Source organism: Devosia sp. Root413D1 (assembly GCF_001425235.1).
Lineage (GTDB): Bacteria > Pseudomonadota > Alphaproteobacteria > Rhizobiales > Devosiaceae > Devosia_A.
The window spans coordinates 333,045-389,843 of record NZ_LMEA01000011.1 but is presented as its reverse complement, the minus strand read 5'-3'; the positions used below and the strand labels follow the sequence as shown (position 1 = coordinate 389,843).

The following is a 56,799-nucleotide window of genomic DNA, read 5'->3' as shown; positions in this document are numbered from 1 at the left end:
CACCTTGCCGTCGGATTCGCGAATGTAGAGGTTGCCGTCGCTCAGCGCCTGCAGCACCGGCGGTACGCGTTCGTCGCCGGTGGCGACCAGCACATCCATGGCCTTGGTGCGGTCGGCAAAACTGCCCGGCCCCAGCCCGTTGAGCTGAGCAGCGAAATCGTCCTGGGCGAGGGCGGGCAGGGGGGCGAGAGCTACAGCGAGCAGGAAGGCAATCAGAGTCAGGAATCGGGTGGCCATCGTGGTCGCTCTATCGCCGGAGAATTGGGGCGTCATCGAGTGGGGGCGACGGCGGAGAGCCGCCGTCGCCGGATTGTCGCGGATTACATGGCTGCCGGAGCAGCGCCGCAGGTCTTGGTGGCGGTGTCGAAATGGCCGCAACCGGTCAGCGGATCGGTCCAGTCGGCTTCGATGCCCTTGTCTTCCGGCAAGACGTCCGACCAGGCATCGCCCGGCACGTCGCCTTCGGTCTGCCACACGGTTTCGAACTGGCCGTCGGCCTGGATCTCACCGATCAGCACGGGCTTGGTCAGGTGGTGGTTGGGCAGAACCTTGGCAGTGCCACCGGTGAGGTTCGGCACTTCGAGCCCGACAATGGCCTTGAGCACCGCATCGGTATCGGTGGTGCCGGCCTTTTCGACCGCCTGCACCCAGAGCTGGAAGCCGAGATAGGCCGCTTCCATCGGATCGTTGGTGGTGCGCTTGTCGTTGCCGATATAGGCGTGCCAGTTCTTGATGAACTCGGCATTGGCCTCGTTCTCCACCGACTGGAAGTAGTTCCAGGCGGCGAGGTGACCGACGAGGGCCGAGGTGTCCATGCCGGCGAGCTCTTCTTCACCGACCGAGAAGGCGACGACCGGGATGTCCTCGGCCGAGATGCCCTGGTTGCCCAGTTCCTTATAGAACGGCACGTTGGCGTCGCCGTTGATGGTCGAGACCACGGCGGTCTTCTTGCCGGCCGAGCCGAACTCCTTGATGGCGGCGACTTCAGTCTGCCAGTCGGAGAAGCCGAACGGGGTGTAGTTGATCTTGATGTCTTCAGGCGCCACGCCCTTGTCCTTGAGGTACTGCTCGAGGATCTTGTTGGTGGTGCGCGGGTAGACGTAGTCGGTGGCTTCGAGCACCCAGCGCTTCACGGAGCCGCCTTCTTCGCTCATCAGGTAGTCGACGGCGGGGATGGCCTGCTGGTTTGGCGCGGCGCCGGTGTAGATCACGTTCTTTTCGGATTCTTCGCCCTCGTACTGCACGGGGTAGAAGAGGATCGAGTTCAGTTCCTTGAACACCGGCAGGACCGATTTGCGCGATGACGAGGTCCAGCAGCCGAACACGGCGGCAACCCCGTTGACGGCGATCAGCTCACGGGCCTTCTCGGCGAACAGCGGCCAGTCGGACGCAGGGTCGACCACGACGGCCTCGAGCTTCTTGCCCAGCACGCCGCCCTTCTTGTTCTGCTCATCGATGAGGAAGAGCATGGTATCCTTCAGGGTGGTCTCCGAGATCGCCATCGTCCCTGACAGCGAGTGGAGCACGCCCACCTTGATGGTGTCCTGCGCATAAGCAGTAAGAGGCGCGAGCGCCCCGGCAGTCATCGCGACCCCCAGGCCGATCCCGGCCATCATGCGATTGATACCTGTCATACTTACCTCCGACAGTTTGGTTGTTTGCACCGGGGAGGAAGTTGCAATCGCCGTGCCAGCGCCGAAAATCGCCGCCAAACCGCTGACTCTGCTGGGGTCTTTCGATGCCGGCCGGTTCCGTGCGATGGAACGAATGCATACCGGTCGGCTTGCTCTGCCGGTTCTCTGGGCAGCGTCGTTAGGGTCTGCTTAAGATTTGTGCAGCGGCTTTGGTTGCCGCAGAACTGGGCGGCCTCTGTTGGGCGCGAGGGACTTTCACCCGACAGGCGTTGTCATGCACCCTGGCGTGACCGCGATTTGTAGTCCTGCTAAAAAGACGGCCACCGGAAGTTCGCTTTCGGCAGAGGTTGTTTGCACCAACACCTCGGCCCCGCACCGGCAACGGCGCGGGGCTTTGCATTTTCGCAGCGTGCATCGTCATTGCTAGCCGCAACCATCCGCCCCGTTCGCCGTTAAGCCAGCAAGCCGCCGGCGAGCAGTTCCCGGTGCACAGATATCGGCCGATGTTGCGAGGGCTGACGCTCCCTCGTGGTTGACGCCGGTGGGGCGCGGAGCTTCGGCTTCGCGCCTTCTTTGTTGGTCGGATCGACGATCGCGTAGCGAATCTACGTATTCATCGTGATGGTGCTAAGCAGCACCACCTAGCAATGTCGCAACCTGCCGTTTCGCCTGAATCGAAACGACGTGCGAGGGCGGTCTGGACCGGCGGCGGAGCGGGTCGCGCGGCGGGTATCGAGGCGACCTCAGTGCTTGTTCATAAGTTGCGAAAAGCTGTCAGCAACCTGTCATCTTGAGCCGGCAAGTTCCGACGCCGCCGCCGAAGAGGTTACCAAAACACTTCCAAGCATCGAAACGCCCGCTCCGCCTGCGGTTTTCATCCGCTGCAATATTCGCGGCAAGCGCTGGGGGTGGAACGGGTGTCTCCTGGCCTACGCGCTGGTGCGTAGGTCGGCGCGCAGCTTCCGGTGACATCTTGCATTGGACTCAAGCTTCAAGAAAATTGTCTGCACTCTACGTAGCAGTGCGTATAAGTATACGCAAACTATCAGTATAAGTGTCACTGCGTAATCTGTGCAATTGGCCAAGATACCGAATATATTGGCCAACCAATCACAAGTTGATCAGCTTTCGCTCCGAAGCTTTACAACGGCCTCATACCTGCATATTCATCAGCCGACGGGCGGCGGATGTAGCGGAGAATGGTCATGAGAAGCAACGTTTTTGCGGCCCTGGCGACGTTCGCAATCGTCGCGGGTATGAGTGCAGCCCCTGCCAGTGCACTGGATCTGGGTGGCGCGCTTGGCGGCGTCGTGGGCGGGGTCACCGAAACGGTCGGCGGCGTCGTGGGCGGCGTGACCGAAACTGTCGGCGGGATAGCCGGTGGCGGCGGCGGCGGGGGGAGCGGGGGCGGTGGCACCAATGCCGGTGGCCTGCTGTCGCTCAACGACGACGACAATGACGCGCTGGTCAATCTCGACGTCGGTGGCGGCAACAACAACTTGCTGAATGCGGCTGTCGGCAAGGGCAACAACCCCCTGGTCAACGCCAACGTGTCGACGACCGGGCTGCTCAAGAGCACATCGATTTCGCTCGATCTCGCCGGGCTCGGGCTCGACCTCGATATCGACCTGGGGATTCTCGACCCCGACAATCCGAATAATCCCGGTGGCCCAAACAACCCGGGTGGCCGTCCCGTGCTGGTCGGCAGCCTCGGCGGCGGCGGCACCTTCGTGATCAACTGCACGGTCAACAACACCAAGCAGCTGCTGCAGGTGGCGGCGGCCGGCAAGATCAGCGGCGCCGAGATCAAAGCCTGGATGCGTGCCGCCAATGTGCAGGTGGTGCCGATCAAGCTCTGCCCGGCCGCCAAGAAGCAGGTCGCGGCGCTGCTCGCCAAGAGCCAGAAGATCAACCTGCTCCGCCGGGCGGTGATGTCCGATGCGCTGATCACAGCCTCGCTCGGCCGGACTCGCTACGACGCCAATGACGTCGTCGCTGTGCAGCGCAAGGGTGGCCAACTGGTCGTCTACGTTTACTGATACCAGCCATATCGTTGAACGGAACGAAGGGGCGTGACCTGCGGGTCGCGCCCCTTCCGATTCCGCTGTCTACGTATTCGATACGTAGCATATAAGTATTATCTGCTAATCGATGCAGCCTGATGGAATCTCGGAATGTTTTCGATAACTGTGCGCTCTGTCACCAAAGCAACGTCGCACTAGTTGACAGCGTCCTGTCAGGTTGACGGGAGCACTGTCGCGTCATGTTTCGCAGAGGAGAAGCGTGATGCAATCCAAAAAGATTACAGTACTCGCGGCGATTGTGCTGATGGCCAGTACCAGTCTGGTTCCAGCAAATGCCGCCGGGCTGCTTGGTGGCCTTCTCGGAGGCGACGACGGTGGTGATTCGGCTGGGGTCGACGTCGGCGGCATCGTCAGCGTCGGCGGCGACGGCAGCTCGCTGGTCAATGTCGACCTCGGTGCCGATGTCGACGGCGGTAGCGATGGCTTGCTCGGCAACCTCGGCGTAACCGGGGACGATGGCGTACTCGACGACCTCACCGGCGACGAGGGACTGGTCGGGGGCCTGACCGGTGATGACGGCCTGCTCGGCGATGTAACAGGCGACGATGGTCTGCTCGGCGACGTGACAGGCGAGAACGGCCTGCTCGGTGACCTCGGCGTCACTGGCGAAGAAGGAGTGCTCGGTGACCTCGGCCTGACCGGCGGCGACGGTCTGCTCGACGATCTTGGGCTCGGCGGTGGCGATGATGGCCTCGTCGGTGGGCTGATCGACGACCTCGATCTTGGCGGCGACGATGGCCTGCTTGGCGATCTCGACCTCGGCCTCGGCGGGGACGATGGCCTGTTGGGCGATCTCGATCTCGGGCTTGGCGGCGATGATGGCCTCCTGGGCGATCTCGACCTCGGTCTCGGCGGTGACGATGGCCTGCTTGGCGATCTCGACCTCGGCCTAGGCGGGGACGATGGCCTGTTGGGCGATCTCGATCTCGGGCTTGGCGGCGATGATGGCCTCCTGGGCGATCTCGACCTCGGTCTCGGTGGCGACGATGGGCTGCTGGCCGATCTCGATCTCGGTCTCGGAGGCGATGATGGCCTGTTGGGCGATCTCGACCTCGGTCTCGGCGGCGATGATGGCCTCTTGGCCGATCTCGACCTCGGCCTCGGCGGCGATGATGGCCTCTTAGGCGATCTCGACCTCGGTCTCGGCGGCGACGATGGGCTGCTGGCCGATCTCGACCTCGGCCTCGGTGGTGACGATGGCCTGCTGGGTGACCTGAACCTCGGTCTGGGCGGCGATGATGGCCTGTTGGGCAACCTCGACCTCGGCCTCGGCGGCGGTGAAGGGCTGCTCGACGGCCTGAATCTCGCCGATCTGGGGCTCGGCGATATCACCGGAGACGTTCTTGGTGGTGACATTCTCGGAGGCGACCTGCTTGGCGGCGGCGTGCTCGGCGACAACCTGCTCGACCTGGGCGATCTTGGCCTGTTGGGCCTTGGTGACGTCACCGACCTCGTCGGTGATATCGGACTGGGTGGTGTCACCGATCTGGTCGGTGATATCGGACTGGGCGGCGTCACCGATCTCGTCGGTGATATCGGGCTGGGTGGTGTGACCGACCTGGTCGGCGATGTCGATCTACTGGATGCGCTCGAGTTGAACGACATCCTGAGCGGTACGGACCTCAGCGGCCTGCTCTCCGATCTCGACCTGAGCAACCTGCTCGACCTCAGCAGCCTGCTCAATATCGGTGACATCAACATCGACCTGGGCGGCGGCAACGGTCCTGGTGGCCCCGGCGGCCCTGGTGGTCCTGGTGGCCCTGGTGGTCCCGGCGGTCCTGGCGGTCGCGTGATCGTGGCCGGAGGTGGCGGCGGTGGGTTCGGCATGAACCGTGCCTGCAACCCGCAGGACGCCAAGCAGGTTATCGCGCAGGTCAAGCAGATGCAGCTGAACCGCGCCCTGTTGAGCAACGTCAATGGCGTCAAGGTGGTCAAGGTCCGCCTCTGCGCTGACCTCAAGGACAAGGTGGTGAACGCCGTTACAGCCAGCAAGAAGGTGCAGATCCTGCAGCGCGTACTGGGCGGTAGCGGCAAGCTGGTCGCCGAACTGCAGCGCTCTGGCGCCGGCGTGAACGACGTCTACGCTATCGGCCGCAGCGGCGGGCAGCTGACAGTCTACGCGTTCTGATCTCGCCCCGATCAGGACCCGAAGAAGGGCGCGGCCTGGATGGCTCCACCGCGCCCTTCGCCTTTTGGCGGTGAGCTGTGGAGCCACCGTGCCCCCCAATATCCCCTCTTGCGATCTCTAGGACTTAGCAAACGCTAAGCCCAAGAAGTCGCTTTCTCCCCCGCAAGGGGGGAGATGATCGGTGGCCACCATTCGCATCGGAGCATCAGTCGAGACTCTCCCCCTTGGCGGGGGAGAAAGCGAAAACTTGGGCTTAGCGCAGCTAAGTCCTTAGTTTTCGCCAGAGAGGGGGGCGTGGGGAGCCACGTGAGATGACCGAGAGAGCTATTCAGCCGGCGCAGGGTGCGCGTCGGTCTCGGCGGCACCTGCTGCCGCGAGTTCCCGCCTCAGCCGCTCTTCTTCAAACGCCTTGGGCTTCGAAAACCGGGCCAGCAGCAGATAGGCGACCGGCGTCAGGTAGAGCGTCGCGACGGCCGCGAGGCTCAGCCCACCGACCATGATCCAGCCGAGCGCGGCACGGGCTTCCGAGCCGGCGCCGCCGGCGATGATCAGCGGTACGCCGCCGAGCACGGTGGCGATCATGGTCATCACCACCGGCCTGAGCCGGATGTTGGCGGAGTTTTCCACCGCCTCGCGCACCGATTGGCCGCGATCGCGCAGCTGGTTGGCGAACTCGACGATCAGAATGCCGTTCTTGGCCATGATGCCCACCACCAGCACCAGGCCGATCTGGCTGTAGACGTTGAGCGTCACCCCCGTCAGCAGCATGGCGAACACCGCGCAGGCGAGACCGAACGGCACGGTCGCCATGACGATGATGGCGCTCCAGACGCTCTCGAACTGCGCCGCCAGCACCAGCAGGATGACGATCAGCGCGAAGCCGAAGGTGATCAGCAACCCGTTATTGCTCTCGCCCAGGGTCTTGGCCTCGGCCATCGGCACGATGGTCGCGCCGTCAGGCAAGAGCGGCTGGGCGATGGTCACCGCCTCGGTGTAGGCGTCGCCAAGGGCGAAGCCATCGCTGAGCGCTGCGGTAACGGTCACGGCGCGGCGCTGCTGTTCGCGACCGAGCGAGGGGGCGATCGGCGCTTCGGTGAGCGACGCGATGGTCGACATCGGCACGTAGCGGCCGTCGGTGGTTTTGATGAATATCGACTCGAGGTCGCCGGGGTCGTTCACCGGGCTCGAGGTCGAGGTCATGCGGACCGAATAGCTGGAATCGTTGATGAACACGGTGCCGACATCGGAGCCATCGATCATGGCCTGCATGGTGGTGCCGAGCCCATTGATGTCGATGCCCAGTTGCGCCGCCTTCTCGCGATCGATGGTCAGCGTCATCTGCGGTTGGGTGGTCTCGTAGTTGACCGAGACGCGGCCCCATTTCTCGTCTTTTTCCAGCTCCGCCTTCACCTTGTTGGCGGCATCGGAGAGGGTGGCATAGTTGTCGCCGAGCAGGGCGAACTGCAGGCCGGACCCGCCGCCGCGCACGCCCAGGCTGTTGCCCTGGCGGATATTGGCGCGGACACCCGGCACCTGCACCAGCTGCTGGGTGATCTCGGCAGCGATCTGCTGCTGGGTGCGGGTGCGGTGCTCCCAGTCAGCCAGCGTCATGATGATGAAGCCCGAATTGGTGTTCGAGCCGAACCCCGAGATCGAGAAGATGCTCGTCGCCTCGCCGTTGTCCTTATAGGGCTGCAGCATGTCCTCGATCTTCTGCATCTGGGTGCGGGTGAAATCGAGGCTCACCGTCGCCGGGGCGCTGACGTTGATGGCAACCTGGGCGCGGTCTTCGGGCGGGGTGAGTTCCTGCTTCAGGGTGCCGAACACCGCCCAGGCGGCGCCGGCGAACAGTACGGCGATGACAATCACCACCAGCGAATTGTCGAGCGCCAGCTTCAGGGTGCGCCGGTAGAGCCCGGCCAGCACGCCGCCGAAGCGTTCGAGTGCGTTGGGCGGCCGTTCGACATGCGGCTTCAGCATGCGCGACGCCATCATCGGCGCCAGCGACAGCGCGACGACCGCCGACAAGCCCACCGAGATGGCGAGCGTGAAGCCGAACTCGCGGAACAACAGGCCGGTCTGGCCGGGGAGGAAGGAGATCGGGATGAACACGGCGGCCAGCGTCAGCGTGGTCGCGACCACCGCGAAGAACACCTCCTGGGTGCCCAGCACCGCTGCAGCGCGGGGCCCCAGGCCCATGCCGCGCCGTCGGGTAATATTCTCCAGCACCACGATCGCGTCGTCGACGACGAGCCCGGTGGCGATCACCAGCGCCAGCAAAGTCAGGATGTTGAGCGAGAATCCGAAAGCATAGATTCCGGCAACCGTGCCGATCAGCGCCACCGGCATGGTGACCGCCGGAATGATGGTGGCGCGCCAATCGAGCAGGAACAGGAAGATGATGACGATGACGCCGACCACGGCGATCAGTAGCGAGCGCTCGACCTCGTGCACGGCGCCGGCGATGAACACCGACTCGTCGGAGGAGATCTTGATGTCGACGCCTGGGGGCAGGGTGGTCTTCAGTTCGGCGACGGCGGCCTTCACCCCCTCGGAGATCTGCATGGTGTTGGATTGCGCCTGCCGCACGATGCCGAGCCCAATGCCCGACTTGCCGTCGCTGCGGAGGCCGGAATTGGCGGCGGCCGGCGAGAACACCACGCTCGCCACGTCGCCGAGCCGGGTGGTGCCCTTTACCACGATGTTCTCGAACGCCTCGGGGGTGTTGACCTCGGCGATGGCGCGGATGGCGATGTTCTGGTTGGTGCCGTTGAGCGAACCGGCGGGACTATCGAAGGCAATGGTCGAGAGCGCGTTGCGGATGTCGCCCACGGTCAGTCCGAGGCTCGCGAGCTTGATCTGATCGACATCGATCTCGAAGCTGCGGTTCTGCGTGCCGTTGACCTGCACGTCGGCGACGCCGGTCACCGCGGCAAGCCGCTCGGAGATGGTGTTTTCGACCAGCTCGGTCAGCTCGTCCTTGCTGAGCGTGTGCGAGGTCACCGCCAGCTGGATGATGGCCTGGGCGTTGGCGTCGGCCTTGACGATGGTCGGGGTCTCGGCGCCATCGGGCAGCCGGTTGGTGATCCGGCCGAGCGCATCGCGGATGTCGGAAGTGGCGTTGTCGAGGTTGGTGCCGTCGTTGAAGGTCATCGAGACGCGGCTGCGACCATAGGACGAATCCGACGAGATCGACGCGACGCCCTGGATGCGCGCCACGACGCCCTCGATGGCCGAGGTGATTTCGCGATCGACCGTCTCAGCCGCCGCGCCCGGGAAGCTGGTGGAGATCGAGAGGGTGGGGCGCTCGACGCTGGGCAGTTCGCGGATCTCGACGCCGAAAAAGGCAGCGAGGCCGGCGACGATGATCAGGCAACTGATGACGATGGCCAGCACCGGCCGCCGGACGAACAGCCCGGCAATGGCGCCACCACGTTCGTTCTGGGTCTGGATGCTCATGGGCGTACCTCGAACTCAGAACGTGGGGACCCCCACCCTTGATCCCTCCCCGCAAGGGGGAGGGAGACGATGAACTGCGAATTCGGTGTGAGGGTCTCCCTCCCCCTTGCGGGGAGGGGACAGGGGTGGGGGGCCGCAGCCACCGCGCTCACGACGGATTTCCTTCCGTCGGCCGCTTTCGCCCTTCACCACCCGCACCACCCGTGGGGTCATCCAGCAAGCGCACGCTGGCGCCGGCGGTGAGCTGCTGCACGCCCTGCGTCACCACCTGGTCGCCTTCGGTGAGCTCGGCTTTCACCAGCACGCCATCGGAGTTGCGCTGGATGATCTCGACCGGCACGCGCTCGACTTTGCCCTCGACGAACTTCCACAAATAGCTGCCGGCGCTCGACCATTGGATGGCGAGTGGGTCGACGGAAGGGAACTGTTCGCCCGCAAAGCTCATCGAAACCGAGAACGACATGCCGGGCTTGAGCCGGCCTTCGTCATTGGGGATGGCGGCTTCGACCTTCAGGGTGCGGCTCGCCGGATCGATGCGGTTGTCGACGGCGCTGACTTCGCCGGCGATGGTCTGGCCGGGCAGCGCCACGGCCGCCGCGGTCAGCGGCATGCCGGTGCTGATGGCCGAGGCGTAGCGCTCGGGCACCCAGAAGCTGACGAGGATATGCGAGGTATCCTCGATGGTGGTGACGACGCTCTGCGAGGTGACCGTGTTGCCGGCGCTGACCTGGAACAGGCCCACCGTGCCGGCGATCGGCGTCGAGATGGTGCGTTTGGCGAGCGCCAGGTCGGCGTTCTGCAGTTCCAGCCGGGCGTTGTTGAACGCCAGTTGTGCCGCCGCGACCTGCACGGTGGTGGTGTTATTGGCCTTGGCCAATTCGTTGGTGCGGTCGAGCGCCGTCTGCGCATCGTCGAAGGCGAGTTTGGCACGCTCCTGGGCGATCTGCTCGGCATCGGCATCGAGCCGGCCGATCACCGCGCCGGCCTTCACTGCATCGCCGGGGCGTACCGTCAATTCGGCGAGCGTGCCGCTGGCCGGCGACACCACGGTCACCGAGTGCGCCGCAGCGCCTTCGCCGATCGAAGTCAGCTTGTCGTTGATGGTGGCGAGCAGCACCGGCGCCGTGACCACGACCATGGTGCGATTGCCGCCGCGCCCGCCGCCCTGGCCACCACCACCGGGACCGCGCTGCCCGGGGCTGCCAGCCTGCTGCTGGCCCGGCGCGCCGCCAGCTGGGCCCGTCGCGGCTTCAGCCGGTTCGCCGAAGGGCAGGGTGATGCCGAAGCGGGCGAGCGTCTCCGAAGCGCCGGGCACGAAGAAGACGTAAGCGACCGCGGCCGCTCCTATGACGACGAGCGAAAGCAGCAATTGCCTGAACAAGCGACCGAATCCTAAACGAGATGTGCCCCAGCCGGATCAGGGGCAGAACGGCGCGAACGATAGCATCGGCACCCGGCGCTTCACATTAAATCGCCGTAACGTTGGGGTGAGCGGGGGTGAGTGCCCTAGTGCGGCGACAATTGCTCCAGCCGCGCCGCCAGCCACTCGTGGCCGCCCTCGCGGGCATAGCTCGCCGCCGAGCGCTCCTTGGCGCTCAGTTGGCCCGGGTCGGCGCCGAACAGCAGCAGCATCCCGACGATCGCGGCGTCGCCGTGCATGGCGGCGGCATGCAGCGGAGTGAAGCCATCCGCCTGTACCCGGTTGGGGTCGGCGCCGGCGCGCAGCAGTTTTTCGACCATTGCCGCGTTGCGCTTGGCGGTCGCGGCATGGATAGCGGCGACCTGCTGCGGGTTCTTCGCCGCTTCGTTGACGTCGCGGGTCAGCGGCAGCAGCAGCTCGAACGCCTCGGCATTGTCGAAGAAGGCGGCGAGTCCCAGAGGGGTAAAGCCATCGGGGGAAAGCGCGTTGGCGTCCCAGCCGCCGGCCAGCGCCACCTCCAGCCGCTCGCCATCGTTGAGGATGATCGCCTCGTGCGGATCGAGCTCGGCAATGCAGGCCCGCACCGCCGAGATGGCGCCGACATTGCCCATGTAGGCGGCCCACGCCACCAGCGAGGCGCCGCTCGGATGCCGCGCATGCGCCAGCTCCGGGTCATGCGCCAGCTCGGCGCGCAGGCCATCGAGATCGTTGCTGGTGATGAGAACGAAGGGATCGCTCATCGGGAGAGCATAGCGCCGCTTGCCGGGCGGTTGAAGCCATCCGGTGGCGAGTGGAATCGGCGGAGGCAGTGGCGTCACGCTGGCCCAAGGATTCATCGGCGCTCTCCTGCAGCGACCCGGGGGTAACGTCGAAGGGGCTTGCGTGTTCCCTCAGCTAGTGCGAGCGCGCCGCGCTCGGCGGGGTCGGGTTGATGCGGCCCCAGGCGCGGCGCAGCTGGCGGGAGGAGGCGAAGCCGGTGCGTTCAGCGATGCGCTCCATGTCGAGGCGGGTTTCGCTGAGCAGTTGCTGGGCGAGCGCGACCCGCAGCCGGTTGACGTAATCGGGAATGCTCATTCCGGCATGCTCGTTGAACAGGCGCGAGACGTGGCGGGGGCTGGCAAAGGCGATTTCGGCCAAGGTCTCGAGCGACCAGTCACGCGCCGGATCGGCGGTGATGGCATCCTGCACGCGGTGGATGGCCGGGTGGATATGGTTGCGACCCTCGAGCCAGGGCGAGAGCTGCGGGTCGGTGCCGGCGCGGCGCAGGTAGACGACGAGGAAGCGCGCCACGGCGGCGGCGGTCGCCGGGCTCACCAACTGGCCGATAATGTGCAGCATCAGGTCGATGCCGGCCGTGATGCCGGCGCTGGTGTAGCGCTCGCGATCCTCGACATAGAGCCGGTTCTCCAGCACGCGAGCGGTGGGGGCGGTCTCCGCCAGCAGCGCACAATCGGTGAAATGCGTGGTGCAGGCGTGGTCGTCGAGCAGGCCGGCGCGGGCAGCGAGCAGGGCGCCCGAGCAGATCGAAACCAGCCGGATGCCCGGCCGGATATTGTGGCGCAGCCAGGCGACGATGTCGTCCGAGCCCTGCAGGGGCGCTTCGATCGGGCCCAGCCGCTCGGCGCCGAGGATCAGCTCGGTATCGCCCGAGAGCACCACCATGGCGTGGTCCTCGATCGCCTCGGGCAGCGGCGCGATGCCGCTGACCACGAGGCCGATCGAGCTGGTGATCTCGGGCAGGGCGCCGACATAGCGGACCTCGAACAGGACCTCCGACTGCAACTGGTTGGCCTTGCGCAGGGCCTCCATCGGCCCCGCGACGTCGAGCAGCAGGGTGCGCGCCGGCAGCACGACATAGACCGGGATTTTCCGCGGGACGGGGCTCACGCGGCAGCGGCTTTTGGCGCGCCGGCCAGTGCCTCGGCGATAGTGCAGACCCGCGCGAAGCGGCCATCGAGCACCGCGGCGGTGCGGGCCTTCAGTTCCTCGACGCTCCAGGTGCGGCCGGTCTTGTCGGTGAGCGCCATGGTGTGGGTTGCCTCGGTGACATAGTCGACCTGCCAGCCGAGATCGGAGGCGTGCCGGGTGGTGGTCTCGCAGCACTGCTCGGTGCGGATGCCCGAGACGATCAGGCGGCGGATGCCGTTTTCGGTCAGCCAGACATCGAGCCCCGAGCCGACCAAAGCCGAATGCCGGGTCTTATGGAATTCCGCATCGGGCGTCAGCTGCAGTTCGGCGAGCGGACGGACGAAGCCGGAGGCGAGCGAGAAGATGCCCTCAGGCTCGACATGCAGTACGCGGACCACGGCATAACCCTTAGCCCGCGCTCCATCGATCAGCGCCTGCTGATTCCTGAGGTAGGTGGCGTAGTCGGTCTCGAACCAGTTCTGGCGCTGCCGGAACGATTCCTGGGCATCGATGACGAGAACGGCGGTATCGGACATTTCTGGACCTCGTGGACTGGATGATGGCCGGAGGGTAGGGCGGCCCAAGGATGACTGAAAGGCCGGAGCGGGACAAGGAGCGGACAGAAAAGGACATCACTTCGGCCGGTGGTGGCGGACCCCCACCCCTGTCCCCTCCCCGCAAGGGGGAGGGAGACCTCAACTGAGATGTCGGTGTTCTGGTCTCCCCTCCCCCTTGCGGGGAGGGGACAGGGGTGGGGGGCAACCCGCACCGGCGCTTTTTGCGTCCATCTGGCCGTGCTAACCTCGCGCCAACGAGGATACTTCATGACTATCGACGACAGGCCGCGCATCGTTGGTGGTGGCCCCAAAAAGCTGCTCTACACGGTCGACACCATCCGTCGCATGGGCGTCGGCAAGGCCGCCAAGGCGCTGACCGCGCATAATACCTGCAAGGCCTGTGCCTATGGCATGGGCGGGCAGAAGGGCGGGATGACCAATGAGCTCGGCGAGTTTCCCTCGGTCTGCAACAAATCGGTGCAGGCGCAATCGACCGATATCCAGCCGGCCATTCCGAACGAGGCGTTTCTCCATCCGCTGACCGACCTGCAGCAGCTCTCGGGCCGCGAGATGGAAAAGCTCGGCCGGCTCAACACGCCGCTGTTCAAGGCAGCCGGCGCCGACCGCTATGAGCCGGTGAACTGGGATTTCGCCATCGCCCACGCCGCGGCGCAGCTGAAGGTGACCGATCCGAACCGCAGCTTCTTTTATTCCTCCGGCCGCTCGTCCAACGAGGCCGGCTTCGTGTTCCAGCTGCTGGCGCGGGTCTGGGGCACCAACAACGTCAATAACTGCTCGTATTACTGCCACCAGGCGACCAGCGAGGGGCTGGCCACCACCATCGGCAAGGGTACGGCAACCGTCGAGCTCGAGGACCTGACCGGCGCGGACCTGATCTTCGTCATCGGCGCCAACCCGTCGTCGAACCACCCGCGCTTCATCCACATGCTGAAGCACTGCCGCGACCGCGGTGGCGACGTGATCGTCATCAACCCGGCGAAGGAGCCGGGGCTGGTGAAGTTCGCGGTGCCGAAATCGCCGACCTCGATGCTGTCAGGGGGCACCGAGATCGCCTCGGACTACCTGCAACCCCGGATCGGCTCCGATATCGCGCTGTTCAAGGGGCTGATGAAGGCGGTGCTGGCGATCGGCGCCGAGGATCGGAGCTTCATCGCGCAGCACACGGCCGACTTCGAGGCGCTGCGGGCCGACCTCGAGGTGGTTTCGTGGGAAGAGATCGAGACCATCACCGGCCTGTCGCGGACCGCGATCGAGCGCGTCGCCACCCGCTACGCCAACCGGCAGAACGTGGTGTTCGCCTGGGGCATGGGGATGACGCACCACCTGCATGGGGTGGAAAATGTCGAAGCCATCGCCAACCTGGCGCTGCTCCGGGGGATGATTGGCAAGCGCTACTCCGGCCTGTTGCCGCTGCGCGGGCACTCGAACGTCCAGGGCATAGGCACCATCGGGGTGAAGCCGGTGGTCTCCGAGCAGGTCTTCGTCGCCATAGAACAGGCGTTCGGGGTCAAGCTCGGCCGGGCCAAGGGGCTTGACACCATGGCCGGGCTCGAGGCCGCGGCGCGCGGCGAGATCGACAGCGCCGTGATCATGGGCGGAAACCTCTGGGGCGCCACGCCCGATACGGCGTTCGCCAGCCGCGCCATGGAGGCGATCGGCTTCAAGCTGTTCCTCACCACCACGCTGAACCGCGGCCATGTCCATGGCTTAGGTGAGGGCGAGGTGCTGATCCTGCCGGTCACTGCCCGCGACGAGGAGTGGTCGCCGACCACGCAGGAATCGATGTTCAACTTCGTCCGCCTGTCGGATGGCGGCATCGAGCGGCTGGACAATGTGCGGCCGGAAACGGTGATCCTCTGCGATCTCGCGAAGCTCCTGCTGCCGGACAGTTCGGTGCCCTTCGAGCGATTCAAGGAACACCGGCGAGTCCGTGACGTCATTGCGAAAGTCGTGCCAGGGCTGGAGCAGCTGGCCGATATCGATGTGGCGAAGCGCGAGTTCCACATCAAGCACCGGGTGATGCACGCGCCGGAGTTCGGCACGCCCGACAGGAAGGCGCATTTCGTCGTCACGCCGTTGCCCAAAGCCCCAGCACCGCTGACCCTCGCCACGGTGCGCTCGGAGGGGCAGTTCAACACCATCATCTACGAAGAGCAGGACAGCTACCGGCTGAAGGCCGGGCGCGACGCCATCTTCCTCAACCGCGAGGACATGGCGGCGTTCGGGGTGCGCGACGGGCAGCGGGTCACTCTCGCCTCGGACACGGGGCGGATGGAGGGCACCGCGATGGCCTTCGACCTGCCGCGCGGTTCGGCCCTGGCCTATTATCCCGAAGCCAATGTGCTCTGCGGCACGGCGGTCGATCCGCGCTCGAAGACCCCGGCGTTCAAATCGGTGCCGGTTTGGATCGAGAGTTAGCGCTACCCACTGGGATAAGCCCACACGCTTGGCCCCCTCACCGGTGTCATCCCAGCGAAAGCTGGGACCCATTTCGCAGCCCGAGCCAGAGGTGAGTTGGGTCCCAGCTTTCGCTGGGATGACATCGAGTGGGTGGAGCCAACTGTGCCGGCATGGTGAAGTGTCGCGCCGAGCTTGCCGGCCCACTGAACTCGGATAATCTCCCCCTCGGGAGTTCGGGGACGAACAATGAGCGACGATAAGCAGGGACAGCCGGCGCCGGACGTGGATCGCCCCGGCGAACGGGCCCGGGCGTTCAACGCTGCCATGGCGACGCTGGGTATTGCGATCGTCGTCTTCATCGTTGGTGTCGTCGTCGGCTTCCCGCTGGCGACGTTCGGGGTGGAGTTCGTCACTGCCAATGGCGGGCTGGTGTTCGGGCTGCTGTTCGGTTTCCTCGTCCTGGTGCTGGTCATCACCGCGGTGTTGATGATCTTCCGGCGGCAGATCTGGGAGAGCCTGTTCAAACGCAGCGAAGTGGAGATGGAGCGCTTCGCCCGGCCGCTCTCGGAAGTCGCGCGCTTTGCCGCGCAGCAGAAGGTCGCCGAGGCAACCGATTCCGCCCGCGATCTCGCCGAGCTGGTGCTGGCCCGCTACGCTTGGGTGTCGACCCGGCGCTGGCTGATGGCGACGATCACCGCCTTCATCGCGGCCATCGCCGCGCTGGCGGGGTCGGCGCTGCTGTTCCAGCAGAACCAGCTGCTGCGCACCCAGATCGGGCTGATGCAGGACCAGAACGGGCGCATCGAAGAGCAGAACCGCTTCATCCAGAGCCAGATCGAGCTGGGCGAGGCGCAGCGCTCCACCTCGATCGTGCCGGAGATTCTGGAGATCGGCGCGCAGGTGGCGCAGGAAGTGGCAGGGTTCAACACCTTTGCCGGCGACCAGCCCGCCATCGCGCTGCTGAGCCCAGGGCTGCGGGCTCGCATTATCGCGGCGACCACGGCGGCGCGGCCCTACCGGTACCTGCGCAACCCGCTGACCGATCTCGACGAGAACCTCCTGATGTCGTCCGGCCTGCTGCGTCGGACCGACCTTGCTGCATCGGCGACGGTGCGCCAGGAGCTCGATGCGGCCAGCGGCGCGGTGCAGTTCGCGGGCGAGCAAAATGGCGTGATGTCGGATCGGCCGCTGTCGCCGGAGCGCGGCCAGATCATTGGACTCTTGATCTCCAACGGGCTCACCGATTTCTCTACCTTGAACGGCGCCGATTTCAGCTTTGCGGAGGTGCGGTCGGCGAGCAGCGGCAGCGCCATCCGCTTTCACTTCGCGGCGCTGCGCTTTGCCAATTTTGATCGGCAATTGCTGGTGGGCGCAGAGTTCGACGGGGCCTATCTCGAGCATGCGCGGTTCCGCAACGCCAACATCAACTACACGCGCTTCACGGCGGGCGAACTGCCCTCGATCAGCGGCGGCGCAGGGTTGAAGCAGTGGGCGCAACTGTCAGGGGCGGATTTCTCCGGCGCCATCCTGAAGCACGCCTCGTTCGACGGCAGCCGCGGTTTCGGCATCAATTTCGATGGCGGCGTGGTGCACAACACGACGTTTGCCGGGACCTCAATGGCCGGCAGCACGTTCCGCAACACCATCTTCGGGGTGGTGGATTTCAGCGGCGCCGACCTCAAGAGCGTCGATTTCGACGGCGCCATTGTGTTCGATGCCGGCTTCCTCGATACCGTCGCCCAGCAGGCGGCACCTGATAGTTTTGTGCGCGACCGGTTCGAGATCGCGCCGCTTGCCACCGAGGAGTTTGCCCGCCACCCGCGCTGGTCCGATGCGTGGCTGGATGGGCTCGAGGCCAAGCAGGCCTATCGGATTACACGTGTAGGAGCATTCGAGTGAGCGGCTTCCCCAAACAGACCTTCGAGTTTCTCGCGGGGATCGCAGCGCATAACGAGAAGGCGTGGTTCGACGCCAACCGGCCGCTCTATGAGGCGGGGTATGTCGAGCCGGGTAAGGCGTTCGTCGCCGAGATCGGGCCAAAGCTCAAGGCGATCTCGCCGGAGGTGCAGTTCGACCCCAAGGTCAACGGCTCGATCTCTCGCATCAATCGCGACATCCGCTTCAGTAAGGACAAGCGGCCCTACAAGCAGCATCTGGCGCTGTGGTTCTGGCATGGCGACAAGCGCGGCTGGGACCGGCCGGGGTTCTACGTGCATATCGAGGCGGAGCGGGTGTTCCTCGGTACCGGCATGTATGGCTTCGACAAGGAGACGCTCGACAGTTTTCGCCAGTCGATCATCCACCCGCGCTCCGGCAAGGCGCTGGTTGCGGCGGTGGCGGCGGTGAAGGCCAAGGGTGCGTATAATATCGGCGAAAAGACGCGAAAACTCATGCCGCGCGGCTTCGAGACCGATCCTGACCGGGCCGAATTCCTGCTCTACGAGGGGCTGACCGCCGGCATCGAACTGCCGGCGAGCGCCGCTGCGCAAGCGGATTTCGCCGAGGTCTGCCTCGAGCATTTCGCCAACACCGCGCCGATCACGCACTGGTTGATTGCCGAGGTGGCGGGGTAGGGGCCTGCGGGTTCGCTAGGGGATGCTGTGATCGCCTCCCTCCCCCTTGAGGGGAGGGATGGAGGGAGGGGGTGGTTCTGTGATCACCGATGGACCCCCACCCCCCACCCCTCCCCTCAAGGGGGAGGGGAGCAGGGAGCGGCCTCGTGGGGATCCTAAGAGTGCCCGCAGATCAACCATTCCGGAACGCATACCCGTAGCCGTTGAGGGCAGGGGCGCCGCCGAGGTGGGCGTAGAGCACCTTGCTTCCATCAGGGAAGAAGCCCTTCTGCACCAGGTCGATCATCCCCTGCATGGATTTGCCCTCGTAGACCGGGTCGGTGATCATGCCCTCGAGCCGGCCGACGAGGCGGATGGCCTCCTTGGTCTCCTCGGAGGGGACGCCATAGATCGGGTAGGCGTATTCCTCGCGCAGCACCACGTCTTCGGCGGTGACGGGCAAGCCAAGCTCGACCAGTTCGGCGGTGCGCTGGGCGATCTCCAGCACCTGGGCGCGGGTCTGCTGCGGCGTGCACGAGGCATCGATGCCGATAACCTTGCGCGCCCGGCCGTCGGCGGCAAAGCCCACCAGCATGCCGGCGTGAGTGGAACCGGTAACGGTGCAGACGACGACATAGTCGAACTTGAAGCCGAGCTCGGCCTCCTGCGCCCGCACTTCCTCGGCAAAGCCGACATAGCCGAGGCCGCCGAACTTGTGCACCGAGGCGCCGGCGGGGATCGGGTAGGGCTTGCCGCCCGCTGCCTCGACCTCGGCGATGGCGTTCTTCCAGCTGTCGCGGATGCCGATATCGAAGCCATCATCGACCAGCCGCACGTCGGCACCCATGATGCGGCTCAGCATGATGTTGCCGACCCGGTCATAGACGGCATCCTCGTGCGGCACCCAGCTCTCCTGCACCAGCCGGCACTTGAAGCCGATCTTGGCGGCCACCGCCGCGACCATGCGGGTGTGGTTGGACTGCACGCCGCCGATCGACACCAGCGTATCGGCGCCCGAGGCGATGGCATCGGGGACGATGTATTCGAGCTTCCGCAGCTTGTTGCCGCCGAAGGCGAGGCCGGAGTTGCAATCCTCGCGCTTGGCATAGAGCTCGACGCTGCCACCGAGATGGGCGCTGAGGCGGTCGAGTTTCTCGATCGGCGTGCGGCCGAAGGTGAGGGGATAGCGCGGGAACTTCGCGAGGTTCATGCCGGGGTCCTTGAGCTCGAAATCTGACTCAAGGCTAGCAATTGTCTCGCGATGGGTGCTTTCAATGTTGGTGCGTCGATTGCTTCGGACGGCCGCCTGGGGCGACCCACTGATGCGCTATCTGCCGACGATGAGGATCACAATGAAAGAATCTTCCGACTCCGCTCTCGACCGCATCGATCTCAGGATGCTGCGCGCGCTGCAGCGCGACGGCCGGATCAGCAATGCCGACCTTGCCGTCGAAGTTGGCGTCAGCGCCGCCACCTGTCACCGGCGGACCCAGCAACTGGTCGAGGCTGGCTATGTCTCCGGCTTCCGGGCGGTGGTGGCGCCGCACAAGGTCGAGCTCGGCACGCTCGTGCTGGTCGGGGTGGTGCTGGACCGCTCGACGCCGGAGAGCTTTGCCGCCTTCGAGAGTGCCGTAGCAAAGCTGAAATTCGTACTCGATTGCCACCTGGTGGCCGGCGACTTCGACTATTTCCTGAAGATCCGCGTGCGCGACATGGCCGATTTCAACCGCCTGCACGGCACGCAACTGATCGGGCTGCCAGGGGTAAGGCAGACGCGGACGTTCTTCGTGATGAAGGAGGTGGTGGACGGGCGGGCGCTGGAGTTTTGAACCCTGATACCGTTGAGGTCACCATCAGGGATGCCCCGAACGCGATGTCATCCCGGCGAAGGCCGGGACCCATCCTGAGATGCTTCGGCTCGCCCGCTTAACCGCCGCATCTCAGGATGGGCCCCGGCCTGCGCCGGGGTGACACCGTGGGTTGGGCGACATCGGGGATAGAGCCCGAGCTTGTATCAGACCCGTGCTGAGCTAAGCGCCCACCGGATACGCCACATAAGCAAACCGCCGGCTGTCGGGCGCCCAGGAATTGACGTTGATCGTCCCCTGGCCGCCGTTGAAGCCGATGATGTCGCGGGTGCCGGTGCCGTCGGGGCGCATGAAGCGGAGGATCACATCCTTGTCGGCGGGGTGACCCCTGGTGCCGGGCGGGTAGCTCAGATAGGCGATCGACTGGCCGTCGGGTGCAAAATGCGGGAACCAGTTCACCCGCTCGTCGAAGGTGATCTGGGTCAGCTCCGAGCCGTCGGTGCGCATCTTGAAGATCTGGGCGTGGCCGGGCGAGCCCTGCTCGGAGTTGAACCAGATCCACTCCCCATCGGGCGAGTACTCGGCCCCATCATTGGGCACCAGCACGTCGGTCAGCTGCATATCCGGGCCGCCGGCGGCGGGGATGGTCCAGATGTTGACCTTGGCCCACTGGTTATCGCCCACGGTGTTGATCCCGACATAGGACAGCGTTTTGCCGTCGGGCGAGATGCCGTGCAGGTAATAATGGTGGCGGTGCGGGTAGCTGTTCGATACCCGCCGCGGGGCGCCGCCGGTGATCGGCAGGGCATAGAGATGCCCGTCGTCGGAGCTCACATAGACCGTGGTGCCATCGGGCGACAGCACATGGTCGTTGTTGAGGTCGTTGAGAGGACCGGTGTCGATCCGCTCGATCTCCCCGGTGCCGTCGGCAGCAATGGTCCAGAGTTCGCCACCGGCGTTGAACACCAGGGTCTTGCCGTCGGGCGTCCAGTTCGGCGCTTCGATGATCTCGTCGGCGGTGAACAGCACCTGCCGGTTGCTGCCATCGACGTCGATGATAACAAGTTCCGAAACCTGGCCCGGCAAGAGGCTGCGGCCGCGGCGGGCGAAGTTGGGTCTCTGCGGCACGTCGAATCCTCCCCGTGGTGTTCCGCGACTTTGTGACCCGTCGGCAGCGGGCGCGCAACACGCTGGCCCGGTGTTGCCCCGCGCGGCGGGTTCCCCTACATACGGCGCTCGATCTTCCAGGGTTTAGCGGCGGGAGCAGTGCCCTCATGGCGCGCCAGTTCATCTATCACATGCACGGAATGTCCAAGGCCTATGCCAGCGGCAAGAAGGTGCTCGATAACATCCACCTGAGTTTCTACCCCGACGCCAAGATCGGCGTGCTGGGTCCGAACGGCTCGGGTAAGTCGACGCTGTTGCGCATCATGGCCGGCATCGACACCGAGTTCACCGGCGAGGCCTGGGTGGCCGACGGCGCCAAGGTGGGCTACCTGGCGCAGGAGCCGCAGCTCGACCCGGCGCTCGACGTCAAGGGCAACGTCATGACCGGCGTCAAGGAGAAAAAGGACGTCATCGATCGCTACAACGAATTGATGATGAACTACTCCGACGAGACTGCCGACGAGGCGACGCGGCTGCAGGACATTATCGACAGCCAGAACCTCTGGGATCTCGATAGCCAGGTGGAAGTCGCCATGGAGGCACTGGGCTGCCCGCCGGGTGAGGCGTCGGTCGACACGCTGTCGGGCGGCGAGAAGCGGCGCGTGGCGCTCTGTGCCCTCCTCTTGTCGAAGCCCGACCTGCTGCTGCTGGACGAACCGACCAACCATCTCGACGCCGAGACCACGGCGTGGCTCGAAAACCACCTGCGCGAATTCGCCGGCGCGGTGCTGATCATCACCCACGACCGCTACTTCCTCGACAACGTCACCGGCTGGATCCTCGAGCTCGATCGCGGCCGCGGCGTGCCCTACGAAGGCAACTATTCGGCCTACCTCAATGCCAAGGCGAAGCGCTTTGCGCAGGAGCAGTCGGAAGATGCGGCCCGCGCCAAGGTGCTGGAGCGCGAACGCGAGTGGATGGGCCAGAGCCCGCAGGCCCGCATGGCCAAATCCAAGGCGCGTATCCGCGCCTATGACGAGCTGGTGAAGGTCAACGAGGCGCGCACCCTGTCGAGCACCGCGCAGATCATCATCCCGCCGGGCGAGCGGCTCGGCCAGAACGTCATCGACATCGATGGGGTCACCAAGTCCTACGGCGACCGCGTGCTGATCGACAACCTGACCTTCAAGCTGCCGCCGGGCGGCATTGTCGGCATTATCGGCCCGAACGGGGTCGGCAAGTCGACGCTGTTCCGGATGATCACCGGGCAGGAGAAGCCGGATTCCGGCGCCATCACCGTCGCCGACAACGTCAACCTCGGCTATGTCGACCAGAGCCGCGATACGCTCGCGCCGAACAAGACGGTGTGGGAGGAAATCTCCGGCGGCAACGAAATCCTGATGCTGGGCAAGCGCGAAATGAACTCGCGCGCCTATACCTCGGCGTTCAATTTCAAGGGCGCCGACCAGCAGCAGAAGGTGGGGAACCTCTCAGGCGGGCAGCGCAACCGCGTGCACCTCGCCAAGATGCTGAAATCGGGCGCCAACGTGCTGCTGCTCGACGAGCCGACCAACGACCTCGACACCGAAACCCTGGCGGCGCTCGAAGAGGCGCTGGAGGAATTCGCCGGTTGCGCCGTGATCATCAGCCACGATCGCATGTTCCTCGATCGGCTGGCCACGCACATGCTGGCCTATGAAGGCGACAGCCACTTCGAGTGGTTCGAAGGCAATTTCCAGGATTACGAGCAGGACAAGATCCGGCGCCTCGGCGCGGACTCGGTGAACAACCACCGGGTCACGTACAAGAAGCTGACGCGGTAACTAAGTATCGAGCGGCGCGTGCTGGTTCTATGGAATAGCACGCGCCGCCTTGCCAATACTCGCGGCCAGCACATCTGGGGCCGTCGATGAAGAGTGTTCGCTTGCTAGTCTTGGGCGCTGCGCTTGTCGCTGCAGCCCCAGTCGAGGCCGCTTCCAAGTGCCGTCCAATCGAGGCAGCACGCATCACGCAGATGTGGGACCACTACCGAAAGCAGCCGACGGCCGCGGCTATGTCGATCTCGGGCGATTTCCAATGCCTTAGTATCGAGCGCACGTACCAGGTTGTGTGCCGTACCCGCACCACTCACTACGCACACCCGAGCATAGTCATCCGCACGGTCTTTCAGAGCGGCAACGGCATCCAGGTTCGAACGGAGGCCGATACCGCTGCTGATTGCGGTTCGTTTGTCAGGCTGATGGACGAGTACAATCAGCTGACCAAGGATACCTTGGGGGGCCTTTGAAGTGTCGGGGTCCCGGCGCCCTTACTCCTTCTCCCCCTCGAGCCGAAGCATGTCCCCGCCTTCGCCCAGCGAGATCAGGCCCGTCTTGGCGTAGAGGTCGAGCTTGGCGCGAGTGTCGGCGATGTCGAGGTTGCGCATGGTCAGCTGGCCGATGCGGTCGGCGGGGCTGAACGGGGCGTCCTCGACCTTTTCCATGCTCAGCCGCTCCGGCGCATAGGTGAGGTTCGGGCTTTCGGTGTTGAGGATCGAGTAGTCGTTGCCGCGGCGCAGTTCGAGCGTCACTTCGCCGGTGATGGCGTTGGCCACCCAGCGCTGCGCGGTCTCGCGCAGCATCAGGGCCTGGGAGTCGAACCACCGGCCCTGGTAGAGCAGGCGCCCCAGACGCATGCCGCTGATGCGGTACTGCTCGATGGTGTCCTCGTTGTGGATGCCGGTGACCAGGCGCTCGTAGGCAATGTGCAGCAGCGCCATGCCCGGCGCCTCGTAGATGCCGCGGCTCTTGGCCTCGATAATGCGGTTCTCGATCTGGTCGCTCATGCCGAGGCCGTGGCGGCCGCCGATGGCATTGGCTTCGAGGAACAGGGCGACGGGATCGGCGAAGCTCTGGCCGTTCAGCGCCACCGGCTGGCCCTCGGCGAAGCGCACCACCACCTTCTCGGCGGGGACAGCGACGTCGTCGCGCCAGAACGGCACGCCCATGATCGGGTTGACGATCTTGATGCCGGTGTCGAGGCTCTCGAGATCCTTGGCCTCATGGGTGGCGCCGAGGATATTGCTGTCGGTCGAGTAGGCCTTCTCGGCGCTCATCTTGTAGGCAAAGCCGTGCGCGGTGAGGAAAGCCGACATCTCGGAGCGGCCGCCGAGCTCGTCGATGAACTGCTGGTCGAGCCAGGGCTTGTAGATGCGCAGGTTCGGATTGGTCAGCAGGCCATAGCGGTAGAAGCGCTCGATGTCGTTGCCCTTGAAGGTCGAGCCGTCGCCCCAGATGTTGACGCCGTCTTCCTGCATGGCGGAGACCAGCATGGTGCCGGTGACGGCGCGCCCGAGCGGCGTGGTGTTGAAGTAAGTGATGCCGCCGGTCGAGATGTGGAAGGCGCCCGACTGGATGGCGGCGATACCTTCGTGCACGAGCTGGGTGCGGCAATCGACGAGGCGCGCGTTCTCGGCGCCGAAATCCATCGCCTTCTTCGGGATCTCGTCATAGTCGGCCTCGTCGGGCTGACCGAGATTGGCAGTGTAGGCATAGACCTTGGCGCCCTTCTGCTTCATCCACAGCAGGGCCGCGCTGGTGTCGAGGCCGCCGGAGAAGGCGATGCCGACTTTTTCTCCCTTGGGCAGGCTTTTCAGGATCGTGCTCATCGGGGCTCCAGTCGGCTCGAAAGGTTGGCTAGGACGCAACTGCCGGGGCGAATAACAAATTTCGCATCGCTCGCATAGGAGCGGGGTGCATCGATTCTGCCGCCGGCTGGGCGTTGCGGACGTGCGACTTGACGGCGGCAACGCTGGCATCGAGAAGTCCGGGCAACAACACGGGGTGTACGCCATGGCTGACTGGTCGCCTTCCACTTACCTGAGGTTCGAGGACGAGCGGACGCGGCCGGCGCGGGACCTGCTGGCGCAGGTGCCATTGGTGGCGCCGGGGCGCGTGGTCGACATGGGGTGCGGGCCGGGCAACTCGACTGAGCTGCTGGTCGAGCGGTTTCCTGATGCTGAGGTGATCGGGCTCGACAGTTCGCCCAACATGCTGGCCGAGGCGCGACAGCGCGTGCCGCAAGCGAGGTTCGACGAGGCGGACGCCAACAGTTGGGTGCCGGAGCTGGAAACCGACCTCGTTTTCGCCAACGCCATCTACCAATGGGTGCCTAAGCATCTGGTGTCACTCACCCGCGTCGCTGCCGCCCAACCGGAGGGCGGTGTGCTGGCGGTGCAGATGCCCGACAATATGGCTGAGCCCTCGCACCAACTGATGCGGCAACTGGCCGCCGATGGCCCGTGGAGCGAGCGCTTGAAGCAGGCAGCCCGGGCGCCGCTGCTGCCGGTGCGCGTCTACTACGACGCCCTCCGTCCCACGGCGCGCCGCCTCGATATCTGGCACACCAACTACAACCACGTGCTCGACGGTCCCGAGGCGATCGTCGAGTGGGTCAAGGCGACGGGGCTCCGCCCCTTCATCGATCCGCTCGAGCCAGCCGAGCGCGAGGAGTTCCTCGCCCGCTACCTCGAGCTGATCGCCGAGGCCTATCCGAGGACGGGCGATGGCAAGGTGCTGCTGCGCTTCCCGCGGCTGTTCATCGTGGCGCTGAAGTAGGGGCGGCACGGCGGCCGCCCCCTGAGGCGGCTCAGGGGCTCCTGCGCCAGACGATCACCGGGCCATCTTCCGGGTCGACGCGCTCGCCGGCGCGGACAAAGCCGTTGGCGGTGAGCACCTTCTGGGAGGCGAGATTATCGAGCGCGGTCTCGGCCACGACAATGCCGACGCGCGGGTCGGCCTTGGCCCAGGCGAGCAGGTCGGTCACGGCGCGGGTGGCAATGCCGCGGCCCTGGCGGGCCGGAGCGATGCCGTAGCCGATGGTGACGGCGTCCTCGTCCGGGGGCCGGATCAGCGAGAGGAGGCCGACGACGGTGTCGTCTTCGACGACCAGCCAGGCGGCAGGCGCAAAACTCGCGCGTATGGTGGCAGCAAGGTCGCCCAGCATGGCCAGCACCTGCGGCGGGGCGATGTCGGCGACAAGGCGCAGGTTTCGGGGGCCGCGGCCTCGTGTGAGGGCGGCGAAGTCGGAAGCAGTTGCTTCGATCAGCATGTTGGTTCTCGGCAATGAGATGGGGTGGCGCCAGCAAGCTGGCGCGGCACGAGCCGAGCGACGGAAATCAGGCGTCAGCGAACACGTTCAGCTAAGGCCATCCTGCCGCGCGGCGGGGATGGGAAGCGTGGTCAAAGGCATTCTCCTGCGGTTGCCGGTGACTAGCAGCCTTGGCGCGTGGCAGCAATCCGCCTTACGACGGCGCCGCGTTGACCTCGACGATGTTGCGGTCGGGATCGAGCACGTATAGCTGCGCAAAACCCGCCGCGCCGGTTCTTTTGACGAGGAGACGGCGCGGATCACCGTCCGCGGCATGCTCGCTGAACCCGCTCGCGGCCAGCACGCTGACGACAGCGTCGAAGTCGTCGGTGTTGAGCGCGAAGTGCCCGTCATTGTTGTCGACGCTATCGCTGTCGCGAAACGTCTGTCCGTCGTGGACGACGAGATGAACCTGCCTGTCGCCGCAGGACAGCCATGCACCGCGCACCGGGAAATCCGGTCGGGGCAAAGGCTGCAGGCCGAGGATATCGCGGTAGAAGGCCAGCGAGCGGTCGAGGTCGCGGACAACGATGGAGACGTGATGCAGGCGCAGGTTCAGCATGACAGACCCCCAGTGCAGGAACCGAGCCTAACGGCTCAGCCAATCTCAGGCTAGCTCGCGGTCTGGCCTAAGCGCAGCAGTGGTGCTAAGTGCCGCGCTTTCCTTTTCGAGGTGCCTGCCATGACCTCTCCCTTTGAAATCGACTTCGATGGTGCGCTGATCCGCGGCGAGGCCGCCGGCTTCGGCATCCCGGTGGTGTTCCTCCACTCCGGCGTCACCGACCGGCGCATGTGGGCCGAGCAGATGCGCCAGCTGGCGGCCGAGGGCTACCACGTCATCAGCTACGACCGGCGCGGCTATGGCGAGACCGAGACGGCCGATGTGCCGTTCAACCACCTGGTGGATCTCGAGACGGTGCTCGACCGGCTCAGCGTCCATGCGGCGATCCTGGTGGGCTCGTCGATGGGCGGTGCGCTGGCTGTCGATTTCGCGTTGGAGCATCCGAACCGGACGATCGCGCTGGCGCTGATGGGCACCGGGGTGACCGGGGCCGAGGGTTATGAGGTCGACGAGGAAGTCGAGCAGCTCGAAGAGGCGTTCGAATACGCCAAGGAGCGCGGCAATATCAGCACGGCCAACCGCATCCAGGCGCACCAGTGGCTCGATGGGCCGTATGGCGAAGCGGGACGAGTGACCGGACCGGTGCGCGACCTATTCCTCGCGATGAACGAGATCCACCTCAACCATGCGCCGCTGACCCAGGAGGAACGGCCGGAGCCGGCGTTCCACAACCTGTCGGTGATCACCGCGCCGACGCTGCTGGTGGTGGGCGAGCTCGATTGCTCGGACGTTGTCGCGATCCACGAGGACCTCAGCGAGGAGCTGGAGAACGCCTTTGCGGTGGTACTCGAGGACACGGCGCATTTCCCAAGCCTCGAGCGGCCCGACCTGTTCGACCCGATCCTGTTCGAGTTCCTCGAAGCGGTGACCGGGCAGGGCGAGGACGATGGGGAAGAGAGCGACGAGGACTAAGGCGACGCTGTAGGGCTTCAAGTTGGTGCCTGATAGTTGCGCGACACCGTGGCTTTCCCCTCATCCGGCGCTACGCGCCACCTCCGGGCGAGGGCTACGCCCTCGTCCCGCGACCCGACGGGGAGAAGAATCCTGCGACGCCGGTGATGGGCACCATTCCTCTCCCCGTCGGGGAGAGGGTGGATCGGCCGTCAGGCCGAGACGGGTGAGGGGTTGGCAGCCACCGAGGCAGCCGATGGGCGCTGTATCCATCCGACAAATCCGCGCTGATGCGCCTTCTTGAAACGCTCTACTCCGCCGCCACTCTCCCAAAGCTCCGCCTGAAGGCGCTGGGGCTGACGCCTGTGCGACTGCGGAAGTGATGGCGCAGGGTTTCCTGGCTGCGGAAGCCGCTGGCCTCGGCGATGGCGTCGAGGCCGAAATCGGTGGTTTCCAGCAGTTCCTTAGTGCGCTCGACCCGTTCGGCGATCAGCCAGGTGAGCGGGCTGAGGCCGGTCGCGTCGTTGAAGTGACGAATCAACGTGCGCTCGGAAAGCCTTGCCAGCTCAGCCATCCGGGCGATGCTCCAATCCTCGTTCAGACGCTGGCGCAAGCTATCGAGTAGCGGGCCGATGCGGCCGCGGCGTTCTTTCGCCACCGGCCGGGCGACGAACTGCGCCTGGCCGCCATCGCGATGCGCCGGCAGCACCAGCCGGCGCGCCACGGTGTTGGCGATTTCGGCGCCGAAATCCTGGCGAACGATGTGGAGGCAAAGGTCGATGCCGGCGGCCGAGCCGGCCGCGGTAAGGAGAGTCCCATCCTCGGAATAGAGGATATCGGGCAGAACCTCGATCGAAGGAAACTCGGCGCGGAGGATCTCGGCATAGCGCCAGTGGGTAGTGGCGCGCCGGCCCTCGAGCAGCCCGGAGCGGGCCGGAACGAACACGCCCGAGCAGAGCGTCGCGATGCGGGCGCCGCGGGCGTGCGCGGCCCGCAGCGCTGCGATCAGCGGCTCCGGCACCGGGGTCATGGCGCCGCGCCAGCCGGGCACCACGATCAACCCGGCCGCTGCGAGCCGGCCGAGGTCGTGATTGGCCGCCACGCTGATGCCGCCGCTGGCGCGATAGGGGCCGGGCTCGATGCCGACGATCTCATGGGTGTACCAGTCGAGATGCGCGAATTCCGGCCGCGCCAGGCCGAAGACTTCGACGGCGATGCCGAACTCGAACATGCAGAGCTGATCGTAGGCGAGGATGGCGACGTGGCGGTTGGGCTCGTTCATGATGGCGGTATCTTACCGTATATTGGCATTCCCGCCACTGACCGATCGCGCCGTTTTCCGGCAGGTTCTGGCCATTCCAATCCTGAAGCACTCCACGGAGGCCCGAATGACCAGCAATGTCGCCCTTGTCCCTGCCGCGGCGTCCGCCGAGGCGCTGGTGCATTTTTCCCGCAAGCTCGGTTTCGAGACCGATTGCTGGGATGTCCATGACGCGCTCAGCCGTGCGGTCAATGACTTCGTGCTGCTCGATGTGCGCAGCCCGACACTCTACGCAGAGGGGCACGTGCCCGGCGCGATCAACCTGCCGCATGGCAAGATCACCGCGCGCAAGATGACCGAGTGGCCCGACGGCACCCTGTTCGTCACTTACTGTGCCGGGCCGCACTGCAACGGTGCGGACAAGGGGGCGCTGCGGTTGGCCCAACTCGGCCTGCCGGTGAAGCTGATGATCGGAGGTGTCACCGGCTGGCTGGACGAAGGTTTCGTGTTGGCAACAGGCGAAGCCGTCGGCGACCTCGCGCCCCGGCAGGCGGCAGAATAACTCCCGCCGTTGCTGCAAATGCGCTTGCCAGCGGCGCGGTGTCGGCGACAAGGTCCCCTCCGAAGTAATCCTTGGGAAGGGCTCGAAGAATGAACCGGATACTCCTCGGCGCCATCGCCTCGGCGGTGGTGCTCATCACGCCGGCGCTGGCGTGCGAAACCATCACCAGCGCGAAGGTGAAGCTCAGTGCCTGTGTCGACGCCACGGGCTGGGCGACGCAGACGCCATCCGGCGACCAGGAGTTTCTCTACTATTCCAGCGACGAGACGATCGGCTTTGCAGTGATCAACGAGAACGGCGCCTGGCCGGTCTCGCAGTTCCGCGAAGCCATCCTCAGCAATGCGGCAGCAGCGGCGCTCGATGCGAAGCCCGAGAACGTCTCGATCGTCAGCGAGCGGCTGGAGAATATCGGCGGCAAGGCCTGGAACGTGATCGAGTATCAGGTGCAGATCCCCGATGGATCGCTGCTGTTCCAGAATTTCTACTATGTGCAACCGGGCTTTGGCTCCAGCCAGTTCGTCTACTGGAGCGCGCCCGAGGGCGGCACGTCTGCGGCGTTCCGCGCCGGGCAGATGCTGGCGACGGTGCAATTCACCGAGTAAGCGAGAGGGGCGGCTCAAGGGCCGCCCCTCCATATTGGGATGGCATGTGGGCCTCAGATGGCCAGGAGACCGTCGAAATGCTGGCCAAGCTGGGCGGTCGGCAGATTGGTCAGGTCCTTGGGCAGTTCGGCAACGATCATGTCGCGCAGGCCCTTGCTGAACACCGGGCGCAGGTCGCCCAGCGCCGTGGGCGCCGCGGCGACGATCAGCTGGTCGAAGGCGTGCTGCTGGTGCTTGCGCTCCAGTTCTTCGGCGACGTTCTCGACGAAGCGCCGCTCACGCACCGCCACTGGATCCGAGGACGGCTCCATAGCGCTGCGGCCATGGCCGACTGAGGAGAAGCTGCGCCCCGGACGATCCGCCATGATCTCACCGGCCTTGAGGGGCGTCTGCTCGAACATCAGGTCGTCCACGGCGTGCAATCCCTTGCCGGGGCCGTTGTGCTCGAACACCTTGGCCGTCGCTCCATCGGCGATGAGGATCCAGGTGATCTTGGCTTTCATGGCGTGCTCCTTTGGTGGGTACAAGAAGGCTAACGCAGGACGTGGCGATTGGTTTGATCACCATCAAGGTGGGTTGTGCCGGCAATCACAAACTCTGATTTGTGCCGGGGCCATGGGCGCTGCTAAAAGGCGGCTCTCACACGGCCGTCTTCGGCCCGGAAGGACACGTATTGGCGTCCGTCACCAGCACCGACAATCAAGGTAGCGAAAGCGGTCTCGCCGCGGGCGTTGCGACCTACGTGCTGTGGGGCTTCCTGCCGTTGCTGTTCAACCTGCTGCATCATGTCGGCGCGGCGACGGTGGTCGCCAACCGGACGCTGTGGTCGTTGGTGGTGCTGGGCATCATCATGATCCTCGGCGGGCGGATGGCCGAGGTGCGGGCGGCGCTGCGCGACCCGCGCACCGTGACCTCCATGGCGCTGGCGGCGCTGATCCTCGGCGGCAACTGGCTGATCTACGTCTATGCGGTCGAGACCGGGCAGGTGCTGGAAGCGAGCTTCGGTTACTTCATCCTGCCGCTGGTGAATGTGGCGACCGGCGTGCTGCTGCTCGGTGAGCGGCTCAACCGCTGGCAGATGGTGTCCATCGCCATTGCGGCGGTGGCTATCGGCATCCAGGCGGTCGCCATCGGCGGCATCCCCTATGTGGCGCTCAGCCTGGCGCTGACCTTCGCGGTCTATGGGTATCTCCGCAAGACCGCCAAAGTCGGTTCCGCCCCCGGCCTGTTCGTCGAGACCACGGTACTGGCGCCGATCGCCCTAGGCTATCTGGGTTACACGTTCGTGCGCGACGGCGGCGTCGGGTGGCACGGCGATCCTCACTCGCTGCTGCTCCTGGCGCTGACCGGACCGGCGACGGTGCTGCCGCTGCTGCTGTTCGCTTACGCGGTGCAGCGACTGAAGATGACCACCGTCGGCATGCTGCAATACATTGCCCCGTCGATCACCTTCCTCCTTGCCATTACGCTGTTCGGCGAGCACCTCGACGCGGTGCGGCTGGGCAGTTTCGCGCTGATCTGGGTGTCGCTGGTGGTCTACACGGCGGATTCGGTGGTGCGCCGCCGGCGGGCGATGGCATGACGGAGCCGATGCCGGCGCTGACGCTTGAGGGTCGGGTCGACGGGACGTTCGTCGTCGAGACGGCAGCGGTCGAATCGACGGCGCGGCCGGAGCTGATGCTGACCTATGCCGGCATTGTCGGGGATCGGCACGAGGGGCTGGTGCGGCCGAGCAATGCGCGCGAGCCGTGGTATCCGCGCGGCACGCCGATGCGCAACGAGCGGCAGCTCTCGATCCTCAGCGCCGAAGAACTGGCTGAGGTTGCGGCGACACTCAACCTGCCGCAGATCCTCGGGCAATGGGTCGGCGCCAACCTGGTGATTTCCGGCATCCCGCACCTGACGCAGCTGCCGCCGCGCAGCCTGATGATGTTCCCCTCCGGCGCCACCATTCGCATCGACGGCGACAACGACCCGTGCCGCAAGACCGGCAAGACCATCGCGGCGCAGCATGAGGGCAGGGCGGATCTGGAGTTCGGCTTCGTCAAGGCAGCGATGGGCAAGCGCGGGCTGGTCGGCTGGGTCGAGCGCGAGGGCGCGATCCGGGCCGGCGACGCGGTGAAGGTGCGCACCTGGCGGCAGGCGGCTTATCCGGGGTAGGGCCCTATGCACGATGATGTGCTGGCGCAGGGTGAGCTGACGCGTTGCACGTGCTCCAAACTCGGTGTCATCCCAGCGAAAGCTGGGACCCATCTATTCTCTGGCAGGGGCTGCGCCGGACGAGGACAGAGCCCTCGCCGTGGGGGTCCCAGCTTTCGCTGGGATGACGGCCGGTGAGTGGTGCAGGATCGGGCCCAACCACTATCCCGACTAATCACCACTCGGGGCGCCCTCCCTACACCGTCGGCCGCGCCCGCCGGATCGTTTCGGCCACCTGTTCGAACACCGCGCCGAACGGCGTTGCCTCGCGCCAGACCAGTGACAGCAGGCGGCGCGCGCCGGGTGATTGCAGCCGGTGGATGCGGATACGGTCGCCGGTGGCTTCCTTCTTCAGCGCGATCTCGGGCAGCAGCGTGATGCCCTGGCCGTTGGCGACGAACTCGACGATGGTCGAAAGCGAGGTGGCGGCGAAGGTGCGCCGGGCCACATCCGGATCGAGGGCGCAGGCAGCGATCGCCTGATCGCGGAAGCAGTGCCCCTCGTCGAGCAGCAGCACCCGGTCGGCGTCGATCTCGGCCAGTGGCACCGGATCCTCCGCCTCGTCGCCCGAGCCGGTGGCGAGCACGAATTCGTCGGCGAAGAGCGGGGCGGCGGCGAGGCGGGGGCCGCCCGCCTTTGGCTCGCTGGCGATCAGCGCGAGGTCGAGGCTGCCGTCAGCGAGGCCATCGACGAGCGCATCGGTGCGGCTCTCTGAGACGGTGAAACTCAGCTCAGGCAAGTCGCGCTGCAGCGCCGGGAACACGTGCGGCAGCAGGTAGGGCGCCACAGTGGGGATGACGCCCAGGCGCAGCGGCCGCGCCGGGTTGCCGCGCTGGCCGCCGACGAAGGACAGCAGTCCTTCGGTCTGCTCGAGAATTGGCCGAGCCCGCTCGATGAACTCGCGGCCGAGCGGCGTGAGTCGCACCGACTTGCCCAGCCGGTCGAACAGGGGACCGCCACACAGGGCTTCGAGCTGCCGGATCTGCTGGCTGAGGCCAGGCTGGGTGACATGGTTGCGCTCGGCGGCGCGGCCGAAATGGCCGGTTTCCGCCAGCGCGACGGCATATTGCAGCTGTCGGAGCGTGATCATAACCCTGAGTTATCACAGCTAGAAGTGCAATCAATTGGCATTATGCACCTAGCCCGAGGCACAATGGAACTATTCCAAAGTGTGGTGCGGGAACTCATCGCGACAAAGCGCGCGGTCACCGTCGCGTCACCCGGAAGCCCTATCGCAACGAACAACTCGAGACGGACGGAGACGACCATGGACGCAGCGAACGAAGGTGGTGCGGGCAAGTGCCCGGTGCCGCATGGCAGCGCGGGCCGCAGCAATCGTGACTGGTGGCCGAACCAGTTGGACCTGTCGGTGCTGCATCAGCATACGGCGCTGTCCAACCCGATGGGCTCGGCTTTCGACTACGCCCAGGCGTTCAAGACGCTCGATCTCAAGGCGCTGAAGGCCGACCTCACCGCGCTGATGACCGATTCGCAGGATTGGTGGCCGGCCGATTTCGGCCATTACGGTCCGCTGTTCATCCGCATGGCCTGGCACAGCGCCGGCACCTATCGCACCGCCGATGGCCGCGGTGGTGGTGGCGGCGGGCAGCAGCGTTTCGCGCCGCTCAACAGCTGGCCCGATAACGTCAACCTCGACAAGGCGCGGCGCCTGCTGTGGCCGATCAAGCAGAAATACGGCTCGGCCATCTCGTGGGCCGATCTGATGATCCTCACCGGCAACGTTGCGCTGGAATCGATGGGCTTCAAGACCTTCGGTTTCGGCGGCGGCCGTGCCGACACCTGGGAGCCCGAGCTCGATATCTACTGGGGCAAGGAAGGCCAGTGGCTCTCCGACGAGGAGCGCTATGGCGGGGAGCGTGATCTCGAAGGCCCGCTGGCCGCGGTGCAGATGGGTCTCATCTACGTCAATCCCGAGGGTCCGGCCGGCAATCCGGATCCGCTGGCCTCTGCCCGCGACATCCGCGACACCTTTGCCCGCATGGCGATGAACGACGAAGAAACCGTGGCGCTGATCGCCGGCGGCCACACCTTCGGCAAGACCCATGGCGCGGGCGACGCCAAGCTGGTCGGCGTCGAGCCGGAAGCGGCAGGGATCGAAGAGCAGGGGCTTGGCTGGGTCAACGCGTTCGGCACCGGCAAGGGCGGCGATGCCATCGGCTCCGGGCTCGAAGTCACCTGGACCTCGACCCCGACCAAGTGGAGCAACAACTTCTTCTGGAACCTGTTCGGTTACGAGTGGGAGCTGACCAAGAGCCCGGCCGGCGCCCACCAGTGGACGCCCAAGCACGGCATGGGGGCCAACTCGGTGCCGGATGCGCATGACAAGGACAAGCGCCACGCCCCTTCCATGCTGACCTCCGACCTGGCGCTGCGTATCGACCCGGCCTACGAGAAGATTTCGCGCCGCTTCTTCGAGAATCCGGATCAGTTCGCCGACGCCTTCGCCCGCGCCTGGTTCAAGCTGACGCACCGCGACATGGGCCCGAAGGTTCGCTACCTCGGCCCGGAAGTGCCGGTGGAAGATCTGATCTGGCAGGACCCGATCCCGGCGGTTACGCATCCGCTGGTCGACGATGCCGACATCGCGGCGCTCAAGGCCAAGATCCTCGCCACCGGCCTGACGGTCTCCGAGCTGGTGAGCACTGCCTGGGCCTCGGCCTCGACCTATCGCGGCTCGGACATGCGCGGCGGCGCCAACGGCGCCCGCATCCGGCTCGCGCCGCAGAAGGATTGGGCGGTCAACCAGCCCGAACAGCTCGGCAAGGTGCTTGGACATCTCGAGGCGATCCAGTCGGAGTTCGGCAAGCCCGTGTCGCTGGCCGACCTGATCGTTCTCGCCGGTTCGGTGGGGATCGAGAAGGCATCCAAGGATGCCGGGCTAGATCTCGTGGTGCCGTTCACCCCGGGTCGTGCCGATGCGACGGCTGAGCAGACCGATGCGGCCTCGTTCGCGCCGCTCGAGCCGACCGCCGATGGCTTCCGCAACTATTCGAACGGCCGCCAGCGCCTGTCACCGGAAGAGAACCTGGTCGATCGCACCCAGCTGCTTGGCCTCACCGCGCCGGAAATGACCGTGCTGGTGGGCGGGCTTCGCGCCCTCAAGGCGGGCCAGCCGCAGCATGGTGTGCTGACCGACCGGCCCGAGACGCTGAGCAACGACTTCTTCGTCAACCTGCTCGACATGGGCACAAAGTGGCGGCCGGCCTCGGAGGATCACAGCGTCTACCAGGGCGTCGATCGGGTCACCGGCGAGCCCAAATGGACGGCCACCCGCGTCGACCTGATCTTCGGCTCGCACGCGCAGCTGCGGGCGATTGCCGAAGTCTACGGCCAGTCCGATGCGACCGAGAAGTTCGCGAAGGATTTCGTCGCGGCCTGGGTCAAGGTGATGAACGCCGATCGGTTTGATCTGGCGTAACTCGATCTCTTGTCATCTCCCCCTCGACGGGAGAAAGCGAAAACTTGGGCTTGGCCGGTTGGCCAAGTCCTTACTTTTCGCCAGAGGGGGGATTGGGAGGCACGGTGCCCGAACGTCCCCCCTCTTGGAATTTCTAAGGCTTAGCGAAGGGCTAAGTCCAAGAAATTCCATTCTCTCCCGCAAGGGGGAGATGGCCGAGAGGCCGGTGGTCAACGACACCTCACCAAACTCCCTGCAATTTGAATCAAATTTCCGCTCTTACCTTCAGCGCGCGCACTTAACTGCCGGGCCAAATTGCTCCGGTACGGCAGAAGCCGGAGGGAAGTGACATGACTGAGATGGAAGAAGGCACCACCCGAGCGTTCTCGACGTTCAGGGTTCTCAACGGTGACTCCAACATCGTGGAACGCGATCAGCTGTTCCGCAACATGGCCCAGCTCTACTCCTACGTGTCGGATCGCTGCGATGACGAGCAGGTCGCGCAGTACGACGAGGTGTTGTGCCAGTTGGCCGAATTGGTGGAATCCGAGGCGCGGGCCCATGTGGCCAAGCTCCTCGCGCCGCTCGACCGTGCACCGGGCAATGTGGTGGTCAAGCTCGCCAATGACGAGATCGAGGTGGCGCAGCCGCTGCTCGAATTCTCCAATGTGCTGAGCGATGACGACCTGATCGAGATCATCGCCAACCAGACCGAGGAGCATCGCGTCGCCATTGCCGGCCGGACGCAGGTCCCCGAGCGGGTGGGCGAGGCGATCGTCGAACACGGCGAGACCGCGTCGGTGATCAAGCTGGTGCGCAATACCAATGCCGAGATCGGCCAGCAGGCTCTGGAGCGGCTCGCCGAGCGCGCCGCGTCGGATGCTGCCATCGCCGCCGACCTCCGAGGCCGCGAGGACCTCGACTGGAAGAGCCTCGGCGGCAACATCGAAGCGGTCGGCGACCGGGTCCGCGAGACCATGTCGCGCATCGACCCGCGCGTCGATCCGGTCACTGTCGGCAAGGTGCAGGCAGTGGTCTATAACCGCATGCGCAACCGCGCCGGCTTCTCCAGCCAGGAGTGGAAGGTCGCCTATAACCAGGTGAAGGCGCTGTCGGATCGGAAGCAGCTCGATGAGCGCGCGCTGATCCGCTTCGCCCGCTTCGGCTACGGCCATCACACCGCCGCCGCGCTCACCATGCTGCTACGCGTCGGCCCCGAAGTTTTCGTCAAGTGGCTCGCCATGCAGGATTATGTGGCGATCACCGTGGCGCTGCGTGCCCTGGGCATCCAGCCCGACCTGTTCGAGGCGATGATCGCCTCGATGCCGTGGCGAGATCTGCCGAGCCAGGCCGACCTGCAGAATGTCCGCCGGCGCTTCGAAGCGCTGAGCAAGGACGAAGCGGTCGGCATCTTTGAGCTCTGGCGCACCCACGCCTTCCGCCGCCGGCTTCCCAACGAGGAAGTCGTCGGCGCTGCCTGAATACGCCGAACTCTGTCCAACTTCCTAAGGGCGATCCCGCAACGGATCGCCCTTTTTTCGTTTCGTCATTCGGTCAGCGCGGCGCGCACGGATTCGGGTTCGGCTGGAACGATCTCCACCGGGGCGTTCCAGTACTCAGCGAATGCCAGCATGTCGAAATACTGGTTGGCGACCGTGCCGGCTGCGGTGGCCTTGTCGAGGAAGGCCTCCATCATTTCGACGCTGAGCTCAAGCCGGCCGAGGTACCAGCCGAACAGCGCGGTGCCTTCGGTGTCGGGTATCCCCTGGCCGGCGCCGTGGCGCGCCACCGGCAGGTGGTTGAGGATCTTCACACCTTCATCGGCCTGCATGTGCAGCCCGGCGATCCAGATATAGGCGCAGGCCGAGCGGCACTCGCCGACGGCGCGCGTCCACATATAGCGCTCGTGGATGATGACGCCGATGCGCACCGCGCTCAGCAGATCGCCACCGGGACCGCTCAGCTCGACGATCCGCGGCTGCTTGCGGTTCACCTCGGCAAGGAAGATGCCGCCATCGACCGGGGTGATCGGCCCGGACAGGCGAAGCACGAGGTCGCCATTGGCGTTGGTGCGGTAGTCGTAGTCGGCGGCGAGCGCGGGCAGGGTCAGGCTGGCGAGCGCCGTCGCGGCGCCGGCGAGCAGTTGAAGGGTGTGCATTTCTTGTCTCCTTGTCACCCCGCGGGGCAAGGAGTGCCTCAGGTCGGCTGGCGCTGTCCTTTGGGCGCGACGAAATGTTCTTAAGAGGCAGTGCTTGGTTGGGCTTCGAGTGCCAATCGGTGAGCCCGTGCCCGGACAATGCCCCAAACTCGGTGTCATCCCAGCGAAAGCTGGGACCCATCCATCAGCTGGCGCAGGCGGCGCCTGACGAGGCATAGCCTCGCCGTGGGGTCCCAGCTTTCGCTGGGATGACAGCCGGTGGGTGGGGCCAGGGTCGAGCCCAACCGCTGGGCCAATGCAGCAGATCGTGAAGCGCCGCTAACCCTCACGCAGCCCCGCGAGGCGCAGCCCCTCGACCAGCACCCGGTCGCGGCCGTCCGGCTGGCCGGTTCGGCCCAGGAGGCTCGAGATGGTGAGGTCGGGCCAGATGGCGTGGGCGCGGGCCAGTTGCGCCTGCGCCTCGTCGAGGCGGCCGAGATGGGCATAGGCGGCGGCGACGATGCAGTGCGGGAAATCCACGCCCTCCGAAGCCTCGAGGCCGCGCAGCCCCCAGGCCAATGCCTCCTCGACCCGGCCGGCAGCGAGGTGGGCGCGGGCGATACCGTTGAGGCTCCAGAAGGTCTCGGCGAGGCCGGGCGACAGCTGCAGGAAGCGTTCATGGCTGGCGATCGCCCCGTCATAGTCGCCCATGAAGAAGTGGGCGTAGCCGGAGACGTTGGCGATCAACAGGCTGTTGGGGTTGGCGGCCTGGGCCCGGCGGATCAAGGCGAGTCCGGTTGCGTGCTCGCCCGATATGGTCAGCCGGACGATGCCGGCGACCAGCATCACGTTCGGATCGTTGCCGTCCGCCGCTAACCCACGCGCCGCCAGGGCCAGCGCTTGCTTGGCGTCATCGACGCCGGGCGGCGCCGTGCCGCCACGGGTCAGCCGCATCTCGTGCGCCCAGGCGGCAAGGGCCAAAGCAGGGGCGAAATCCGGGTCGAGCGAAATGGCCCGCTCGAGCAGCGCGATCGCCCGGTCGAAATCCTGAAGCTGTACGACTCGAACGCCCTGCATGAACGGCAGCGCCTGCAGGTAGAGGTCGTAGGCATCGAGGTTCTCGGGCCGCTTGCGGCGGGCCCGCTCGATCTCGGCGCGGCGAAGCTGCGGCTCGATCAGGCCGATCACCGCCTCGGTGATACGGTCCTGGAAATCGAGGATATCGCCGACCGCGCCGTCGAAGCTCTCCGCCCAGAGATGCGAGCCCGAGGCGCCGTCGATCAGTTGCGCCGTAACCCGCACCCGCGGGCCGGCGAGGCGAACGCTGCCCTCCAGCAGGTAGCGGGCGCCGAGGGCGCGCGCCACCTCGCGCACGTCCACGGCTCGGTCCTTGAAGGCCAAGGAAGAGTTGCGGGCGATGACCGCGAAGGACTTGAAGCGTGACAGCGCCGCGATCAATTCGGCGACGATGCCGTCGACGAAATAGTCCTCTGAGGGATCGCCGCTCAGGTTGGCGAAGGGCAGCACCGCGATGGCCGGGATGCCGGTCGTCGCGCCGCCGGCGTCGCGCACCAGCCGGTAACCGACACGTGCCACATTGCCGATCCATTCGGCGCCGTCGGGACGGGTGCCGAGGATCCTGCGCAGCGCCGCGACCTGCACCGCGAGGTTGCCTTCCTCGACGACGGTGTCGGGCCAGACCCGGTCCATCAGGTGCGACTTGCCGACGACCTCGCCATCGGCTTCGAGCAGGACCTGCAGCACGGTCGCGGCGCGACCGCCGAGCGATACGACATCGCCCCCGCGCAACAGCATCGCGCTGGCGGTGTCGAACAGGTAGGGGCCGAAGGCGATGCGCTCACCCATAGCGAAATGAGCCGTTTCGCGACCGATTGTGTCAAGCTCCGCCATGGGGCTGGACCTTGCGACACAAGGGATATAAAGATATCTTTATATCTCGTGAGGCGGAATGAACGATACGGCGGATTTGGTAGGGGTGCTGCGCGCGGCGGGGGAAACCACCCGGCTGCGGCTCCTGGCATTGCTGGCCGATGGCGAGCAGTCGGTCAAGGACCTCACCGAAATCCTCGGCCAGAGTCAGCCGCGGGTCTCACGTCATCTCAAACTGCTTGCCGACGCCGGGCTCATCACCCGCAATGCCGAGGGGGCCTGGGCCTATTACGGTCTGGCTCCCGACGGTCCGGGCGGCGATCTGGCGCGCTGGCTGATCGGCCGGCTGTCGGCCGATGATGCCGAGCGGCTGCGCGACCGGCAGCGGCTCGAGGCGGTGCGGCTCAGCCAGGCGGAGCAGGCGGCGGCGTATTTTGCCAAGGTCGCTGACAGCTGGGATCTGCTGCGCTCGCTGCATGTGCCCGAGGAGGCGGTGGAGACCGCCATCGTCGAGGCGATGCGGGGCAGGGTGGTCGACACCCTGATTGACCTGGGGACCGGCACCGGCCGGATGCTCGAACTGCTGGCGGGGCACTATCGGCGCGGCATCGGCATCGATGCGAGCCGCGAGATGATCGCGGTAGCGCGGGCCAAGCTTGCCTCATGCTCGATCGGCCATGCCCAGGTGCGGCTTGGCGATATCGCCGATCTCGACGCCAGCGCCGGCCGCGCCGACGTGATCGTGATCCACCAGGTGCTGCACTATTTCGACGACCCGGGCCGGATGCTGGCGCAGGCGCGCCGGGCGCTGAAGCCGGGCGGCGAGATGCTGATCGTCGATTTCGCGCCGCATGGGCTCGAGTTCCTGCGCTCGCACCACGCGCATCGCCGGCTCGGCCTCAGCGAGGCGCAGATGGCCGGCTGGGCGCGTGCCGCCGACCTCCAGGTCACCGAGCTCAAATCCTTCCCACCCACCAATCCGACCGAGGGGCTCACCGTGTGCCTCTGGCGGCTCACCGACGAGACGGACAACCCGATATGAGTACTGACTACACCGACCGCCCGAGCCGCATGCGCCCGGACGTGCGGCCTAACTTCCAGGTCTCGTTCGAGTTCTTCCCGCCCAAGACCGACGTCATGGAGGAGCGGTTCTGGGACTCGATCCATAAGCTCGCCCCGTTGCACCCGCGCTTCGTCTCGGTGACCTATGGCGCCGGCGGATCGACGCGCGAGCGCACGCTCCGGATGGTGAGCCGGGTGAAGGCCGACACCGGCGTCGATGCGGCGGCGCACCTCACCTGCGTCGGGGCGACCCGCGACGAGGTCGATACGGTGGTGCGCGGCTACCAGGAGGCTGGGATCAGCCGCATCGTGGCGCTGCGCGGCGACCCGGCCGAAGGGATCGGCAAGCCGTTCACGCCGCATCCCGAGGGCTACAAGAACGCCGCGGATCTGGTCGCCGGCATCCGCCGGATCGGTGAGTTCGACATCTCGGTTGCGGCCTATCCGGAAAAGCATCCGCAAAGCCCGAGCTGGGAAGCGGACATCGACAATCTGAAGCGCAAGCTCGATGCCGGCGCCACCCGCGCCATCACCCAGATGTTCTTCGACAATGACGACTATTTCCGCTTCGTCGAGCGGGCGCGGGCGGCGGGGATCACGGCGCCGATCGTGCCGGGCATCCAGCCGATCCACTCGTTCAAGCAGATCTCCGGCTTTGCGGCGCGCTGCGGTGCGTCGATTCCCGGCTGGGTGGCGGAGCGGTTCGAGGGGCTGGAGGAGGATCCCGAGACCCATGCGCTGGTTGCATCGGCGGTCGCCGCCGAACAGGTCTTGGAACTGGTCGACAATGGGATTACCGAGTTCCACTTCTATACGCTGAACCGCTCGAACCTGGTTCTGGCACTGGCGCGATTGTTGGGGGCAAGGCCTGACTGAGGGGCTGCTGGCAACGTGTTCAGCGTCCGTTCAGGTGGACTCGGGCACCGTCCATAGTGGGGCGATGCCTCGGCCATCCACAAAATGGCCACGTTAATTGGCTTCCGTCGGGCAGTGGGGACGGGGGCAAGTTGAAGGACAGCAGCCTATGAAACTCGATGGCAAGGTGAAGGGCGGACTGGCTTGGGCCGGTCTAGTCGTCATCCTCGCGGTGCCCGCCGCGAACATGGTCGTCGGCAACCCGACCAGCGGCACGGCGAACAGCGCCGTGACCACGGCAGACGCCAGCGCGACCAAGCCCCTGTTGAAGGTTCCTGCCGCAACAGGAAAGCCCGCCGCGACCGATCCGATCGAGACCGCAAGCGCCGCGACCGACCCGGTCGACAAGCTGCTCTCCAAGGGCAAGAAGCTGCCCTCGTACATTTCCGACGGCGACAGCGCGACGCCCGCAAAGCCGGCCGCATCGGTGACCGACAAGCCCGCCGCGCCGGTGAAGTTGAAGCCGATCTCGCCGACCACGCCGATCAAGACGCCCACCGAGGTGGCTACCGTCGCTCCGACCGAGACCCCGCCGGTGCCGCTGCCGCGCGACGCACGGCCGAAGGCCACTGCGGTTGCCTCGCTGCCGGCGGCCGAAAAGCCGCTGATCGTCGATGAGAACAAGGTGCGCCAGCAGGAGAATGCTGCCGTCGAGCCGTTCCCGCTGAGCGACGACGAGGTCGTCACCGGCGACCAGCTCGAGGAATGGGATTCGGGCTCGCTCGCCGACTACCTCGAGCGCAAGGGCCTGTTGTCGCAGACCTCGGCAGAGGAGGGCTACGACCCGGATGGGTTCTTCCTCGATGAGGGACCGAACAAGAAGAAGAAGCCCGTGCAGGACGACGACTTCTTCTTTTTCTGAAATCTGCGGCCGCCTCACCAGGCGGCCGAAACGTCATTAGTGCGCTTTCGCCGAAACGGCGAAATGCCTCGGGGGCCGACGATGCAATCCGCCGCATGTCTCATGGCTATGAAATTCCCGTTCGGCGGCTATTGTGCGCCGAGATCGGAGAGGCATATGTCGGTCTGGCAACGTCTTAGTGCCTTCATTGGGTCGCCCTCGGAACGCACGGGGCTGGTGGGCTCGATCATCAACGCCCTCGATCCCGACACCTGGCTGCCGGGTGGGCGGGATGCCGCGTTCACGCTGGCGCTGATTGCGCTCTCGGCCAAGATGGCGGTGTCGGATGGCGTGGTGACCGCCTCGGAACTGCGCGCCTTCCAGCGCACCGTGGAAATCCCGCCGGGCATCGAGGAGCAGGTCGACAAGCTGTTCAAGCTGGCCCAGCAGGATGTGGCCGGCTACGAGGCTTATGCCAAGAAGGTGCGCCGGTTCTTCATCGACAGCCCGGATACGCTGGAGCACGTGCTCGACAGCCTGTTCTTCATCGCCTCGGCCGACGGCATGATCCACGAAGCCGAGCTTGATTACCTGAAGAACGTCAGCGACATTTTCGGTTTCGACGATGCCCGGTTCGAGCAGCTGACCTCGCAGCACGTGCTGTTCGACAAGGGCGCCGACCCCTATATCGTCCTCGGCCTTGCTCCCAGCGCCGAGCGCGACGAGGTGAAGCGGGTCTACCGCCTGCTGGTGGCCGAGCACCACCCCGACCGGCTGATCGCCAAGGGCGTGCCCGAGGAACTGATCGACGTGGCGACCGCCCGCATGGCGGCGATCAACAACGCCTATAACCAGATCATGAAGCGCGCCGCCTGACGGCGCGCAAGCTGACTGTGCGCTTGACTGGAACCTGCCGCGTCCCCCATATGCGCCTCGCCAGTTGACCGGGTGGCCGCTCCTGTTTCCGTGGGAGAGGAAAGTCCGGGCTCCATCGAAATACGGTGACGGCTAACGGCCGCCGGGGGCGACCCCAGGGAAAGTGCCACAGAAAGCAAACCGCCTGTGCTTCGGCACGGGTAAGGATGAAAGGGTGCGGTAAGAGCGCACCGCGGACCTGGCAACAGGGACGGCACGGCAAACCCCACCGGGAGCAAGACCAAATAGGGATGACACGGGGATCGGGTGAAAGCCCTTTGCCCAGCCGGTTTTCGAGGCCTGTCATCCGGGTTGGTTGCATAAGGCCGGCAGTAATGCCGGTCAAAGATGAATGGTCACCACGTCAGCGTCGTGAGACGCAGGCCCTACAGAACCCGGCTTATAGGTCAACTGGCATTTCATTTTTCGGGGCCGCTCACGATGGGCTGCACGAACCCGTGGGGCTGGATTTGGCCTACCCACCGGCTGTCATCCCAGCGAAAGCTGGGACCATTCATCCACTTGTGCTGCGGCGAGTTGGGTCCCAGCTTTCGCTGGGATGACTCCGAGTTTGGGGAGCGATTGGCGCATCCCATCGTGAACCGAGGTGGTACGTTCGAGTCCTCTATTTACGACATTGTGTATGAAAAACTTGACACTATGTCGTGTTCATCTTACACACCCTCCCAACACTGAACCGGGGCTGGGAGGCCGAGATGAGTTTCAAGGAATGGGAAGCCGTGGTGAACATCATCGCGGCGATCGTGATCGGCGCCTGGGTGATCTTCGAGGCGCTGGCCAACCCGTCGGCGACGGTCGCGGCCGTGGCCGGCCGGCTGCTCTGGGCGATCCTCTACGGGGTGCTGTTCACCATCGCGGCGATGATCGTGATGTCGATCCTCGTCTCCATCGCGCGGCGCGAGGGGTTCAGGGATGAGAAGGCGGATGAACGCGACAAGCTGGTGGGCCTGCGCGCCATGCGCAACGGCTACGTCGTTGCCTCGATCGCCGGGGTCGCCAGCTTGTTCTATCTCGCCTTCGCGGCTGACCCCGCCGAGGCGGCGTACGTGCTGTTCTTCGGACTGATGCTGGCCGGCGTGGTCGATGCCGCCTCGCGGCTCGTCTACTACCGGATCGGCTGAGCGCCATGGGCAAGGGACAGGCACGGATCGACAACACCATCCGCACGCTGCGCTTCAATGCCGGCGAGATGACCCAGGCAGCGCTGGCCGAGAAGGTGGGCGTTACCCGCCAGACCATCGTCGCCATGGAGCAGGGGCGCTACTCGCCCTCGCTCGAAGTCGCCTTCCGGGTGGCACGGGCCTTCGACGTGCCGCTCGAGCAGGTGTTCCAGTATCGTGGGGAGGGCGAGTGATGCTTGCCGCAATCGTCGAGCGCTATGGTGCTCCTGAAGCTCTGACGATCCGGGAGGTGCCGACGCCCGAGCCCGGACCCGAACAGGTGCTGGTGCAGATCCATGCCAGCGTCGTGACGCCCTCCGACGTGGCGTTCCGCAACGGCGAATTGTGGATCGCGCGGCTGTTCTCCGGCCCGTTCAAGCCGCGGCTGCCGATCCTCGGCGATGCCTTTGCTGGCATTGTGGTTCGCGTTGGAGCTGGGGTCACCGGCTTCGCCGTCGGCGATCGGGTTGCGGGCTCGACCGGTCCGGAGCTTGCCGCACACGCTCAGTTCGCCGTGGTCGATCAGGCTGGCGCGATCGTCAAACTGCCCGACGGAGTGGCGTTCGGCGCTGCCGCCGGGCTCTGCGACGGTGGACTCACGGCACTGCCGTTCCTGCGCGACCAGGGGCAGGTGCGGGCCGGCCAGCACGTGCTGGTCAACGGCGCGTCGGGCAGCATTGGCACCACGGCGGTGCAACTGGCACGGGCCATGGGAGCGGTGGTGACCGGGGTCACCAGTACGCGCAATGTCGAACTGGTCCGGGCTCTCGGCGCGGATCGGGTGATCGACTACACCAAGGAGGAGTTCACTGCCGCAGACGCGGCCTACGACGTGATCTTCGACACGGTCGGCAAATCCAGCTTCGCCCGCTGCCATGATGCGCTGAAGCCGGAGGGCATTTACCTCTCGCCGACGCCGATGCTGTCGCCCTCCATGCTCAGGAAAACCGGCCGCCGGGCCCGCTTCGCCGCCACCGGCCTGAGGCGGCCGGTCGACAGGGCCAAGGACCTGATCCAGCTGTTCGACTGGGTGAGCCAAGAGAAACTCCGCACCGTCATCGAACGTGAGTACGCGCTGGCCGAGATCACCGCGGCGCATGCCCGGGTCGAGACCGGTCACAAGGTCGGATCCATCGTGGTGAACATGCCCGTAACCTCAATGGAACCTTAACCTCCCCGCCGCAAAGTGCGCCGATACCCAGTATGGGTGATTTTTCTTGTACCGGCGGCGCCGGCGTGGAGTTCGAGCGGGAATGAGTGAGCCCAAGGGCAGCGACAGCCAGGCGCCACATGTGCCGGTGCTGCTGGCCGAGGTGCTCGATGCGCTGGCCCCGCTCGAGGGTGCGCGTATCCTCGATGGCACGTTCGGGGCAGGGGGCTACTCCCGCGCCCTGCTGGAAGCCGGCGCTTCCGTGGTGGCGCTCGATCGCGACCCCTCGGTGCTGCCGCACGCCGAACGGCTCAGCGCCGATTTCCCGAATCGCTTCAAGTTCGTGCCCGGCACTTTTTCCAATCTGGATGAGCTGGCCGATGGCCCGGTCGATGGCGTGGTGCTCGATATCGGCGTTTCGTCGATGCAGCTCGACCAGGCGCAGCGCGGCTTCTCCTTCATGCAGGAAGGCCCGCTCGACATGCGGATGTCGTCGGATGGCGAGTCGGCGGCTGACCTGGTGAACAACCTGGATGAGGCAGAGCTCGCCAACCTGCTGTTCGCCTTCGGCGAGGAGCGCAAATCGCGCCGCATCGCCAGCGCCGTCGTCGCAGCGCGCGCCACGGCGCCGATCTCGACCACGACGCAACTGGCGCGGCTGATCGAAAAGACCATCGGCCGCAAGCCCGGCGATGCGCATCCGGCGACCCGCAGCTTCCAGGCGCTCCGCATCGCGGTGAATGGCGAGTTCGACCAGCTGGTCGGCGGGTTGTTCGCCAGCGAGCGGCTGCTGGCCGAGGGTGGGCGGCTCGCCGTCGTCACCTTCCATTCGCTCGAAGACCGGATCGTCAAACGCTTCTTCGACCCCGAGAAGGGGGCGCCGACGCAGTCTCGCCACCTGCCGCAGGTTGTCCTCGAGGCGCCGCGCTGGGCCCGTTCGGGTAAGGCGCTGAAGGCCTCGTCCGCCGAGCTCGCCCGCAATCCGCGCTCCCGTTCCGCCACTTTGCGCGCCGGCGTCAGGACTGCCGCTCCGGCGCGCGTCATGAGCTATGCCGGGCTGGGCGTGCCGCTGTCGCGAGGTGCTGCATGATCAAGATGCTCAACGCCGTGATGGTCTGCACCAGCCTTGTCGGGCTGGTCGGCGTCTATGCGCTCAAATACTCGGTCGAGGATATCGCCAGCGCCAAGGTGGCGCTGGAGCGCAAGATCGACCGGCAGGAAGGCGATCTCAGTCTGCTCAAGGCCGATTGGTCGTACCTCAACCAGCCCGCCCACGTCGCGCCAATCGTCGCCCGCCATCAGGAAGCGCTGGCTCTGGTGCCGACGGCGCAGGATCAGTTCGGCCGCATGGACAACCTGCCGATGCGACCGGCCGCACCCGACACGGTAGCGCTCGATGCGCTGCTTTCCTCGCTCGATGCGGGCATCGACCCGATCGAACAGCTGATCGAGGCCAACTAGATGGCGATCATCACCGAAGGCGCCGAGACCATTTCGCTTGATGGCGGGCGGAAGGCGCGCGGCAATCTCACCAAGGCGCGCATCCGCTGGGTCATCGTCGCGCTGGTGCTGGTGTTCGCCACGGTCGGCGGCCGGCTGATCCAGCTCGGCGCCACCGTCACCGATTCCACCATCGAGGGCATCGAACGCGATGTCATCACCGCCAGCCGCCCGCCGGTGCTCGATCGCAACGGGCTCGAGATGGCGGTCGATATCCGCGTCCCCTCGCTGTTCGCCGAGCCGCGTCGCATCATCGATGTCGAAGAAGCGGTGCAGAAGCTCCGGACCGTGCTGCCCGACCTCAACGAGGATTGGCTGCGCAGGCGCCTCAGCGGCGACAAGGGCTTCGTCTGGGTGAAGCGCGAGCTGACCCCGGCAATCGAGGAGAAGATCTTCCAGCTCGGTATCCCCGGGCTCGATTTCGTTACCGAAAGCAAGCGCTTCTACCCCTCGGGGCAGGAGGCGTCGCACATCCTCGGCTCGGTCAATATCGACAACCAGGGCACCATGGGCATCGAAAAGCACATGGACGACGACAGCCTGGCGCTGCTGCAGTCGATTGGCCTCGCCCGCGGCAACGAGATGACGCCGGTGAACCTCGCCATCGACCTGCGCGTGCAGCACGTGATGTACGAGCAGCTGCAGGATGCGCTGGTCCGCTACAAGGCGATCGCCGCTGCCGGCGTGATGATGGACGTGAAGACCGGCGAGATCGTCGCGCTGGCGTCGTTGCCGGATTTCGACCCGAACAACCCCTCGACCCTGTTCCAGGACTATAACGGGGTGAAGAACGACCGCTTCAACCGGATCACCTCGGGCATCTACGAGCTCGGCTCGACCTTCAAGACGGTGACGCTGGCCGGGGCGCTGGATAGCGGCAAGGTGCGCATCACCGACCAGTTCGATGCCCGTTTCGGGGTGCGCTTCGGTCGCTTCACCATCGACGATTTCCACGGCAAGCACCGCGTGCTGAGCGTGCCCGAGGTCTACAAGTACTCGTCCAACATCGGCACCATCAAGATCATGCAGCAGCTGGGCAAGGACGATTTCCGCGCCTTCCTGGGCAAGATCGGCATGGACAAGCCGGTACCGTTCGAGCTGCCCGAAATGCGCAAGCCCAAGGTGCCGGACAAGTTCTCCGAGATCGTCGCGGCGACCTCGAGCTTCGGGCACGGCCTGTCGGTGTCGCCGCTCCACATGGTTCGGGCCGTCGCGGCCTTCGTCAACGATGGCAACATGGTGCCGCCGACGCTCTACAAGCGCAGCGAAGCCGAGGCGCGCCAGCTCTATGAGCAGGTGATCTCGCCGGGCACCAGTGCCGAGGTCCGCTACCTGATGCGGCTCAATGCGCTCGAGGGCTCGGGCACGCAGATGAACAAGCTGGCCAACGGCTACCGGGTGGGCGGCAAGACCGGCACCGCCGAAAAGGTCGTGGGAAGGACATACTCTTCCGACAAGACCTTCGCGGTGTTCGCGTCGGCTTTCCCGCTCGACAATCCGCGTTACGCCATGGTGGTGATCGTCGACGAACCGCAGGACGAAAACGCCCAGTCGGGCCATACCGCGGGCTGGAACGCCGGCCAGGTGACCGGTCGTGTGGTGCAGAGGGTTGCGCCGATGCTTGGAATCGCGCCCGACTTCAGCGAAATGTTGGATACAAGCCTTGTCCCAGTCGAACTCCGCTGAAGCCATTCGAGAAGAAAGCGTGGACGTGCCTTTCGCGCTCACAGAACTGCTGAAAGGGGCAGGAGCCCCTACGGTCCCAGCCATCGAGGTCGAGGGCATCAATTCCGACAGCCGCGCCATCGGACGCGGCGAGGCGTTCTTCGCGCTGCCCGGCACGCGCGTGCATGGCGATGGCTTTGCGGCGCAGGCCGTCGGCCGTGGCGCCAGCGTGATGATCAGCGATCGCCAGCCGGAAGCCGACCCCGGCGTTCCGGTAGTGCTGGTCGAGGACGTGCGCGCCGCCTATGCGCAGGCCGCGGCCCGGCAATTTGCGCCGCAGCCTGATGTCGCGGTCGCCGTCACCGGCACCAATGGCAAATCCTCGATCGTTTCGTTCGTGCGCCAGATCTGGGACGCCTGTGGCATCGCCGCGGCCAGCCTCGGCACGGTGGGCGTCGAGACCAGCGCCGGCATCCGGCCGCGCGAACTCACCACCTCTGACGCGCTGTCGCTGCATCGCGACCTCGGCGAGCTCAAGGCCGAAGGCATCGGCCACATCGCCATGGAAGCTTCGAGCCAGGGGCTCGACCAGCGCCGGGTCGACGGCATCCGCTTCAACGCCGTGGCCTTCACCAATCTCAGTCGCGATCATCTCGACTATCACCGCGACATGGACACGTACCGGGACGCGAAACTCCGCTTGTTCACCGACCTGATCGCCGAGGGCGGCGCGGCGGTGGTCAATGCCGACGACCCCGAGCACATGCCATTCCTGTTCGCCGCGCTCGATCGTGGCGCGACGCTGATGACGGTGGGCAAGGAAGGCGCCTTCCTCGAACTCACCGAGATCCGCAACGAGGGCTATGGCCAGCGGGTCACCGGCCGCATGGTCGGCGAGCCGGTCAGTTTCCTCTTGCCGCTCACCGGTGCGTTCCAGGTCAACAATGCCGCAGTGGCACTGGCGCTGGCCGTCGCCACCGGCGCCTCCGCCGACAAGGCGGTGAAGGCGCTGGAGCACCTCAAGGGCGCCAAGGGGCGGCTCGAGCTGGTGGCCGAGCACAATGGCGCGGCGATCTTCGTCGATTACTCGCATAAGCCGGTAGCGCTCGAGACAGCGCTCGAGTCGCTCAGGCCCTATGCCAGGAACCAGTTGCGGCTGGTGTTCGGCTGCGGCGGCGATCGCGACAAGGGCAAGCGCCCGATCATGGGCGACGTGGCCGAGCGGCTGGCCGACGATGTCATCGTCACCGACGACAACCCGCGCACCGAGGACGCGGCGACCATTCGCGCCGAAATCCTCGCCGCGGTGCCCAGGGCACTCGAGGTCGGCGATCGCCGCAAGGCGATCGAGACCGGCATTTCACGTTTGGAGCCGGGCGACGTGCTGCTGATTGCGGGCAAGGGCCACGAGGACTATCAGATCATCGGCACCACCAAGCACCATTTCTCCGACCACGAAGTGGTGCTGGAGACGCTGAAAGGACTGTAGCGCCGATGCGACCGCTCTGGACCGTCGCCGAGGTCGTCAAAGCCACCGGCGGCCGGCCCGAAGGCCTGTCGGATGGCCCGATCTCCTCGATCTCGATCGATTCCCGCGAAATCGCCCCGGAGGCGCTGTTCGTCGCGATCCGCGGCGACACCCATGACGGGCACGATTTCGTGGCGAAGGCGATCGAAGCCGGCGCCACCGCGGCGCTGGTATCGGAGGCCTATCACGCCGCGCATGGCGGCAAGAACCTGATCGTCGTGCTCGACACCCTCAAGGCGCTGGAGCAGCTCGGCATCGCGGCGCGGGCCCGCAATCGCGGCCAGATCATCGCGGTGACCGGCAGTGCCGGCAAGACCACCACCAAGGAAGCGATCCGCACCGTGCTCGCCGCCTATGGTGAGACGCACTACTCGATCAAGAGCTTCAACAACCATTGGGGCGTGCCGCTGATGCTGGCGCGGCTGCCGCGCGAAGCGCAGTTCGGGGTGTTCGAGATCGGCATGAACCATGCCGGCGAGATCACGCCGCTGGTGCAGATGGTCCGCCCGCATATCGCTGTCATCACCACGGTGGCGGCGGCGCATCTCGAGTTCTTCAACTCGGTCGCCGACATCGCCGCAGCCAAGGCCGAGATCTTCCTCGGTCTTGAGCCCGGCGGCACGGCGCTGCTCAACGCCGACCACGATCACCTGCATATCCTGTTCGCCCACGCCCGGGCGGCTGGTGTCGGCAAAGTGGTGACCTATGGCTTCGACGAGAGCGCCGACTGGCATATCGGCCGGGTCGACACCTCGGCCTCGACGACACTGGCTGAGGTGACGCACGGCGCCGACCGATACGATCTGCGGCTGCAGGTGCCCGGCCGCCACATGGTGGCGAATGCCGTGGCGGCGCTGGCGGTGGCGCAGATTTCGGGCGAAGGCACCCGCGTTGCGGTGGCGGCGCTTGCCAAGTTCGGCGCGCCGGAGGGCAGGGGGCTGACCCTGCGGTTGGGCCCCAACGCCAAGCCGCTGCTGCTGGTCGATGAGAGCTACAACGCCAACGTCGCCTCGATGACCGCGGCGATGGATCTCTATGGCTCAGTGCGTCCGCCCGATGGCCGCAAGTTCCTGGTGCTCGGCGATATGCTGGAGATGGGACCGCAGGGCCCGCAGTTGCATGCCGGGCTCGCCAACGCGGTGCTGAAGACCGGCGCTACCGAGATCTACCTGGTCGGCGCGGCGATGCGTTCGCTGGCCGATGAGCTCCGGCATCGGGCTGAGAACGACCGCGACATTCCCGCTGTGACGCATATGCCGAGCGCCGAGGAGATCAGTGATACCGTGCTCTCGGCGCTTGCCTATGGCGACGCAGTTATGGTCAAAGGGTCGAAAGGCGTCCGCCTCTCACCTCTGGTGCAGAAGATCCGCGAGCGCTTCCAGAACGCCTAAAGCGCTTTCAGTCCGACGGGTGGGACACCGACAGCATGCTGTATTTCCTCGGGCAGTTGGGCGATAGCCTCGCCGCCTTCAATGTGTTCCGTTACATCACCTTCAGGACGGCCGGCGCGGTGATGACCGCGCTGTTCTTCGTGTTCCTGTTTGGCCCCGGCATGATCGCGGCGCTCCGCATCCGGCAGGGCAAGGGCCAGCCGATCCGCGAGGATGGCCCGGCCGGGCATCTGTTGACCAAGAAGGGTACGCCCACCATGGGCGGGCTGATGATCCTGTCGGCGACGGTGATCTCGATCCTTTTGTGGTCCAACCTCTCGAACGGCTATGTCTGGGTGGTGCTCGGCGTCACGGTTTCGTTCGGCGCCATCGGCCTTTACGACGATTACCTCAAGGTCAAGCGCATGTCGCATGCCGGCTTTTCCGGCCGGCAGCGGCTGATCCTCGAGGCGATCATCGGCGCCGTCGCCTGCTATTTCATCTCGGTGCTGGGCGATCCCGCCACCTCGACCTCGCTGTTCTTCCCGTTCGTCAAAGGGCTGGCGATTAATCTTGGCTGGTTCTTCGTGCTGTTCGGCGCCTTCGTGGTCGTTGCGGCCGGAAATTCGGTGAACCTCACCGATGGCCTCGACGGCCTCGCCATCGTGCCGGTGATGGTCGCGGCCGCGTGCTTCGGGCTCATCGCCTATCTGGTCGGCTCGGCCACCTTCTCGGAATACCTGTTCCTCAACCCGGTTCCGGGCACGGCCGAACTCTCGGTGGTCTCAGGCGCGCTGATCGGCGCGGGCCTTGGCTTTCTATGGTTCAATGCGCCGCCGGCGCAGATCTTCATGGGCGATACCGGTTCGCTCGCCCTGGGCGGCGCGCTCGGCACCATCGCGGTCGCTACCAAGCACGAAATCGTCCTTGCCATCATCGGCGGCCTGTTCGTGCTCGAGGCCGTCTCGGTGATCGTCCAGGTCGTGTCGTTCAAGCTCACCGGCAAGCGCGTGTTCAAGATGGCGCCGATCCACCACCATTTCGAAATGATGGGCTGGACCGAAAGCCAGGTGGTGATCCGCTTCTGGATCATCAGCTTTGTGCTGGCGCTGATCGGCCTGAGCTCGCTGAAGCTGCGCTAAGTCACACGAGCTACCGCCGCCTTCACCTCCCCACCGGTGTCATCCCAGCGAAAGCTGGGACCCAACTCTCAGCTGGTGCGGGTGACGAAATAGGTCCCAGCTTTCGCTGGGATGACATCGAGTATGTGGGGGAAATGCTGCCATGCTTGAACGAGATATGTGGCCACGGCGCTGACAGCCCCCCGACTCGCAAAACGCGAGTGTCGTTGCGAAGTTGGTAACCAACCGGGCGCTACAATTTGCATCTAGTTGTGCGTACGGGAGGCCGTCCCGATCAGGCGGCGTCAAAGCATGTTTTCACGCGAGCGTAAGACCCCCATCGCCGAGTGGTGGTGGACGATCGACAAGTCACTGCTTGCGGCGTTGATCCTGCTGCTGCTGGTCGGTGTGCTGCTGAGCTTTGCGGCCAGCCCGCCGGTGGCCGAGCGGCTGGGCCTCGGGCCCTGGCACTTCATCATCCGCCAGGCGATCTTCGCGGCGCTTGCCGTGCCGGTGATGATTGCAGCGTCGATGCTGCCGCACCGGGCGGCGCGCATTGCGGCGCTGGCGGTGCTGGTGGTTTCCATCGTCATGCTGTGGCTGACCTTGCGCTTCGGCGTCGAGGTCAAAGGCGCAAAGCGCTGGATCTCCATCGCCGGCAACACGGTGCAGCCGTCCGAATTCGTCAAGCCGGCCTTTGCCGTCATCGGCGCCTGGCTGTTTGCCGAGAGCATGAAGCGGCCGGGTGTGCCGGCGCGCATCATCGCCACCGGCATCATGCTGATGATCGTCGGCGGGCTGCTGCTGCAGCCCGATATCGGGCAGACGGCGCTGGTGCTCGCCACCTGGGGCGTGCTGCTGTTCCTCTCCGGCATCTCGTGGTTCGTGATCATCGGGCTGGGAGCGGCCGGCGTTGGCCTGCTGTTCGCCGCCTATCTGTTCTTCCCGCACTTTGCCAAGCGCATCGACAGCTTCGTCAACCCGGAAGGCGGCAACACCTACCAGGTCGACAAGGCGCTGAGCTCGTTGCTCGAAGGCGGCTGGTTCGGGCGCGGCCCCGGCGAGTCGCTGGCCAACAAGGTGATCCCGGACGCCCATGCCGACTACGTGTTCTCGGCCGCGGCAGGGGAGTTCGGCATCCTGTTCTGCCTGTTCATCGTGGCGCTGGTCGGCTTCATCGTGGTCAAGGCGCTGATCGGGGCGCAGCAGCAGTCGAGCCTGTTCTCGCGTCTCGCGGCCTCGACCCTGGCGATCCAGTTCGGGCTGCAATGCGCCATCAACCTGGCGGTCAATCTCAGCCTGATCCCGCCCAAGGGCATGACCCTGCCGTTCGTCTCTTATGGCGGCACCTCGATGCTCGCCATTGCCTTCGCCATGGGGCTGATGCTGGCCCTGACCCGCAAGAAGCCGGAAGAGCGCCTCGCGACCGGGCTTCCCGTCTATCGCAGCGGAGTGCTATCCCCCGCCGAATGAGCAGATTCGTCCTAATGGCCGGCGGTACGGGAGGCCATCTCTTCCCGGCAATGGCGTTGGCGCAGGAATTGCGCCGGCGCGGTCACGATATCCAGTTGATGACCGATCACCGCGTCGCCTCCTATGGCGACGGCTTTCCGGCGAGCGCGACGCATATCGTGCCCTCGGCGACGCCCTCGGTCAGCAACCCGATCAAGTTCGTGACGGCGGGGTTCAAGATCCTCGGCGGCATCGGCGTCGCCCATGGCACGCTCGGCCGGGTGAAACCTGACGCGGTGATCGGCTTTGGTGGCTATCCGGTGTTCCCACCGTTCGTCGCGGCGAGCCTCCGCGGTATCCCGGGGATCCTGCACGAACAGAACGCGGTGATGGGGCGGGCCAACCGGGCGCTGGCCAAGATGGCCAAGCTAATCGCGCTGAGCTTTGCGCGCACTCTCAAGGCCGAGGCCTTTGCCGACAAGTCGGTGCTGGTCGGCAACCCGGTGCGCGACCGGGTGCGGAACGTCGCCAAGGTGCCATATCCCGATCTCGAGGCCGGTGGCTCGATCCGGCTCCTGGTGTTCGGCGGCAGCCAGGGCGCCCGGGTGTTTGCGGATCTGGTGCCTCCGGCGATCGCCGAACTGCCGCCCGAGATCCGCTCGCGGCTGCGCGTGGTGCAGCAATGCCGGGCCGAGGATCTCGACCGCGTCGCCGAGACCTACCGGCAAGCCAAGGTCAATGTCGAGCTCGCCTCGTTCTTCGACGACCTGCCGGAGCGCATGGCCGCTTCGCACCTCGTCGTCTCGCGCTCGGGCGCTTCGACCATTGCCGAACTTACCGCCATCGGCCGGCCGGCCATCCTCGTGCCGCTGCCCGGCGCCATCGATGCCGACCAGAAGAACAACGCACTGGTGATGGAGGCTGCCGGTGGCGGCTGGATCGCCGAGCAAGCCACGCTTACGCCACTATCGCTTGGCACTCGCTTGGCATCACTTCTGGGTGACCGGGATGTGCTGCAGCGGGCCGCAGCTGCGGCCAGATTGCTGGGCCAGCCCGACGCCGTCACCAAGCTCGCCGACGCGGCAGAACGCCTCGCGGCCAAGGGGAACAAACCACAATGAAGATGCCGCGCAACATCGGACCGGTGCACTTCGTCGGCATCGGCGGCATCGGCATGAGCGGCATCGCCGAGATCCTGCACAACCAGGGCTATAAGGTCCGCGGCTCGGACAGCGCCGAGAACCCCAACGTGCAGCGGTTGCGCAAGATGGGTATCGAGGTGGAGATCGGCCAGAGCGCCGACAACCTCAAGGATGCGGCCGTCGTCGTCATTTCCTCGGCGATCAAGAAGGGCAACCCGGAACTGGCCGCCGCCCGGGCGCGTGGCCTGCCGGTGGTGCGTCGCGCCGAGATGCTGGCCGAGATCATGCGGTTCAAGAACGCCATCGCCATCGGCGGTACGCACGGCAAGACCACTACGACGACGCTGGTGGCGACGCTGCTCGATGCGGCGAATTACGACCCCACCGTCATCAATGGCGGCATCATCAATGCCTATGGCACCAATGCCCGCCTCGGCGACGGCGAGTGGATGGTGGTCGAGGCCGACGAGTCTGATGGCACCTTCGTCAAGCTGCCGGCGGACGTGGCTATCGTCACCAATGTCGATCCCGAGCACCTCGACTATTACGGCGACTTCGACAAGGTGAAGCAGGCCTTCATCAACTTCGTCGAGAACGTGCCGTTCTACGGCTTTGCCGTGATGTGCCTCGATCACCCCGAAGTGCAGGCGCTGGTCGGGCAGATCCGCGACCGCCGCGTCATCACCTATGGCCGCAACCCGCAGGCCGACGTCCGGCTGGTCGATCTCGAAAACCATGACGGCGTGCAGCATTTTTCGGTCGAGATCCGCGACCGCATCCGGATGACGCATCTGAGGATCGACGGGCTCGAGCTGCCGATGCCGGGCGAGCACAACGCGCTCAACGCTACGGCGGCGATCGCCGTCGCCGACCAGTTGAAGGTGCCGGCCGAGGCGATCCGCAAGGGTCTCAAAAACTTCTCCGGCGTGAAGCGGCGCTTCACCAAGACCGGCACGGTCGGCGGCATCACCATCATCGACGATTACGGCCACCACCCGGTGGAGATCGGCGCGGTACTGAAGGCGGCCCGGCAATCGGCCCGGCGCGACGTCATCGCCGTGGTGCAGCCGCACCGCTACTCGCGCGTCCACGACCTGTTCAACGAATTCGCCACCTGCTTCAACGATGCCGATACGGTGATCGTCGCACCGATCTATGCGGCGGGCGAAA

At 65.6% G+C, this 56,799-nt stretch carries 49 protein-coding genes and 1 other RNA gene (2 of these 50 running past the window's edge); 33 read left to right on the top strand and 17 right to left on the bottom strand.

The features are described from left to right. Together urtB and urtA are read right to left on the bottom strand one after the other, a co-directional pair. Positions 1 to 237 carry the 5' portion of an urea ABC transporter permease subunit UrtB gene (urtB, locus tag ASC89_RS19170; protein ID WP_056000721.1) on the bottom strand. The gene continues 1,377 nt to the left of window position 1, outside the view, so the window shows 237 of its 1,614 coding nt (coding positions 1-237); it begins with the start codon at positions 235 to 237; its stop codon lies off the left edge, out of view. A gap of 83 nt (positions 238 to 320) precedes the next feature. Then, the gene (gene urtA, locus ASC89_RS19165) at positions 321 to 1,586 is read right to left on the bottom strand and encodes an urea ABC transporter substrate-binding protein (RefSeq protein ID WP_244488518.1); all 1,266 of its coding nucleotides are present in this window, start codon (positions 1,584 to 1,586) and stop codon (positions 321 to 323) included. 1,253 nt (positions 1,587 to 2,839) lie between these two features. Between urtA and ASC89_RS19160 the strand changes: the two genes are divergently transcribed. Both ASC89_RS19160 and ASC89_RS19155 read left to right on the top strand, forming a co-directional pair. Next, the gene (locus tag ASC89_RS19160) at positions 2,840 to 3,673 is read left to right on the top strand and encodes a hypothetical protein (protein WP_055880231.1); all 834 of its coding nucleotides are present in this window, start codon (positions 2,840 to 2,842) and stop codon (positions 3,671 to 3,673) included. 247 nt (positions 3,674 to 3,920) lie between these two features. Continuing rightward, positions 3,921 to 5,846, top strand: coding sequence for a hypothetical protein (locus ASC89_RS19155; protein ID WP_055880229.1), 1,926 nt, complete (start codon positions 3,921 to 3,923; stop codon positions 5,844 to 5,846). A 324-nt stretch (positions 5,847 to 6,170) separates the two neighbouring features. Here ASC89_RS19155 and ASC89_RS19150 read toward each other — a convergent pair whose 3' ends face one another. The 5 genes from ASC89_RS19150 to ASC89_RS19130 form a co-directional block, all read right to left on the bottom strand. After that, entirely contained in the window at positions 6,171 to 9,305 is a 3,135-nt protein-coding gene (locus ASC89_RS19150) for an efflux RND transporter permease subunit (RefSeq protein ID WP_056000718.1), read from the bottom strand. Positions 9,306 to 9,453: 148 nt separating this feature from the next. After that, positions 9,454 to 10,686 carry an efflux RND transporter periplasmic adaptor subunit gene (locus tag ASC89_RS19145; RefSeq protein WP_082533462.1) on the bottom strand — a complete coding sequence of 411 codons (1,233 nt, stop codon included), beginning with the start codon at positions 10,684 to 10,686 and terminating at the stop codon, positions 9,454 to 9,456. Between the two features lie 125 nt (positions 10,687 to 10,811). Beyond that, positions 10,812 to 11,465 (bottom strand): ankyrin repeat domain-containing protein, encoded by a 654-nt coding sequence (locus tag ASC89_RS19140; protein WP_162247966.1) that lies wholly within the window; start codon positions 11,463 to 11,465, stop codon positions 10,812 to 10,814. 154 nt (positions 11,466 to 11,619) lie between these two features. Beyond that, a complete protein-coding gene (locus tag ASC89_RS19135; protein WP_056000709.1) occupies positions 11,620 to 12,612 on the bottom strand; it encodes a GlxA family transcriptional regulator in 993 nt (330 codons plus the stop codon). Continuing rightward, complete coding sequence (locus ASC89_RS19130) at positions 12,609 to 13,169, bottom strand: cysteine hydrolase family protein (RefSeq protein ID WP_056000706.1); 561 nt, start codon at positions 13,167 to 13,169, stop codon at positions 12,609 to 12,611. Before ASC89_RS19130 ends, ASC89_RS19135 begins: the two co-directional genes overlap by 4 nt. Positions 13,170 to 13,457: 288 nt before the next feature. On the opposite strand from ASC89_RS19130, the gene ASC89_RS19125 reads away from it, so the two are divergent. From ASC89_RS19125 to ASC89_RS19115, 3 genes are all read left to right on the top strand, one after another. Then, positions 13,458 to 15,629 carry an FdhF/YdeP family oxidoreductase gene (locus ASC89_RS19125; protein WP_056000703.1) on the top strand — a complete coding sequence of 724 codons (2,172 nt, stop codon included), beginning with the start codon at positions 13,458 to 13,460 and terminating at the stop codon, positions 15,627 to 15,629. A 228-nt stretch (positions 15,630 to 15,857) separates the two neighbouring features. Further along, positions 15,858 to 17,510, top strand: coding sequence for a pentapeptide repeat-containing protein (locus tag ASC89_RS19120; RefSeq protein ID WP_056000700.1), 1,653 nt, complete (start codon positions 15,858 to 15,860; stop codon positions 17,508 to 17,510). After that, the gene (locus ASC89_RS19115; protein ID WP_056000698.1) at positions 17,507 to 18,184 is read left to right on the top strand and encodes a DUF2461 domain-containing protein; all 678 of its coding nucleotides are present in this window, start codon (positions 17,507 to 17,509) and stop codon (positions 18,182 to 18,184) included. Before ASC89_RS19120 ends, ASC89_RS19115 begins: the two co-directional genes overlap by 4 nt. Positions 18,185 to 18,356: 172 nt before the next feature. Here the strand turns inward: ASC89_RS19115 and ASC89_RS19110 are convergent, their stop codons facing one another. Further along, a complete protein-coding gene (locus ASC89_RS19110; RefSeq protein ID WP_056000695.1) occupies positions 18,357 to 19,373 on the bottom strand; it encodes a 1-aminocyclopropane-1-carboxylate deaminase in 1,017 nt (338 codons plus the stop codon). Between the two features lie 142 nt (positions 19,374 to 19,515). Here ASC89_RS19110 and ASC89_RS19105 point away from each other — a divergent pair, with 142 nt between their 5' ends. Continuing rightward, positions 19,516 to 19,992, top strand: a complete 477-nt coding sequence (locus ASC89_RS19105) for an Lrp/AsnC ligand binding domain-containing protein (RefSeq protein ID WP_056000691.1) — start codon at positions 19,516 to 19,518, stop codon at positions 19,990 to 19,992. A gap of 201 nt (positions 19,993 to 20,193) precedes the next feature. Here ASC89_RS19105 and ASC89_RS19100 read toward each other — a convergent pair whose 3' ends face one another. Continuing rightward, a complete protein-coding gene (locus ASC89_RS19100) occupies positions 20,194 to 21,099 on the bottom strand; it encodes a PD40 domain-containing protein (RefSeq protein WP_056000689.1) in 906 nt (301 codons plus the stop codon). A gap of 146 nt (positions 21,100 to 21,245) precedes the next feature. Here ASC89_RS19100 and ettA point away from each other — a divergent pair, with 146 nt between their 5' ends. Next, positions 21,246 to 22,901 (top strand): energy-dependent translational throttle protein EttA, encoded by a 1,656-nt coding sequence (gene ettA / locus ASC89_RS19095; RefSeq protein WP_055880198.1) that lies wholly within the window; start codon positions 21,246 to 21,248, stop codon positions 22,899 to 22,901. Between the two features lie 86 nt (positions 22,902 to 22,987). Next, positions 22,988 to 23,365 (top strand): hypothetical protein, encoded by a 378-nt coding sequence (locus tag ASC89_RS19090; protein WP_156384685.1) that lies wholly within the window; start codon positions 22,988 to 22,990, stop codon positions 23,363 to 23,365. 21 nt (positions 23,366 to 23,386) lie between these two features. Here the strand turns inward: ASC89_RS19090 and argG are convergent, their stop codons facing one another. Then, positions 23,387 to 24,724 carry an argininosuccinate synthase gene (gene argG, locus ASC89_RS19085; protein ID WP_056000683.1) on the bottom strand — a complete coding sequence of 446 codons (1,338 nt, stop codon included), beginning with the start codon at positions 24,722 to 24,724 and terminating at the stop codon, positions 23,387 to 23,389. Between the two features lie 184 nt (positions 24,725 to 24,908). On the opposite strand from argG, the gene tam reads away from it, so the two are divergent. Then, positions 24,909 to 25,673, top strand: a complete 765-nt coding sequence (tam, locus tag ASC89_RS19080; protein WP_056000680.1) for a trans-aconitate 2-methyltransferase — start codon at positions 24,909 to 24,911, stop codon at positions 25,671 to 25,673. Positions 25,674 to 25,704: 31 nt separating this feature from the next. Here the strand turns inward: tam and ASC89_RS19075 are convergent, their stop codons facing one another. Both ASC89_RS19075 and ASC89_RS19070 read right to left on the bottom strand, forming a co-directional pair. Further along, complete coding sequence (locus ASC89_RS19075; RefSeq protein ID WP_056000677.1) at positions 25,705 to 26,166, bottom strand: GNAT family N-acetyltransferase; 462 nt, start codon at positions 26,164 to 26,166, stop codon at positions 25,705 to 25,707. A gap of 193 nt (positions 26,167 to 26,359) precedes the next feature. Then, the gene (locus ASC89_RS19070) at positions 26,360 to 26,767 is read right to left on the bottom strand and encodes a VOC family protein (protein WP_244488498.1); all 408 of its coding nucleotides are present in this window, start codon (positions 26,765 to 26,767) and stop codon (positions 26,360 to 26,362) included. Positions 26,768 to 26,887: 120 nt separating this feature from the next. Here ASC89_RS19070 and ASC89_RS19065 point away from each other — a divergent pair, with 120 nt between their 5' ends. Continuing rightward, the gene (locus ASC89_RS19065) at positions 26,888 to 27,739 is read left to right on the top strand and encodes an alpha/beta fold hydrolase (RefSeq protein WP_056000674.1); all 852 of its coding nucleotides are present in this window, start codon (positions 26,888 to 26,890) and stop codon (positions 27,737 to 27,739) included. Between the two features lie 289 nt (positions 27,740 to 28,028). Here ASC89_RS19065 and ftrA read toward each other — a convergent pair whose 3' ends face one another. Beyond that, the gene (gene ftrA / locus ASC89_RS19060) at positions 28,029 to 29,000 is read right to left on the bottom strand and encodes a transcriptional regulator FtrA (protein WP_056000671.1); all 972 of its coding nucleotides are present in this window, start codon (positions 28,998 to 29,000) and stop codon (positions 28,029 to 28,031) included. 106 nt (positions 29,001 to 29,106) lie between these two features. On the opposite strand from ftrA, the gene ASC89_RS19055 reads away from it, so the two are divergent. Continuing rightward, positions 29,107 to 29,541 (top strand): rhodanese-like domain-containing protein, encoded by a 435-nt coding sequence (locus ASC89_RS19055; RefSeq protein ID WP_056000668.1) that lies wholly within the window; start codon positions 29,107 to 29,109, stop codon positions 29,539 to 29,541. 89 nt (positions 29,542 to 29,630) lie between these two features. Next, complete coding sequence (locus ASC89_RS19050) at positions 29,631 to 30,143, top strand: hypothetical protein (RefSeq protein WP_055880178.1); 513 nt, start codon at positions 29,631 to 29,633, stop codon at positions 30,141 to 30,143. Positions 30,144 to 30,196: 53 nt separating this feature from the next. Here ASC89_RS19050 and ASC89_RS19045 read toward each other — a convergent pair whose 3' ends face one another. Beyond that, complete coding sequence (locus ASC89_RS19045) at positions 30,197 to 30,646, bottom strand: host attachment protein (RefSeq protein WP_055880175.1); 450 nt, start codon at positions 30,644 to 30,646, stop codon at positions 30,197 to 30,199. 170 nt (positions 30,647 to 30,816) lie between these two features. On the opposite strand from ASC89_RS19045, the gene rarD reads away from it, so the two are divergent. Further along, the gene (gene rarD / locus ASC89_RS19040) at positions 30,817 to 31,725 is read left to right on the top strand and encodes an EamA family transporter RarD (RefSeq protein WP_056000665.1); all 909 of its coding nucleotides are present in this window, start codon (positions 30,817 to 30,819) and stop codon (positions 31,723 to 31,725) included. Beyond that, complete coding sequence (locus tag ASC89_RS19035) at positions 31,722 to 32,303, top strand: MOSC domain-containing protein (protein ID WP_056000662.1); 582 nt, start codon at positions 31,722 to 31,724, stop codon at positions 32,301 to 32,303. The genes rarD and ASC89_RS19035 overlap by 4 nt, the downstream gene beginning before the upstream one ends. A 235-nt stretch (positions 32,304 to 32,538) precedes the next feature. Here the strand turns inward: ASC89_RS19035 and ASC89_RS19030 are convergent, their stop codons facing one another. Beyond that, positions 32,539 to 33,432: a hydrogen peroxide-inducible genes activator gene (locus ASC89_RS19030; RefSeq protein WP_056000659.1), complete on the bottom strand. Its 894-nt coding sequence runs from the start codon at positions 33,430 to 33,432 to the stop codon at positions 32,539 to 32,541. A gap of 177 nt (positions 33,433 to 33,609) precedes the next feature. Here ASC89_RS19030 and katG point away from each other — a divergent pair, with 177 nt between their 5' ends. Together katG and ASC89_RS19020 are read left to right on the top strand one after the other, a co-directional pair. Further along, complete coding sequence (gene katG / locus ASC89_RS19025; protein WP_056000656.1) at positions 33,610 to 35,781, top strand: catalase/peroxidase HPI; 2,172 nt, start codon at positions 33,610 to 33,612, stop codon at positions 35,779 to 35,781. Positions 35,782 to 36,110: 329 nt separating this feature from the next. Then, a complete protein-coding gene (locus tag ASC89_RS19020; RefSeq protein ID WP_056000649.1) occupies positions 36,111 to 37,241 on the top strand; it encodes a DUF2336 domain-containing protein in 1,131 nt (376 codons plus the stop codon). A gap of 65 nt (positions 37,242 to 37,306) precedes the next feature. Here the strand turns inward: ASC89_RS19020 and ASC89_RS19015 are convergent, their stop codons facing one another. After that, positions 37,307 to 37,918, bottom strand: a complete 612-nt coding sequence (locus ASC89_RS19015) for a hypothetical protein (protein ID WP_056000645.1) — start codon at positions 37,916 to 37,918, stop codon at positions 37,307 to 37,309. A 318-nt stretch (positions 37,919 to 38,236) separates the two neighbouring features. Further along, positions 38,237 to 39,808, bottom strand: coding sequence for a winged helix-turn-helix domain-containing tetratricopeptide repeat protein (locus tag ASC89_RS19010; protein ID WP_082533459.1), 1,572 nt, complete (start codon positions 39,806 to 39,808; stop codon positions 38,237 to 38,239). A 58-nt stretch (positions 39,809 to 39,866) separates the two neighbouring features. Here ASC89_RS19010 and ASC89_RS19005 point away from each other — a divergent pair, with 58 nt between their 5' ends. The 17 genes from ASC89_RS19005 to murC form a co-directional block, all read left to right on the top strand. After that, entirely contained in the window at positions 39,867 to 40,829 is a 963-nt protein-coding gene (locus ASC89_RS19005; RefSeq protein ID WP_056000640.1) for a metalloregulator ArsR/SmtB family transcription factor, read from the top strand. Then, on the top strand, positions 40,826 to 41,725 hold the full coding sequence (gene metF / locus ASC89_RS19000) for a methylenetetrahydrofolate reductase [NAD(P)H] (protein WP_082528157.1): 900 nt from the start codon (positions 40,826 to 40,828) through the stop codon (positions 41,723 to 41,725). The genes ASC89_RS19005 and metF overlap by 4 nt, the downstream gene beginning before the upstream one ends. A gap of 148 nt (positions 41,726 to 41,873) precedes the next feature. Next, the gene (locus ASC89_RS18995; protein WP_056000637.1) at positions 41,874 to 42,626 is read left to right on the top strand and encodes a hypothetical protein; all 753 of its coding nucleotides are present in this window, start codon (positions 41,874 to 41,876) and stop codon (positions 42,624 to 42,626) included. Positions 42,627 to 42,782: 156 nt separating this feature from the next. After that, positions 42,783 to 43,481 carry a DnaJ family molecular chaperone gene (locus tag ASC89_RS18990; protein WP_055880158.1) on the top strand — a complete coding sequence of 233 codons (699 nt, stop codon included), beginning with the start codon at positions 42,783 to 42,785 and terminating at the stop codon, positions 43,479 to 43,481. 60 nt (positions 43,482 to 43,541) lie between these two features. Beyond that, an RNA gene (gene rnpB, locus ASC89_RS22330) (RNase P RNA component class A) lies at positions 43,542 to 43,939 on the top strand. A gap of 297 nt (positions 43,940 to 44,236) precedes the next feature. Beyond that, positions 44,237 to 44,662: a hypothetical protein gene (locus tag ASC89_RS18985; protein WP_055880156.1), complete on the top strand. Its 426-nt coding sequence runs from the start codon at positions 44,237 to 44,239 to the stop codon at positions 44,660 to 44,662. Between the two features lie 5 nt (positions 44,663 to 44,667). Next, on the top strand, positions 44,668 to 44,895 hold the full coding sequence (locus ASC89_RS18980) for a helix-turn-helix transcriptional regulator (RefSeq protein WP_056000634.1): 228 nt from the start codon (positions 44,668 to 44,670) through the stop codon (positions 44,893 to 44,895). Beyond that, complete coding sequence (locus tag ASC89_RS18975; RefSeq protein ID WP_056000631.1) at positions 44,895 to 45,872, top strand: NAD(P)-dependent alcohol dehydrogenase; 978 nt, start codon at positions 44,895 to 44,897, stop codon at positions 45,870 to 45,872. Before ASC89_RS18980 ends, ASC89_RS18975 begins: the two co-directional genes overlap by 1 nt. Positions 45,873 to 45,954: 82 nt before the next feature. Beyond that, positions 45,955 to 46,941: a 16S rRNA (cytosine(1402)-N(4))-methyltransferase RsmH gene (gene rsmH / locus ASC89_RS18970; RefSeq protein ID WP_056000628.1), complete on the top strand. Its 987-nt coding sequence runs from the start codon at positions 45,955 to 45,957 to the stop codon at positions 46,939 to 46,941. Continuing rightward, entirely contained in the window at positions 46,938 to 47,312 is a 375-nt protein-coding gene (locus tag ASC89_RS18965; protein WP_055880145.1) for a hypothetical protein, read from the top strand. Before rsmH ends, ASC89_RS18965 begins: the two co-directional genes overlap by 4 nt. Continuing rightward, positions 47,313 to 49,037, top strand: a complete 1,725-nt coding sequence (locus tag ASC89_RS18960; protein ID WP_056000625.1) for a penicillin-binding protein 2 — start codon at positions 47,313 to 47,315, stop codon at positions 49,035 to 49,037. A gap of 19 nt (positions 49,038 to 49,056) precedes the next feature. Continuing rightward, positions 49,057 to 50,505, top strand: coding sequence for a UDP-N-acetylmuramoyl-L-alanyl-D-glutamate--2,6-diaminopimelate ligase (locus tag ASC89_RS18955; protein ID WP_320410478.1), 1,449 nt, complete (start codon positions 49,057 to 49,059; stop codon positions 50,503 to 50,505). 5 nt (positions 50,506 to 50,510) lie between these two features. Further along, on the top strand, positions 50,511 to 51,935 hold the full coding sequence (gene murF / locus ASC89_RS18950) for a UDP-N-acetylmuramoyl-tripeptide--D-alanyl-D-alanine ligase (RefSeq protein ID WP_056000622.1): 1,425 nt from the start codon (positions 50,511 to 50,513) through the stop codon (positions 51,933 to 51,935). A 35-nt stretch (positions 51,936 to 51,970) separates the two neighbouring features. Then, positions 51,971 to 53,056 (top strand): phospho-N-acetylmuramoyl-pentapeptide-transferase, encoded by a 1,086-nt coding sequence (mraY, locus tag ASC89_RS18945; protein WP_055880134.1) that lies wholly within the window; start codon positions 51,971 to 51,973, stop codon positions 53,054 to 53,056. Between the two features lie 291 nt (positions 53,057 to 53,347). Then, positions 53,348 to 54,508 (top strand): FtsW/RodA/SpoVE family cell cycle protein, encoded by a 1,161-nt coding sequence (locus tag ASC89_RS18940; protein WP_055880132.1) that lies wholly within the window; start codon positions 53,348 to 53,350, stop codon positions 54,506 to 54,508. After that, entirely contained in the window at positions 54,505 to 55,608 is a 1,104-nt protein-coding gene (gene murG, locus ASC89_RS18935; RefSeq protein WP_055880129.1) for an undecaprenyldiphospho-muramoylpentapeptide beta-N-acetylglucosaminyltransferase, read from the top strand. Before ASC89_RS18940 ends, murG begins: the two co-directional genes overlap by 4 nt. After that, positions 55,605 to 56,799, top strand: partial view of a UDP-N-acetylmuramate--L-alanine ligase gene (gene murC / locus ASC89_RS18930; RefSeq protein ID WP_055880127.1) — the 5' portion only. It continues 230 nt past the right edge of the window; the window shows 1,195 of its 1,425 coding nt (coding positions 1-1,195); it begins with the start codon at positions 55,605 to 55,607; the stop codon falls past the right edge of the window. The genes murG and murC overlap by 4 nt, the downstream gene beginning before the upstream one ends.

What these genes read in the sequence shown, in the direction of transcription:
- murG (WP_055880129.1), top strand. Translation starts at nt 54,505, where the DNA reads ATGAGCAGATTCGTCCTAATGGCCGGCGGTACGGGAGGCCATCTCTTC.
- ASC89_RS19065 (WP_056000674.1), top strand. Translation starts at nt 26,888, where the DNA reads ATGACCTCTCCCTTTGAAATCGACTTCGATGGTGCGCTGATCCGCGGC.
- ASC89_RS19050 (WP_055880178.1), top strand. Translation starts at nt 29,631, where the DNA reads ATGAACCGGATACTCCTCGGCGCCATCGCCTCGGCGGTGGTGCTCATC.
- ftrA (WP_056000671.1), bottom strand. Translation starts at nt 29,000, where the DNA reads ATGAACGAGCCCAACCGCCACGTCGCCATCCTCGCCTACGATCAGCTC.
- katG (WP_056000656.1), top strand. Translation starts at nt 33,610, where the DNA reads ATGGACGCAGCGAACGAAGGTGGTGCGGGCAAGTGCCCGGTGCCGCAT.
- ASC89_RS19120 (WP_056000700.1), top strand. Translation starts at nt 15,858, where the DNA reads ATGAGCGACGATAAGCAGGGACAGCCGGCGCCGGACGTGGATCGCCCC.
- argG (WP_056000683.1), bottom strand. Translation starts at nt 24,724, where the DNA reads ATGAGCACGATCCTGAAAAGCCTGCCCAAGGGAGAAAAAGTCGGCATC.
- ASC89_RS19035 (WP_056000662.1), top strand. Translation starts at nt 31,722, where the DNA reads ATGACGGAGCCGATGCCGGCGCTGACGCTTGAGGGTCGGGTCGACGGG.
- ASC89_RS19005 (WP_056000640.1), top strand. Translation starts at nt 39,867, where the DNA reads ATGAACGATACGGCGGATTTGGTAGGGGTGCTGCGCGCGGCGGGGGAA.
- rsmH (WP_056000628.1), top strand. Translation starts at nt 45,955, where the DNA reads ATGAGTGAGCCCAAGGGCAGCGACAGCCAGGCGCCACATGTGCCGGTG.
- ASC89_RS19125 (WP_056000703.1), top strand. Translation starts at nt 13,458, where the DNA reads ATGACTATCGACGACAGGCCGCGCATCGTTGGTGGTGGCCCCAAAAAG.
- ASC89_RS19155 (WP_055880229.1), top strand. Translation starts at nt 3,921, where the DNA reads ATGCAATCCAAAAAGATTACAGTACTCGCGGCGATTGTGCTGATGGCC.
- ASC89_RS19070 (WP_244488498.1), bottom strand. Translation starts at nt 26,767, where the DNA reads ATGCTGAACCTGCGCCTGCATCACGTCTCCATCGTTGTCCGCGACCTC.
- ASC89_RS18965 (WP_055880145.1), top strand. Translation starts at nt 46,938, where the DNA reads ATGATCAAGATGCTCAACGCCGTGATGGTCTGCACCAGCCTTGTCGGG.
- ASC89_RS19105 (WP_056000691.1), top strand. Translation starts at nt 19,516, where the DNA reads ATGAAAGAATCTTCCGACTCCGCTCTCGACCGCATCGATCTCAGGATG.
- ASC89_RS18975 (WP_056000631.1), top strand. Translation starts at nt 44,895, where the DNA reads ATGCTTGCCGCAATCGTCGAGCGCTATGGTGCTCCTGAAGCTCTGACG.
- ASC89_RS18940 (WP_055880132.1), top strand. Translation starts at nt 53,348, where the DNA reads ATGTTTTCACGCGAGCGTAAGACCCCCATCGCCGAGTGGTGGTGGACG.
- metF (WP_082528157.1), top strand. Translation starts at nt 40,826, where the DNA reads ATGAGTACTGACTACACCGACCGCCCGAGCCGCATGCGCCCGGACGTG.
- ASC89_RS18960 (WP_056000625.1), top strand. Translation starts at nt 47,313, where the DNA reads ATGGCGATCATCACCGAAGGCGCCGAGACCATTTCGCTTGATGGCGGG.
- ASC89_RS19160 (WP_055880231.1), top strand. Translation starts at nt 2,840, where the DNA reads ATGAGAAGCAACGTTTTTGCGGCCCTGGCGACGTTCGCAATCGTCGCG.
- ASC89_RS19015 (WP_056000645.1), bottom strand. Translation starts at nt 37,918, where the DNA reads ATGCACACCCTTCAACTGCTCGCCGGCGCCGCGACGGCGCTCGCCAGC.
- murF (WP_056000622.1), top strand. Translation starts at nt 50,511, where the DNA reads ATGCGACCGCTCTGGACCGTCGCCGAGGTCGTCAAAGCCACCGGCGGC.
- ASC89_RS19140 (WP_162247966.1), bottom strand. Translation starts at nt 11,465, where the DNA reads ATGAGCGATCCCTTCGTTCTCATCACCAGCAACGATCTCGATGGCCTG.
- urtA (WP_244488518.1), bottom strand. Translation starts at nt 1,586, where the DNA reads ATGACTGCCGGGGCGCTCGCGCCTCTTACTGCTTATGCGCAGGACACC.
- ASC89_RS19150 (WP_056000718.1), bottom strand. Translation starts at nt 9,305, where the DNA reads ATGAGCATCCAGACCCAGAACGAACGTGGTGGCGCCATTGCCGGGCTG.
- ASC89_RS18990 (WP_055880158.1), top strand. Translation starts at nt 42,783, where the DNA reads ATGTCGGTCTGGCAACGTCTTAGTGCCTTCATTGGGTCGCCCTCGGAA.
- ettA (WP_055880198.1), top strand. Translation starts at nt 21,246, where the DNA reads ATGGCGCGCCAGTTCATCTATCACATGCACGGAATGTCCAAGGCCTAT.
- ASC89_RS19030 (WP_056000659.1), bottom strand. Translation starts at nt 33,432, where the DNA reads ATGATCACGCTCCGACAGCTGCAATATGCCGTCGCGCTGGCGGAAACC.
- ASC89_RS18985 (WP_055880156.1), top strand. Translation starts at nt 44,237, where the DNA reads ATGAGTTTCAAGGAATGGGAAGCCGTGGTGAACATCATCGCGGCGATC.
- ASC89_RS19045 (WP_055880175.1), bottom strand. Translation starts at nt 30,646, where the DNA reads ATGAAAGCCAAGATCACCTGGATCCTCATCGCCGATGGAGCGACGGCC.
- ASC89_RS19075 (WP_056000677.1), bottom strand. Translation starts at nt 26,166, where the DNA reads ATGCTGATCGAAGCAACTGCTTCCGACTTCGCCGCCCTCACACGAGGC.
- ASC89_RS19010 (WP_082533459.1), bottom strand. Translation starts at nt 39,808, where the DNA reads ATGGCGGAGCTTGACACAATCGGTCGCGAAACGGCTCATTTCGCTATG.
- ASC89_RS19020 (WP_056000649.1), top strand. Translation starts at nt 36,111, where the DNA reads ATGACTGAGATGGAAGAAGGCACCACCCGAGCGTTCTCGACGTTCAGG.
- tam (WP_056000680.1), top strand. Translation starts at nt 24,909, where the DNA reads ATGGCTGACTGGTCGCCTTCCACTTACCTGAGGTTCGAGGACGAGCGG.
- mraY (WP_055880134.1), top strand. Translation starts at nt 51,971, where the DNA reads ATGCTGTATTTCCTCGGGCAGTTGGGCGATAGCCTCGCCGCCTTCAAT.
- ASC89_RS19130 (WP_056000706.1), bottom strand. Translation starts at nt 13,169, where the DNA reads ATGTCCGATACCGCCGTTCTCGTCATCGATGCCCAGGAATCGTTCCGG.
- ASC89_RS19110 (WP_056000695.1), bottom strand. Translation starts at nt 19,373, where the DNA reads ATGAACCTCGCGAAGTTCCCGCGCTATCCCCTCACCTTCGGCCGCACG.
- ASC89_RS19090 (WP_156384685.1), top strand. Translation starts at nt 22,988, where the DNA reads ATGAAGAGTGTTCGCTTGCTAGTCTTGGGCGCTGCGCTTGTCGCTGCA.
- ASC89_RS19055 (WP_056000668.1), top strand. Translation starts at nt 29,107, where the DNA reads ATGACCAGCAATGTCGCCCTTGTCCCTGCCGCGGCGTCCGCCGAGGCG.
- ASC89_RS18995 (WP_056000637.1), top strand. Translation starts at nt 41,874, where the DNA reads ATGAAACTCGATGGCAAGGTGAAGGGCGGACTGGCTTGGGCCGGTCTA.
- ASC89_RS18980 (WP_056000634.1), top strand. Translation starts at nt 44,668, where the DNA reads ATGGGCAAGGGACAGGCACGGATCGACAACACCATCCGCACGCTGCGC.